Raw genomic sequence first — 57,671 nt, forward strand, 5'->3', positions numbered from 1 at the left:
TGCGGCTCCAGCGCCGCGTAATCATAGGGAAGATCGGGAAGCGTGTACTCGGAGATGGGTTTTCCTCTCATTGTGGTGAACCACTGTGGTGGACTGACTCGGCTGTGCCGTCGATTCAGGACGCGTCGACTCAGGACTGCGCGGATTCGGCCGGCGGGGTGCCCCTCAGGCGGGCACGACTCCTTCCGGGACGACTCCGAGGAACCGGCGGTTGTGATAGGCCAGGGCCGAATCTTGCGGTTGGAGCAGGACGTCCAGGACCTCCGCCAGGATCAGCGTCGACTGGCCGACGGCGAGCCGCTCCAGCGGCCGGCAGCGCAGCGCTGCCGGCGCGTCCGGCAGGTACGGCTCCCCGGTGGGGAACGCCCGCCAGTTCTGCTCCGGTGTGAAGCGCGGCATCCCGGACCGTGCGAAAGCCTCCGCGATGCCTGCCTGCGCGGCGGACAGCAGGTTGACCGAGAAGGTCTCCGCTTGCAGGACGCCTCCGGCGGATCCGCCCGACTGCGCCACGGAGAACGACAGGGCCGGCGGTTCGGCGGACACGGAGGCAACGCTGGAGGCGGTCAGGCCCACGGGCCCGTCCGGGCCGGCGGCGGCGATGATCGCCACACCCGCCGGGTGGACGCGGAACGCGGCCTTGAAAGCCTCCGCGGATGAATGCGGGGAGGTCATGCAGTCTCCTTCTGGCGGAAAGCGGCCGGGTGGGCGTATGCCGGCGGCCGCACTGTCACCCTCTACGCTAAAACCTCAAGTAAACTTCAAGTCAAGGGCGCAGGTCACGAACGGTCATCTTTGACCAGCGCCGACGGGACGGTAGCCGGCTGCGCGGTCACGAGGCGCGCCGCGACCTGCCGTGCGTCGATCCGCGGCACTCTGGGGATCGCGCGCCGCGCTGGCAGGAAAGCGCGGGAGCAGCCGCCCGGCATACTGGCAGGAGGAACCGCGATGGGAGATCTGCAGCAACAGGACGATGCCCAGAGCCCCTATGCCCTGCTGACCATCGGCGAGATGAGCAGGCGGACCGGGATCGCCGCCTCGGCACTGCGGTTCTACGAGCGGCTCGGCCTCATCGCCTCGGCCAGGACCGCGGGGAACCAGCGGCGGTACCCCCGCCATATGCTGCGCCGCGTGTCCCTCATCGCGGTGGCCAAGCGGCTGGGCATTCCGCTGACCGATGTGCAGGAGGCTTTCACCGAGCTGCCCCTGGACCGGATGCCCAGCCAGGAGGACTGGCAACGCGCCTCTCAACGCTGGAAGCGCACCCTGGAAGAGCGCAGGCGCGCGATCGAGCGACTGGAGCAGGAACTGACCGGATGCATCGGCTGCGGCTGCCTCTCCATGGATGCCTGCGCCCTGCTCAATCCCGAGGACTCGCTGGGCAGCACCGGCGCCGGCCCGCGCCGGCTGGAGGACGACGCGATCTGACTGAGCCACGCTGCGCTGCCTGTGCTGCGCCGCTGTCCGGCCTTGCACGACGGGCGCGCTCGGCATGGTGGACCTGAACGCGACCGATCACGGCTGGATAGCTGGCCTGGTTTCCGCCGCTGTGCCACTGGCCTACGCCGCATGGCTCACCCGTCCCGGCGGCGCGATGCACCGGCAGTCCAGCGTCGGCGCCGGGGCCGGGGCCGGGGCCGCGAGCCGCAGCGCGCCCGCGCACGAGTGGTCTTGTACAGTTACTTCGTAACGATAATCGATTTCATTTGGAGGATCATGCGCTTCCCGCACCCCGGCCGCGCCCGACACTGGATCCCGCTGGTAGCCGCGATGTTCGCGCTCGCGGCTTGCAGCCCTTCGGCGGGACAAGGGGAAGCGTCCGCAGGTGGCGCTCCTGAACCTGAGGGATGGCCGCGCACGGTGGCGCACGCGCACGGGGAGATCGCCCTGGATGCCGCGCCGGAGCGGATCGTCGCGCTCTCCTCGGACGCCGCCGATGCTGCACTGCAGCTGGCGGGCCCGGAACGGCTGGCCGCGGTCCCGGACCTGAACCGGGACCCGCATCAGTCCCTGCAGCATGAGACCGCCACCCAGGTGGAGGGGGTCATCGATACCGCCGCGGAGGCCGATGCCGAGAGCGTCCTGGCCTATGAGCCGGACCTGGTCGTGGTGACCGAGCGGCATGACGCCGAGAGCCTGGCGCTGGGCCAGCTCGAGCAGGCTGGCGTGCCGGTGCTGCCGATCGCCAACACCTGGGACAGCCCGGAGCTGTACGTCGAGAACCTGCGCCTGATCGGAGAGGCGCTCGGCACCGAGGAGCGGGCCGAGGAGCTCGCCGGTGACTACGAACGGCGCTGGGAGGACGTGGAGGCGCGGGTCGCCGATCTCCCCGAGGAGGAGCGTCCCCGTACCGCGCTGCTGAGGATCATCGCCGGCCAGGTCTTCTACTCCGGGCCGGGCGCCATCAGCCAGCCGGTGCTCTCGGCGGCCGGCGCCTCGCACGCCGCGGAGGAGATCGGTCTGGAGCGCTCCCAGCCGGCCAGCGTGGAGCAGCTCAGCGCATCCGCGCCCGAGCGCATCGTGCTGCTGGACAGCACGGGAGCCGGGGAGGCCCAGTTCGCCGAACTCCTGGACTCGCCTGGAATCGGCGCGGTGCCCGCTGTCGCGGAGGAGCAGATCCTCATCCTCACGGCGGCCCAGCTGTCCTCCGGCTCCGGCGGCATCGAGGCGCTCGAAGAGATCGCCGCCTGGCTGCATCCCGACCTCTTCTGAAGCTCCGGGCGCTCAGGCGGTGGCCGGCGGCAGGCCGGTCCGCGCGATCTTCTTCCTCCACGCGATCGCGGCCACCGCGGCGGAGACGACGATGAACACCGCCATCGGGATCAGCATGATCGGTCCGCCGGTGCCGGCCGAGCGGTCGAATCCCGAATCCATCTGCCCCAGGAAGATCGCCGGGATGAACAGCAGCGTGTTGTTCACCGCGTGCATCAGCACGCTCGATTCCAGCCCGCCGGTCACCTGGGTCAGGAGTGACATGGTCACACCCACGATCAGGTAGTACACGATCAGCCACACGTCCGCCGCGAAGTGCATCAGTGAGAACGCCACCGCGCTCACGGCGGTGCCCAGGATGAGGGAGGCGGTCGGCCCGGACGCCCAGGACCCGGCCGCCCGCTGGATGACGCCGCGGAAGAGGTACTCCTCCCCGGCTGACTGGAACGGCGTCGTGAGCAGGACGACCACGAGGAACGCGATGGCGGTGCCGTCCACGGACCATGAGCTGCTGCCGGGGTCCAGGAAGGTGAAGACGCCGACGTACAGCAGGAACATCGGGACGATCACCAGCGCCGAGGTGCCGAACCAGCGCCAGCGGAAGCGCCCGGTCACCGAGTGCCAGGTTCCCAGCGGCTGCCGGTGCAGGAAGACGTGGAGGAGCGCGGTGAGAAGGGCCGTCACGATCACGGTGAGGTTGACGCTGAGCAGCAGCAGCGGTGTCATGGACACCTCGCCGCTCATCAGGGCCTCGGGATCGGATGCGCCGGTGACCGCATCGATCAGCATGGCGATCAGCCCCAGGATGAGCGAGGCCACCAGGAACACCGTCAGGACGACGACGATGCTCACCAGTCCTTTCCACCATCGGTTGCGCGGTGTCCGGTAGAACTGCGTGTACCCGCGGGCCTCCGGCGGGGGAGGCGGTGGAACGGTCGCCGATGCGTAGGGCTGCGGGGCCGCGCCCGGCTGCCCGTACGGTCCCGTCGCGTAGGGCTGGGGTCCCGTCGCGTAGGGCTGAGGCGCCGCGGCGGGCGGGGCCATTCCGGGGTTCCCGGGTGGTGGACCGGCTGCGGCGCGGGCGGCGTCGTCATAAGGGTGGGGTGCCGCGTAAGGCTGAGGCGTCGCGTGTGATTGAGAGGCGACATGCGGTTGAGGCGCCGCCGTGTACGGCGACTGCGCCGGATCGTGGGGCGGGAGCGCGCCGGCGGGCGGCATCTGAGCTCCTGGGTGCGGCGCCGACGGTCCCGGGACCCCGGTATGCGGTGCCGGAGCCGCGGGCGAGGCCGGCGAGGTGTCATCGGCGTGACTCGGCGCGGGAGGGCCCGCAGGGGCAGCCGGCGATGCCTGCGCGGCACCGGCGGATGTCGCGTCTGGTGTGGTGCCGGGGTTGCGGCCGGCACCGTCGGCGGGTGCGGAGCCGGGGTGGCCTTCGGCGCCGGTACTGCCGGCAGGAGTGGCGCTTGGCGTGACGCCGGGGGCATCGCCGGTGCCGGTGCTTTCAGCAGGTGCGGTGTGAGGCGACGATGTGGGATCGCCCCCCGCGCCGACGTTTGCGGCGGATGTCGCGTCTGGTGTGGTGCCGGGGTCGCGGTCGGCACCGTCGGCGGGTGCGGAGCCGGGGTGGCCTTCGGCGCCGGTGTTTTCGGAGGCGTCCGGGTGTCGGTGCGAGTCGGGGGTCTGCGGCTCGGGGGACATCGAGGGCTCCTCACGAATGTCAAGAATCATTTACATTCTGAATGCTATCGACTGGTGTTCAAGCATGTCAAGGATCTTTGACATGGCGCGATCGTGCGGGCCGAGGGCGCGGACCGGCCGGTAAGCACTCCCGCCCTTACCCGGCGAACCTCCCGGGGGAGGCCTCGAACCAGCCAGAGGCAGGACACTTCCACCCTACGCGGCACCGCTGCTGGTCTGCGCAGCGGCATGTGTCCCCGGCATGCGCGGCGGCGCGTGGACCCGCGAACAGCGCCGGGACGCCTGCGCCCGGGGATCACAGGGACACCCGACTCCGCAGCCAGCGCCGGGACGCCTGCCCCCGCTGGTCACAGCGGCGCCCGACTCCGCGAACAGCGCCGGGACAGGTGGACTCCTGGTCACAGGGGCGCGTGAATCCGTGGACAGCGCGCGATAGAGACGGCAAGGAGATGCTGACGGGAAGGACACGCGTCGTACGTGAGGCCGTCGCCAGGCTGGGCGTTGTGGCACTTATTTCGCCGTCCCGCCCGTAGGTCGTCGCTCCCCAGGTCTGGGCGGTGACGATCTACCGCCGCAGCGACGACGTAAGGGCAGAGCGACGACGTAAGACACAGTGACGACGCACAAGCTCGGCGAGAATGCCCACGAGGATGTTCCGCGTGCGCCGGTCTCGCCAGAGTGCTTATAAGGGACACCGGCGCGGACATGAACGCGGGGCGCCTCGCATATGCGAGACGCCCCGCGTCTTCATGACCGCTGGCTACCGGTCAGCCGTCGCGGCGGCGACCGAAGTGCAGCCCCGCGGCGCCCGCCGCGATCAGCACCAGGCCCAGCCCCAGCCCGGCCAGCTCGGAACCGGTCTTCGGGAGCGTGCCTCCACCGGATCCGGAACCGCTTCCCGAGCCGCCTGGCTCCGAGCCGCCCGAGCCGTCCGGAACGGAGCCGCCGGGTTCACCGGCGGGATCCCCGCCAGGAGCGGGCTCGCCGTCCGGTCCGCCACCGGGCGCCGGCTCGACCGGGGCATCCGCGGCGACCTCGAAGGTCGCGGACAGGTCCGTGCCCTCGACCCTCACCGTGTACGCGCCCAGGTAGATGGACGGATCGGCGGGTTCCACACCGTAGATGCGGAACGACGCCTGGCCGTCCTCATCGGCGGTTACCGTCTCCGACAGACCGGTCACGGCATCACCGTCCGGGGTCACGACGAAGGTCACCTCGCCGCCGGGCTCGATACCGGACGCCGTGGCGATCACGCCGCGCTCCGGATCGACGAACGCCTCCGGCGTGATCCGCTCGGGGGCGACCGCCAGGGACGGCTCGGCCGGGGTTCCCGGATCATCGGCGGCGAGGACTTCGAACTCGCCCTCATAGAGCACGGTGCCTTCGGCGTCGAACACGAACAGCGTGTGCGTACCGGGTGCGATGTCCGGGACGGTGAAGACGGCGACGCCGTCGCGGACCGTCACGGCGCCCAGGTCCACCGGCTCGGAGTGCAGCTCCGCCCGGATCTCCTGGCCCTCGTATGCGTCCAGGCCGCTCACCCTGATCGGCGCACCGGGCTTGCCGGCATCCACCTCCACGGTGATGTCCTCCCCGGGCTCGGCGGGTTGACCCGGCTCCCCGGGCGAACCGGGTTCACTGGGCTGCTCGCTCGGCTCCGCGGTGGGCTCGTCGGTAGGCTCCGGGGACGGTGCCGGTGCGGTCGGCTCCACCGTCGGGGCATCCGTCGGCCCCGGCTCACCCGGTGCGTCCGTCGGCTCCGGCTCACCCGGTGCGTCCGTCGGCTCCGGGGACGGCTCCGGATCGCTTGGCCCAGCAGTCGGCTCAGGATCCGGTGAAGGAGACGGCTCGTTCGGTCCGTCCGTCGGAACGGGAGTCGGCTCCTGGGACGGCTCCGGTGTGCCGGGCGACGGCTCGGCGAAGCGCAGCGGCGTCGCGGTCTCATACCCCGCGACCGTCCCGCCGCCGGCGGCGAGCGTGTACACGCCCAGGATGCCGTCGACCTGCTCCGGGTGAGCCACTTCCAGTTCCGCCTCGAACGTGCCGGCCTCGAGGTCGAACGGGATGTAACGGTCCCGGTCGTCCTCGTCCAGCGCGTCGTAGGCGGCCTGCGGGATCGCCCAGAAGGACGTCAGCCAGGTCCGGGCGCTCGACGGTGCGCCCGCTGAGGGGCGCCAGTCCTCGGCGAAGTCGCCGAATCCGACGTAGAAGCCGGGCTCGGTGCCCGCCGCGGGCCCGTAGGAACCTTCGCGGCCGCTGGCGGTGAACCCGGTGCCGGTCACCGTGACGGTGCTCTCCTCGCCGATGACGAACTCGTCCTGGGAGACCTCGACCCGGCCCTCGGGCTCAGGTGCGGGTTCCTCCGTCGGGCCAGGTGTCGGCTCGACGGTGGGCTCGTCCGTTGGGCCGGAGGTCGGCTCCGGACTGGGTTCCGCGGTCGGACCCGTGGTGGGCTCGTCCGTCGGGGCGCCGGTCGGCTCCTCAGTAGGTTCGGTACTGGGCTCCGTGCCGGGATCTTCGGTGGGCGTCGATGTCGGCTCTGCCGTCGGCTCCCCGGTTGGCGACTCGGTCGGTTCCTCAGTGGGCTCCTCGGCCGGTGGCGTCGGCGAGGGCTCCTGCTCGTCGCCGAAGTCGAACTCCAGCGGTTGCCAGAAGTCCCAGTACCGCTCGGCCGGGTTCTGGTGGAACACGGCGATGCCGTACTCGACGCCCGGTTCCAGAGCGCCCTCCGGGATGCGGAGGGTCGAACCCCAGATGCCGTTGCCCCGTTCCAGATTGCTGCGGATCATGGTTCCCCGCGCGAGCGGATCCGCTGGCAATCCGTTCTCCGCAACGGCTGGAGCCTGACCCGGCTGCCAGTCCTCGGCGCGCATCACCGCGATATAGGCATTGCCCGCCGGGGTGCCGTCGTCCACGGTGAAGCCGCCGGCGCGGTACTCGAAGGAGGTCTGGCCTTCTTCAGCCACGGGAATCGGAGCAGCGGGGCGCGTCGCGACCTGACGGGTCTCCGGCGCGGGCAGGACGGTCAGCCGGGCGGCCTCGGACAGGACCGAGCCGGCGCCGTTGGTCAGCAGCACGCGGTACCAGCCGCTGTCCTCGGCCTTCAGGTCCGAGAGCGGCAGAGTGGTCCCGGTCCGGTCCTGAAGGACGGTCCATTCCTCGCCGTCGGGGCTGTACTGCCATTCCCGCTCAGGGTACGGCAGCGCGTCCTGGGCGAAGCTGATGCTGATGCTCTCACCTTCATACCGGAGGGCGTCCGAGGGCTGCTGGGTGATGTTCGGCATCTCCAGCACGACTTCGAGCGTCGCAGCGTCGGAGAAGACCTGGCCGGCGCTGTTGGTCAGCACGGCCCGGAACAGCGCACCGCTGTCCTCGAGCGAGGGCTCGTCCACCGGGTAGCGGTGTTCGTCGTCACGGCTACCGGCGATGCCCTCGCCGAGGTCGGTCCAGGTCTCGCCACCGTCGTCCGAACGCTGCCAGGTGACTGCCGGCTCCGGGATCCCCGCCGCGCGCACCTGGAAGTACGTGCTCGATCCCAGGCCGATCCGCCGGTTCGCCGGCTGCTGGGTGAGGACGGGCTCGGTGCCATCGATGGTGGTCCCGCTGACCACGTCGCCGTGCCCGTTGGTGGCGGTGACGCGGATCTGCGTGCCCACCGAGGCGGTACCCGCTTCCAGGACGAGCCGGCTCCCGGGCCCTTCGGCCCAGGTCGCCTCGGCGTCCTGCCACTCGGCGTCCGCGTTCTCACGGACCTGCCAGGTGTAGGCCGGGGCCGGATTGCCGGTGGCCTCAGCAGTGAAGGTCACCGGCTGGTTCAGATCGGCATCGGCCGGCAGCTCGGGTTCGGTGACGAACTCCGGAGCCGAGGGCGCGAAATCGATCTCGATGGGCATCGGCGGCTTGTGCTCCTGCATGCCACCGCAGCCTGTGGTGAAGTAGTGGGAGGCGAAACCGCCGCCGGCCATGAACTCGATGAACTCCGCCGGCCAGGAGCCGCTGGGGTGCTCGCAGGCCGGGAGTTCCATCTCCGTGCCGTAGAGCTCCGGCGGCTGGACGCCTTCGAAGTCCGATTCGATGCGCAGCCCGTCCTCGGACAGCTCGACTTCCGAGAATGTGGCGATGGGCAGGCGTTCCGGACCGTGACCGCCGGTGGGATTGCCCTCCATATCGACGCCCCCGCCGGGGATCCGGGCCACCACGGTCAGCTCACCGGAGCCGTCCTCGTCGATGCTCAGCACTGGATCGCTGTAGAGCTGATCTGGTGCGCCGAAGTTCGCCGGGTAGGAGTTCAGGCCCCACTCGCCGGTGCCCTCCCAGGTGATGGTGCCTGCTCCGGTCTCCGGGTCGAGGGATCCGGTGCCGCCGTCGAAGACGCCGCCGAGGAACGCGGCATCCGCGTCCGCGGGGTTCCCGGTGATGGACTGACCGTTGAAGGTGCGCACCGCGACGTTCTCGCCCTTCGCCCACTGGCGCCAGGTGGAGAAGACACCCCGCTGGGCATAGCCGCTGTAGGTCCACTGGAACTGAGCGCCCTCGACCTCCAGCAGCGGGTCCTCCTCGGGCAGCTGCCAGGAGACGGTGAGCGGGTTGGTCGGCTTCTTCCGGTCCACCACGCCGCCGGAGGAGTACCAGTAGGAGCCCTGACCGGTCAGGAAGTTGAACTCCACCCAGGACTGCGGGAAGGAGCCGGCATGCTCCACGTCCCAGCGCGGAGGCATGGAGTCCACCGCGCCTTCACCCGGGTCGATCTCCACGCCCAGGTAGTCCGGGGTGACGGTGAAGCCGTCCTCGGTGATCTCCACATCGCTCAGGTCGGCGATGGTGATCTCCTGCGGTGCGATTTCCTCCCACAGGGTGGGATCGGACATCGAGGCGCCGTAGCCGGAGGCGGTGGCGGTGATGGTGCCGGTACCGTCGCCGTGCAGCTCCAGGGTGGGATCGGAGAAGGACCAGTAGGTCATGCCGCCGTAGTAGACGATGCTGACATCGCCGTCCCAGGAGATCTCCCCGGTCCCGGACTCCATGTCCACCGTGCCTGAGCCGCCGGAATAGACGAACTCGTTCTTGGTGGTGCTGTTACGGGCGGGTCCGCCGGTGGTCACACGGGTGCCGTCAGGGTTGTTCTCGTCGGCGAGCCGGGCATCGAGGCACTTGTTCTCCCAGGTGGGGGTCAGCCAGTCGCCGTCGGCTCCGGGTTTGCGGATGGAGACGTTGCCGTCTTCGGCCTTGTACCACTGCTCGGCGTCTGCGGCGCTCCAGACCTTGGACGAGCCGAGATCCCCGACCTTGCCGGCGACCAGGAAGTTGCAGCCCCCGAAGAAGGCACCCCCGCCGGATTCGTCATTGATCGACCAGGAGAACTCGACGTCCTCCACGGTCACCTCGGCGGCCTGGGCCGCGCTGAGCGGCAGCAGGCCCGCGCCCGCGCCGAGCAGCACTGCGCCGCCGGCGGCAGCGAGCCAGGACCGTAGCCGGCCAGGACCCCCTGTCGTGGTCACTGTATTCATGTATGTTTTCTCCATCGTCGGGTGGCCCGTCCGCTCAGCGCGCGAATGCTCGCGGACGGGACACGTGGTGATGAACGGCCACCTCAGGTGGCCGTGCCTCCCTCAGGGGAGCTGCCGGATCCGTTGGAGCGGGCCCGGCGGCACAGCACGCAGAGTCGTGCCGTGGCATGAGTGAGGGCGGGCAGCGTGCATGCTGCCCGCCCTCACGTGCTCTGCCGGCTCAGGGGGAGGTCGTCCTTACGGCGGACCTCCCCCTGATGCCAGCGTTCGTTCTCGGATCAGGCAGTCCGTCGGCGGGTCATGGCGATCGCTGCCGCGCCGGCTGCGATCAGCGCCAGGCCCGCGCCCAGACCAGCCAGCTCGGCACCAGTCCGCGGCAGGCTGCTACCCCCACCGGAACCAGAACCGCCGTCACCGGAGCCGGAACCGCCGCCGTCGCCGGAGCCGGGCTGGCCCGGATCGGCATCGTCTGCGACCTCGAACGACGCCGACAGATCCGTGCCGTCGATCGTCACTGAGTACTGACCGACGTACACACTCGGATCAGCCGGATTCGTGCCGTAGATGACGAACTGGGCGGTACCGTCCTGGTCTACCTGGACGGTCTCTTCCAGACCGGTGACGTTCTCCCCCTCGGGCGTCACCACGAACGTGACACTCTCACCGGCGGTGAATCCGCTCGCGGTGGCCCTCACGCCCTGCTCCGGATCCACGAACGCCTCCGGAGTGACCCGCTCCGGTGCCACGCTCAACGCCGGCTCGGCCGGGGCGTCATCGGCGAGGACCTCGAACGGCGTGGAGAACACCACTGTCTCACCCTGGAACACCGTGAACGTGTGCTCACCGGCGTCGATCTCCGGGACGGTGAACGTCACCGCACCCTCGTCCACCGTGGCGGTGCCCAGGTCGACCGGGTCGGAGTTGAACTGGCCGCGGAGCTCGTCGCCTTCGTACTCCTCCAGTCCGGTGACGGTGATCGGGTCACCGGGATGACCGGAGGTGACATCCACCTGGATACCGGTACCGGGCTCAGTCGGATCCGTGGTGGGCTCGGTCGGTGCCGGGGTGGTCGGCTCCGGCTCCGTGGGCGCCGGGGTCGTCGGTTCCGGCTCAGTCGGATCCGTGGTGGGCTCCGGCTCCGTCGGGTCCGTGGTCGGCGCCGGCTCAGTCGGGTCCGTGGTGGGTTCCGGCTCGGTCGGCGCCGGGGTGGTCGGCTCGGGCTCAGTCGGTGCCGGAGTGGTGGGCTCAGGCTCCGTCGGTACAGGGGTCGTGGGCTCGGGCTCGGTCGGTGCCGGAGTGGTCGGCTCGGGCTCCGGTTCGGTGAAGGTCAGCGGCGTGTAGGTCTCGTAGCCGGGCACGGCCGCGCCTCCACCGGGGTAGGTGTAGATGCCGAGGTTGCCGGTGACCTCATCGGGATAGGAGACGGTCAGCTCGACTTCGAAGTTCCCGTTCTCATCGATCAGCGCGGTGCCGTTCTCCCCGATCAGCTCGCGGCTCTGGGCCGGCAGCGCCCAGACGACCTGGCCGTCGACGACCTTACGGTCCGAGGACGAAGCGCCCTCGGAGGGCTTCCACTGCTCGGCGAAGTCGCCGAACGCCACATAGGCGCCCGGCTGTTGGCCGACCAGCGGCGGCCGGGACGGCGTATTGGCCGTCGGCGTGAAGCCCGTGCCGGTCACCGTGACCGTGGCCTCCTCGTCGGTGGTGAACTCAGTCTGCGAGACGGTCACCTGGCCCTGCGGTTCCTCGATCGGCTCCGGCTCGGGCTCAGGGGCCTCATAGGTGTAGGAGACGCTCAGCGGGTTCGCCGGCTTGTGCCGGTCGACCTGACCGCCGGAGGAGTACCAGTACGCCGCCTGCCCGGTCTCGATGTTGAAATCGATCCAGCTCTGCGGGAACGAACCCCAGTGGTCCCCGGAGCGGATCTGCGGCCCGGAGGGCCCGTCGGCCTCGACCTCGATCTCGACGCCCAGGTAGTCCGGGGTGACCTCGAAGCCGTCCTCGGTGACCTCGACGCCGGTGAGCGTGGCGACCTCGATCTCGCGGGGCTCGAGCTCCACCCACTTGCTCAGATCGAACATGTCCGCGCCGTAACCGGAGGCGGTGCCGGTGACCACGCCGGTTCCATCGGCAGAGACACTGAGCTCCAGGTCACTGAGCGACCAGTACGTCATGCCGCCGTAGAAGACGATGGTGAAGGAGCCGTCCCAGCTGATCTCCGCGGTGCCGGCTTCCGGATCGACCGTGCCGGTGCCGTTCTCGATGACGACCTCGTTGCCGGAGAAGCGGTCGTTGCTCGGCGGGGTGGTGCTGCCGCCGTCGGGCGCCTGGCACTTCGTCTGCCAGGTCGGGGTGACCCAGCCGCCGTCGGCATCGGGCTTGCGGATAGAGACATTGCCCTCCGAGGTGGAGTACAGCTCCTCGGCCTCCTCGGCCGTCCACACGGTCGCTCCGCCGTTGTCACCGGCGACGCCGGCGCTGAGGAAGTTGCAGCCGCCGTAGAAGGCGCTGTTACCGGACTCGTCGTTGATGCTCCAGGCGAACACCGCGTCGTCCACGGTGGCTTCGGCCGCCTGTGCCGCCGTCAGCGGCAGCAGGCCGCCCGCCGCGCCGAGCAGCAACGCGCCGCTGGCGGCGGCGAGCCCGCGCCGCAGGCGCGACGGGGCTGCCGTACTCATCTCTGTGCTCATGAACTCTCCATCGTTGTGCAGTGCCAAGGGCATACGCGACGGCACAAGGAATGTAGGTATGTCTTGGCTCATATCAGGTATGCCTTGCTTTATGTAGGCGAGGCCAGCTTATACTCAACTCTCGGCGAATGTGAAGGTTTTGTTATGGTGACCCTTCTCATTCAATCGTGAGCCTTCACTAGTATTGCTTAGGCTCACCTGAACATGTCACGATCGAAGGCGAAGCGTCGGTCGGCTGTCAACCCGGCAGCCCCGGCAGCCCCGATAACGCCGGCACTGCCGGTGCTGCCGGGAGGACCGCGACACCTCATGACTGGAAAGCTGGAGACAGACCGTGCCCCTGCCCCGTGTGCTCCGCCGCTTCAAGCGCAGCACCGTACGCCGGTTCGGCTGGACGGCCGGCGCCGTGGCGGCGGCGATGTTCCTCTGGGTCAACGGGTTCCACAACATCGGCACCATCGACACTGCCAGCGCCGCGGAATGCGCGATGCCGGAGCCCCAGACCGCTGCGCAGGAACCCGATGTGCCGGACGTGAACTCGGGCGACCTCACACCGCCGCGGGAGATCACCGGCCCCACCACGGCCTACACCCGCACCAGCGCGATCCCGCCGGTGACCACCGCCCCCGAGGAGGTCCAGCGGCTCCCCGTCACGGTCGGGAGCGCCGACGGCCCGGAACAGACCGTCACGGACACCACCCGGATCCTGGCGCTCAACCAGAACGGCGGGCTCGCCGCGGCCGCCATCGGCCTGGGCTTCGGCTGCAACCTGATCGGCCGGGACATCGCGACGAACTACCCGGCGCTCATGCCCGGCAACGATGACATCCCGCTCGTCACGCAGAACGGTCACGAGCTCAACGCCGAGGCGATCCTGAACCTCTCTCCGACCGTCGTCCTCACCGATTCCACCGTCGGCCCCTACGATGTCCAGCTCCAGCTCCGCGAAGCCGGCATCCCCGTGATCATGGCGCCCGTCGTCTACGAGGGCGGGGTCGAAGCGGTTGGCGAGCAGCTGAGGTTCGTGGCCCGGGCGCTCGGGGTGCCCGATGTCGGCGAGGCACTGGCCGAGCGCACGCAGGACGAGATCAACGGCACGATCCAGGCGATCGGCAAGATGGCGCCGTCCGATCCCGAAGAGAAGCCGCGCGTGGTGTTCCTGTACCTGCGCGGCAGCATCTACTACTGGTTCGGCATCGATTCCGGGGCGGACTCGATCATCCAGGCCATCTCCGCCCGCGACGTCGCCACGGAGGTCGGCTTCGAGGGCATGTCCCCGACCAACGCCGAGGCGCTCATCAAGGCCAGCCCCGACGTCATCATCGTGATGACCCTCGGACTGGCCTCCGTCGGCGGCCTGGACGAAGCGCTCGAGCTGCCCGGCATCAAGCAGACCCCGGCGGGGAGGAACCAGCGCATCGTCGACATGAGCGATTACGAGGTGATGAGCTTCGGGCCACGCACCGCCAGCGTCCTGGCCGCGCTCGCCACCGCCATCTACGCCCCTGAGCTCTCCTACCAGCCCGATACCCCGCCGGAGGCCATCGACCGGCGCCTGCGGGAGATCGAGCAGGAGAGGGAAGAAGAGTCATGACCGCCACCCACGGAATCACCGCTCCCGGGGCGGATCCCGCGAACACCGCGCCGCGTAGACCCCGGGGCCGCATGCCCGGACGCCTCGACCTGAGCCCGGCCGCACCGGAACCGGACGAGGCCGGCCGGAGGGCCGGCAAGGGCAAGATAGGCCTGCTGATGACCGTGCTCACGGTCGGCCTGCTGGTGGCTTGCCTGGTCTCCGGCATGATCGGCCAGCTCTTCATCCCGCCAGCCCAGGTGCTCGGCGCGCTGCTGCACTCGGTGGGCCTGGACTGGCTGTCGGCCCCGGAACACGAATTCGGCACCGCAGCGCTCTACGAGGTCCGTTTCCCGCGCATCGTCCTGACCGTCCTGGTCGGAGCCGCGCTGGCCATTGCCGGCGCCATCATGCAGGGCATCTTCGGCAACCCGCTGGCAGAACCCGGCACCGTCGGCGTCTCCTCCGGCGCCGCCGTCGGCGCCAGCTTCGCCATCCTGTACGGTTTCACCTTCCTGGGCGCGTATACGATCCCCGCCTTCGCGTTCGTCTCCGGGCTCATCACCACCTTCCTGGTGTACGGGCTCTCCCGCTCCCAGGGCCGCACCGAGGTCGTCACCCTCGTCCTGACCGGCGTCGCGGTCAACGCCGTGTGCGGGGCGCTCATCGCCTTCATCGTCTTCCGCGCGCCCACCCAGGCCCGCGAGCAGATCGTCTTCTGGCAGATGGGGAGCCTGAACGGCAGCCGCTGGGACCAGGTGATGATCGTCGCACCGCTCATCGTCGGCGGCATCCTGCTGTCCCTCATGCTGGCACGCAACCTGGACCTGCTCTCCCTCGGGGAGAAAGCGGCCCGGCACCTGGGCGTCCACGTCGAACGGCTGCGGTTCCTCGCGATGGCCTACGTCGCGCTCCTGGTCTCCGCGGCAGTGGCCTTCGCCGGCATCATCGCCTTCGTCGGACTCGTGGTGCCCCATCTGATCCGCATGCTGATCGGACCGGGCCACCGGGCGCTGCTGCCGGCCTCGGTCATCGGCGGGGCCCTGCTGCTGACCCTGGCGGATCTCGGGGCGCGCACCCTGGTGGAGTTCGCCGACCTGCCCATCGGCATGCTCACCTCGATGGTGGGCGGACCGTTCTTCTTCTACCTGCTGCGCCGGTCCCGCCGCAGCGCCGGGGGGTGGGCCTGATGGCGGTCTCCGTGCATCGTGCCCCGCGCCGCCCCGGCCGCCACGAACCCGGTGCCACGGTGCTCTCGATCCGCGACGTCTCGGTCGAGTTCGGCGAGAAGCGCGTCCTCGACGCGGTCGACCTCGACATCCGGGCCGGCGAGGTGCTGGCGCTCGTGGGACCCAACGGCGCCGGCAAGTCCACGCTGATCAACGTGATCACCTCCGATGTGGACGCCGTCTCCGGCAGCGTCACCCTGGACGGCTTCCCCAACCACGCCTGGACCTACAAGGAGCTGGCCATGCGCCGGGCGGTGCTGCTCCAGCAGGTGGACATCGCCTTCCCCTTCACGGTCGAAGAGGTCGTGGACATGGGCCGCGCGCCCTGGCGCGGTTCCCCGCAGGCCCGTGCCGATGAGACGATCATCGGCGGCGCCCTGCACCGGACCGAGACGGAGCAGTTCGTCGAACGGAAGTACACCTCCCTCTCCGGCGGCGAACGCGCCCGGGTGGCGCTGGCGCGGGTGCTGGCGCAGACCTCCTCCATCATGCTGCTGGACGAGCCCACCGCGCCGATGGACATCCGGCACCAGGAACTCGTCCTGGGGGTCGCCAGGGAGTACGCCGCGACCGGCTGCGCCGTCGTCATCATCGTCCACAACCTGGATCTCGCCGGCGCCTACGCCGACCGGGTGGCGATGCTCTCCGCGGGCAGGATCGTCGCCGACGGCCCGCCCGCCGAGGTGCTCACCGCAGATCTCATCTCCCGGGTCTACGACTACCCCGTCCGCATCCTGACCGACCCGGACACCGGGGCGCCCATCGTGGTGCCCGTACGCACGCATCGAGGGAAGACCGCATCATGAACCGAGCAGCCACATTCACCGGCAGGCTGACGGCCGCGGCCCTGGCCGCGTTCCTCGGCCTGACCGGCTTGTTCGCCCTGACCGCCGCCCCGGCCTCGGCGGCACCGCAGGTGAGCGTCTCCGGACAGCCACCGGCCGACGGGCCCGGGGAGCTGCAGCTCTCCGGTTCCGGATTCCAATCGGTCGAAGGCGGGTTCGGCGGCATCTATGTGCTCTTCGGCTGGGTGAGCGATCCGCAGGGCGGCAGCTGGCGGCCCAGCCAGAACGGCGTCACCGGCCGGGACTACCGCTACCAGTACGACGACGAGACCAACCCGGAGGGCTACCAGCTCTTCGTCACCTTCCCCGGCAGCTCGACCGCATCGGCGGCGAACGGCGGCGAACTGAGCGCCGACGGCACCTGGAGCGGCACGCTCAAGACCCAGGGAGCCGTGTTCGACACCTTCGACCGGCAGGGCAACCGGGAGACGCTCGACTGCACCCAGGTGCAGTGCGGCATCATCACCATCGGCGCGCACGGCGTGAAGAACGCCAACAACGAATCGTTCACGCCGGTCGACTTCTCCGGTGCCGGGGAGGCGGGCGCCGCGGGCGACGACGGCGGGAACGCCGATGAGGGGGAGGCCGCCGCCGGTGACCAGGCCTCGGAGGAACCCGCCGAGGAGGCTCCCGCTGCCGCGGCCGTTCCCGAGACCGCGGCTCCTGTGGCTGCGCCCCTGATCGATCCGACCTCTCTCGCGGAAGGGACCCGCATGTTCACCCTGCTCCTCGTCCTGCTGGCCGTGGCAGTCGTCCTGGGCCTGTCGATCATCGGCCTGTCCTTCGGCATCGGCGGCTATCTGGCGGCCAAGAGCCTGCTGCTGGGCGTGAGCCCCGAGGCGCTCGAGCGTGAGCGCGGCAAACGCGAACGGCGCGCCATCAAGGCCCGTGAGAAGCGCAAGCGCAAGACCGATGCGGTGCGCCGGCGCGAGGAGCTCAGGACGGTCAGGGCGCAGGCGAAGAACTCCTCCCAGCTCGCCCGCGGTGAGATGGAGCAGCTGCCGCCCGCAGCCGAGAGCTATGACGAGATCGTGCGGTTCTTCGAGAACGACCCGAACACGCCCCCGGCCGAACCGGCGTACCCCGCCCCAGGTTCAGGCGCCGGGCAGGGGCCGGGCATCGACCCGGAGGCGCCCACGACGGTCCAGCCTGCGGTCTCCGGACGGCGTGAGACCGGCGAACCGGCGACCGCCGTCGTCGGCAGCGTGCCCGCCGATCCGGATTCCTCTCGCGGTGACCAGCGCGGGCCCAGGAAGGAGACCCCGTGAGCGCGCTGCAGGCCGGGACCGGTGCAGCGGACGGCCGGACCCCGGCGCGCAGGAGCCTGCGAGCGCGGCTGCTGGCCGGGCTCGCCGCCCTCGGGGTAGCTGCCAGCGGCGCGTTCCTGTTCCCGCAGGCGGTACAGGCCGCCGAGATCACAGTGACCGACGCCCGGTTCGCCTGGAGCATCAACGACGAGTCCGGCAACAGCGCCTTCTACGGCGGCTGCAACTTCCTCAGCGCTGGCATCGCCGGTGACAACGGCGGAGCGACTGTGTGGACGGCCGAGGAGGCCGAGGAGCTGTACTCCACCTCGGAGGGCAATGTCTCCATCCGCAAGCCCGACGCCGACGGCGGCTGGGTCACCCCGACCTGGCAGACGAAGTGCCAGGCGCCCGACGGCGGCAGCACCACCCCGCCGAGCAACGACCGCTTCTCCGGCAACGAGGTCGTCATCGACAACGGCACCGGCACGGTCGATCCCGCCTCCGGAGACGCCGAGATCCGCTGGGACGGCTCCTTCACCGTGGTCTTCTACGGCGGCATGACGTACTGGAGCGTCACCGACCCGGTCCTGCGCATCGAGGACGGCCGCGGCACCCTCACCGGCACCGCCTCGGGGTACGGGGCGGACATGTTCGACCTGAGCAAATGGGTGCCGCTGGAACCACGGGACATCGAACTGGCGACCTTCGCCGATGCCGAGGTCGGCGAGGACGGGCTGGAGATCCAGCCGGATTACCTCGGCGTGGAGATCGATGTGGAGGCCGACGGGCCCTCCGGGCCGCAGATCCGCTCCGGGGATCACTGGGGCTCCTTCCCGCAGTCGTTCATCGACTTCCAGATCGAGACCGGGCAGGCGGCGTACTGGTACTCCTCCGGCGGGCAGGTCGACCGGCACAAGCCGGCGAACCCGTTCACGGTGACCTACTCCGCGGACGCCACTCCGCGGGTAACGTTCGACGACGCCGGCTCCTGGCCGCCGCTGCGCCTGCCCGCATCGCGGGACACCCTCACCGCCGGATTGCAGAACATCGGGCTTCCGGTCCTGGACGAGGAAGGGCGGGAGACCAGTGAGCTCGAACCCGTCCCGGAGAACTCCGTGGTCACTGTCATTGCCGCCGGCGGTCCCGAGGGAGGCGTGCAGCTGGAGAGCGCCGGCGCGACCAACGCGGTCAACGCCTCGGGGCGCGCCACGGTCTCGGTACGACTGGACGCCCTGGAACCAGGGCAGTACTGGCTGATGTTCCTGGTGAATGATCGCATCATCCCGCTGGGGAACACCGGACGTGATGATCATCGGGTTGCCCTCGAGTACGGCGTCGCGGAACCGGAGGGGCCGCCGACGTCGCTGGAGGCGACTGCGCTGTCCCCGTCCTCCGTGCTGCTGGGCTGGGAACCGCCGGACGGGACGGTCGGCAGCTACCGCATCGACGCCTATGAGGGCGACGAGCCCTCCGGCGATCCGGTCCGGCTGCGCGAGGCCTCCGCTTCCGCCCCGGGCGGCGCCAGCGAGAAGACCGTGCAGGGATTGCAGGCCGCCACCGAGTACACCTTCACCGTCACCCCCGTGTTCGCGGGACAGGACTATGAGACGTCCGAACCCGTCACGGTCCGGACCCTCGAATCCGGCAGCGCACCCGGGGGCGAGGAACCGCCCGGCGAGGGTCCCGGGGAGGACCCGGCCGGCGGCGGCGAGCCGTCGGACGGCGCGGTGTTCTACTGGGGCATCAACAACGAGACTAATTCCGGCGCCTACTGGGGAGGCTGCAACTTCCTCTCCGCCGGGCGCTCGGGCGACGCCGGGGCCGCCGCGGTCTGGTCCCAGCCGGACGGCCTGTACTCCGGCTCCGAGGGCAACGTCAGCGTCGAGAAACCCGATGCGAACGGCAACTTCGTGCCCGCGACCTGGGGAAACAAGTGCCAGGACCGCAACGGGCGCACCGTGCAGGTCAGCCAGCCCTTCGACTCGGAGCCGTGGACCGAGACCCGCGTGAAGATCACCGGCGGGGAGGTCTCCGAGCACGAGGACGGCTCGGTGACGGTCGAATGGGAGGGCAGCTTCACGGTGGTCTTCTACGGCGGCATGACCTACTGGTGGGCCTCGGACCCGGTCCTGGAACTGGACCCCAGCGGCAATGGGCGCGTGACGGCCACCGCGGGCGGATACGGAGCCGATATGTTCGACGCCAGCAAGTGGGTCGAACTGGACGAGCGGACCATCACCCTCGCGGATCTGCGAGGCGTGGACGTCGATGCCGCGCTCGGCCAGGGCTACTTCGAGCAGACCCCGGAGTACCTCGGAGTGCGCTACGCCGGCAATCATGAGGGCGCCGGCGGCGACGCCGTCGGCGGCGTGGACGAACTCCCCAGCAGCCAGGCGCGGCGCGACGCTGAGAACGAGGCGTACTGGGGGTCCTTCCCGGAGTCGTTCGTGGACTTCCAGGCGGAAACCGGGCAGTACTCCTACTGGTTCACCTCCAACGGCGCGCGCGATCCGTACAAGCCCGCGCTGCCGCTGACGGTGTCCTTCGACGGCGAGTACGCGCCGGCCGCCGGGAACTACTCCGGCCAGGACACCGGTGCCGGGGGCGGAGCATCGCCGTCGAACCCCGGCGGCCCCGCCGGACCGGGCAGCGGCGCGCCTGAGGCCGCCGGCAGTCCTGCTGACGCCTCGACCCGGGAACAGACCGATGTGAACGCGGCCAGCGCGCAGACACCCGGATCGGCAGGCATCGGCGCCCTGAACCCCTGGGTCTGGGGGATCGCCGGTGCCAGCGTCCTGGCCATCGGCGGCGCCAACTGGGCCGTCTGGTCGTTCATCCGCCGCAAGATCGGTTTGGACCCCAAAGCCCTTCTGTGACCATAATCACTTCAGACGTATATAAGGAGACACCATGCCGGAATCGCTCGCCGTACTCCTGCGGGAGAGCACGCAGGAGGCACATGAGGCCGCTGAGAACGCCTCATTCATGTCCTCCCTCATGGGCGGGCATCTCTCCGCCGAGGCCTACGCCGATCTGCTCGACCAGTACTGGTTCTTCTACCGGGCGCTGGAGCAGAAGGCGGACGCGTTCGAGGGCGATCCGCAGATCGGCGAGATCGTGGACCGCCGCCTGGACCGGCTGCCGGCCATCGAGACCGACGTCCTGGCGCTACGCGGCCGTCCCGCCCACGAGACCGAGCCGCTGCCGGCCACCGTCGAGTACGTGGCCCGGATCGAGGGCATCGGCGCCGATGAACCCGAGCGCTTCCTGGCGCATCACTACCTGCGCTACCTGGGCGACCTCTCCGGCGGCCAGGTCGTGGGCCGCCTGGTCGGCCGGCACTACGGCATCGCCGACGACGCGCTGACGATGTACCGGTTCGCCGGGATCGAGAAGCCCAAGCCCTACAAGGACCGCTACCGCGATCTGCTGGCCGGGCTGGACTTCTCGCCCGCTCAGCGCGAGCGCCTGATCGAGGAGGCGCGTGCCGGTTTCCAGCTCAACAAGCGCATCTTCGATCAGCTCGGCGAGCGCTATCTGCCCGCCGCCGCAGCGGTCTGAGACGCCCGCCACGACCCCGGTTCTCGCGTCTCACCCCAGGTGCGGCTGGAGTGGCACGCAGGAACCGAGGCCACGGGTGTTGCGATGAACATAGGCCAGAAGCCGGCGCGCCGGGCCGTGGACCATAGGGCGCTGCCCGTGTTCGAGGCCGGAGCGGTCGAGGTGCCCTATGTGATCTCGGGGATGGACGAGATCGTCTCGCAGGACACCTTCTGGGAGCCGCACGCGCATCCCACGCACGAGCTGCTCTGGAACCTGCGCGGCGCCTCCACGGCCACCATCGGCGCCCGGACCTGGACGATCACCCCGGCCGTGGGGCTGTGGATTCCCGCCGGGACCGTGCATACGGGCCAGGCAGCGGCGGGTACGTGGTACCGGGCCGCGCAGTTCGGCGTGCATGCGGCGCCTTCCCTCTCCGATGTCCCGGTCGCCGTGGAGGTCACCACCCTGCTGCGGTGCCTGCTCGAACGCCTGGACGATGAATCCCTGCCCGCCGATTCGAGGGAGCTGACCGAACGCCTGGTGCTCGACGTCCTGGCGCCCTCCCCGCATGAGCTGCTGGTGCAACGCCCGGAGCATCGACTGCTGGCGCCCATCGCCGACGCCCTGCTTGCCGACCCCGCGGACCGGCGCACCCTGTCCGACTGGGCGCGCCAGTGCGGCGTGAGCCCTCGCACGATCACCAGGGCCTTCGCCGCGGAGACCGGCCTGAACTTCTCCCGCTGGCAGTCCGCGGTGCGCACCCAGCGCGCGGTGATGCTGCTCACGCGCGGCGGCACGGTGGAGGAGACGGCGGCGCGCCTGGGCTACTCCTCGGCGAGCGCGTTCGGCGTCGCCTTTCGCCGGGTCACGGGCCAGACGCCCGGATCCTTCACCGTACGGCAGGGGCAGGCCACCGCCGACCGCTGACTGAACTGCGACATCGTCTGTCGGTTTCGCGTGATTGCGCCAGGCACGCTCCTGGCCTAGATTTTAGGCGAGCCTTCCCTCTCGTTGATGAGGGTGTCTTATGGAAGGTCCCATCGAATCCGAGAGTGAGCCCGTATCATCATGCGTTCGCGCCGTACTGCAGCCGTGGTGGCCTCCGCCGCCGCTTCCCTCGCCGCCGCCCTGACCCTGAGCGCGTGCGGCAACGCCTCCGCCGATGCCGGCGAGACCCCGGCCGGATCCGCCGAGGGCTACCCCATCGTCATCGAGCACGCCCTGGGCACCACCACCATCCCGGCGGAACCGGAACGCGTGGCCACCGTGAACTGGGCGAACCACGAGGTGCCCCTCGCGCTGGGCGTCGTGCCGGTGGGCATGGCCGCGGCGAACTTCGGCGACGACGACGGTGACGGCGTCCTCCCCTGGGTGGACGCCCGGCTGGAAGAACTCGGCGCAGAGACGCCCGTGCTGTTCGACGAGACCGACGGCATCGACTTCGAAGCCGTCGCCGACACCCAGCCCGATGTCATCCTGGCCGCCTACTCCGGCCTGACCCAGGAGGACTACGAGACGCTGCAGGAGATCGCCCCCGTCGTCGCGTACCCGGAGGCCCCGTGGGCCACCACCTGGCGGGAGATGATCGAGGTCAACAGCCAGGCGCTCGGCAAGGCCGAGGAGGGTGAGCAGCTCATCGCCGGCCTGGAGGACGAGATCGCCCAGACCGTCGCCGAGCATCCTGATCTGGAGGGCACGTCGGCGATGTTCGTCACCCACGTCGACACCACCGATCTGAGCACCGTGAACTTCTACACCGCCAACGACCCGCGGACCGACTTCTTCCTCGACCTGGGCATGGAGCACCCGCAGGCAGTGCTGGAGGCCTCCGAGAGCGGTGAGTTCGCCGGCAGCGTCAGCGCCGAGCAGGTGGACGTGTTCGACGATGTGGAACTCGTCGTGACCTACGGCGACCAGTCTCTGGTGGACACGCTCCAGGCGGACCCGCTGCTGTCGCAGATGCCCGCCATCGCCGATGACGCCGTGGTCTTCCTGGACGGCAGCGGGCCGCTGGGCACCGCGGCCAACCCCACGCCGCTGTCCATCTCCTGGGTCGTCGAGGACTACGTGGAGATGCTGGCCGGAGCCGCTGCAGCGGACCGGTGACGACCGCCGTCACTCCCTCCGCGACCAGGCGCCGCGCGCCGGCCGTCCCCGGACGGCCGGCGCGCATGCGCGTGCTCTGGCTGCTCCTGGCCGCAGTGCTCACGGCGCTGCTCGGCGCCGCCTCCCTGGTGATCGGCTCCCGCGAGGTGCCGTGGACAGATGTGCTGGCCGCGCTGCAGGGTTCCGCGGACAACCTCAACCAGGCGGCTGTGACCAAACGCATCCCGCGCACCGTGCTGGCGCTCCTGGCCGGCGCCGCCCTGGGCCTGGCCGGGGCCGTCATGCAGGGCGTCACGCGTAACCCCCTGGCCGATCCCGGCATCCTCGGGGTCAATATGGGCGCCTCGCTGGCCGTCGCGGTCGGCATCGCCTGGTTCGGCATGTTCAGCTATACCGCCTTCATCTGGACGGCCATCCTGGGCGCCGCCGTGACCGCGGTGTTCGTCTACGCCATCGGGTCCCTCGGCCGGGGCGGGGCCACCCCGCTGAAGCTTGCGCTGGCCGGGGCGGCCACCTCCGCCGCGCTGGTGTCCTTCATCAGCGCCGTCGTGCTTCCTCGGGCCGATATCGCTCAGAGCGTGCGCTCCTGGCAGATCGGCGGCGTCGGCGGCGCCGGATTCGAAGGGATCGGCCGGATGCTGCCCTTCCTCATCGCCGGCGCCGTCATCTGCCTGCTGGCCGCCCGCCCCCTCAACTCACTGGCGCTCGGGGACGAGTTGGCGGCTGGATTGGGGGAGCGGGTGGCGGTGGCGCGGGCCGCGGCCGCGCTGGGAGCGGTCATGCTCTGCGGGGCGGTCACCGCCATCGCCGGTCCGATCGGGTTCGTCGGCCTGGTCGTCCCGCATCTGTGCCGCCTGCTGATCGGCGTGGACCACCGCTGGCTGCTGCCGTTCTCCGCCCTGACCGGCGCAGCCCTGCTGACCGCCTCCGATGTGGCCGGGCGCATCATCGCCCGCCCGGAAGAACTCGACGTCGGCATCGTGACCGCGCTCGTCGGAGCGCCGTTCTTCATCTACATCGTCCGGCGGCAGAAGGTGCGCGAACTATGAACGCCGTTCCCGCCGCCCCGCAGGGGCCGGCATCCCACGGGCCGGTATCCCACGATCCGTCCGCATCGCACGGCCCGGCACCTCACGGCCCGTCCGCATCGCAAGGCCCGGCACCCGGCTCCGCACCCGGCAGCTCGCCCGTCGCGGCGAGGGAGCGAGGCATCCTTGCAGCGCCGCCGGAACTCACCGGTGCCGTGACGCATTCCCGTCTCCGCCGGGGACGCCGCCGGCGCCTCGTCGTCCTGGTCCTCGCCGCGCTCATCGCCGGGGTCTTCCTGCTCACGCTCATGGTGGGGCAGACCTTCTACCCGCTCGATCAGGTCGTCCGGGTCGTGCTCGGCGAAGACGTTCCCGGCGCCTCTTTCACCGTCGGGCGCCTGAGGCTCCCGCGCGCGATGCTGGCGGTGCTGGCCGGAGCCTGTTTCGGGCTCGGCGGCGTCGTCTTCCAGACGATGCTGCGCAACCCGCTGGCCAGCCCGGACATCATCGGGATCAGCTCCGGGGCCTCCGCGGCGGCGGCCTTCGCCATCATCATGCTCTCGATGGGCGGGGTGCAGGTCTCCATCGTCGCCATCGCCGGCGGTCTGGGCGTCGCCCTGGCCGTCTACCTGCTCTCCTTCCGCGGCGGCCTGGCCGGGACACGGCTGATCCTGGTAGGCATCGGCGTCGCGGCCATGCTCGACTCGGTCACCGCGTACGTGCTCAGCAAAGCGCCCCAGTGGGAACTGCAGGAGGCCATGCGCTGGCTGACCGGCAGCCTTAACGGCGCCGGATACGGAACGGTCATGCCGGTGCTGGTCGCGCTCGCGGTACTCGGACCGGTGCTGCTCAGCCAGTCCCGTGCGCTCTCGCTCCTGCGGCTGGGAGACGATACCGCCGCGGCGCTGGGCGTGCGCACTGAGCGCACCCGCATCCTGCTCATCGTGGCGGCGGTCGGATTGATCGCCTTCGCCACCGCCGCGACCGGCCCCATCGCCTTCGTGGCCTTCCTCTCCGGTCCCATCGCCGCGCGCATCGCGGGCCCCGCGGGCTCGCTCCTCATCCCGTCCGCCCTGGTGGGGGCTCTCCTGGTGCTCGTGGCGGACTTCGCCGGGCAGTTCCTGTTCGGCCTGCGCTACCCGGTCGGCGTCGTCACCGGGGCGCTCGGAGCGCCGTACCTGCTGTACCTCATCATCCGCACGAACCGCACGGGAGGCTCCCTGTGACCGGAACCCATCGACTCGAGGCGAACGGGCTGACGCTCGGCTACCGGGACCGGATCGTCGTCGAGGGCCTCGACCTCGCGGTGCCGCCGGGGCGGATCACGGCGGTCGTCGGCGCCAATGCCTGCGGCAAGTCGACGCTGCTGCGCTCCATGTCCAGACTGCTCGCGCCCCAGTCCGGCCAGGTGCTGCTGGACGGCCGGCAGATCCATTCCATGCCGGCCAAGGAGCTGGCCCGCACGCTCGGACTGCTGCCGCAATCGCCGCTGGCGCCGGAGGGCATCACCGTCGCCGATCTGGTCGGACGCGGCCGGCACCCGCATCAGCGGCTGCTCTCCCGCTGGCGGCAGGAGGACGATGCGGCCGTGGCGGCGGCGCTGGAGGCGACCGGGACGACGGAACTGGCGGACCGGGCCATCGACGAACTCTCCGGCGGGCAGCGGCAGCGGGTGTGGATCGCGATGGTGCTCGCCCAGCAGACGGATCTGCTGCTGGATGAACCGACCACCTTCCTGGACGTCAACCACCAGGTGGAGGTGCTCGACCTGCTCACCGACCTCAACCGCGGCCGGGGCACGACCATCGTCATGGTCCTCCACGACCTCAACCTCGCCGCCCGCTACGCGGACCACCTCGTCGCGATGGCCGCCGGCAGGGTGCACGCCGCCGGCGCCCCGGGCGAGGTGCTCACGGCCGGGGTCGTCCGGACCGTGTTCGGCCTGGAGAGCAGGATCGTCGCCGATCCCGTATCCGGCCGGCCCCTCGTCCTGCCGATCGGCCGGCATCATACGGAAGGCGCTGACAGAGCAGGCGAGCACGGAGCGGCCGCAGGCATGAGGGAACGGGATGCGCTCCAAGGCGGTTACGCACGACAGCCGGAAGAGAGATCGTCTCCCGGGGAGCCGGAAGCGTGAGACGCCTCCGGCACCTCTGCCTCCGGCACCCCGACCGGAGGCCGCCCCGTGGAGCGCGTGGCCCGTTGGCCCCTCCGGTGCCCAGAGCGGTCGCCGGCGCGCTACCGCAAGCAGGACGACCACACTGCGGCTGTACTGACGGCGACGACGAAGCGGTGCGGTAACGGCGGCAACCGTGACGACGGCGGCAGCAGGGACGGACAGTGACAGGAACGATAGGAAGGACGACTGATGGCCGATGGCCCATTCACGAGCGCGATGATCACCGACCCGGCGGTGCTGGAGGTGATGACCGAGCTCTACGAGCGGGAACGGGTGATCGACTGGAGTTCCTACGACCATTCGCCGGACCCCTTCGATCACACGGCGACCGGCTTCTCGATCGCCCCGCAACAGGGCGACCAGCTCTACCTGCTCGCCCGCCACGGACGCGCGCGCACGGTCGTGGAGTTCGCCACCTCCCTGGGGTTCTCCACGCTGTTCCTGGCCGCGGCCGTACGGGACAACGGCGGCGGCACGGTGTACACCGCCGAGCTGGTGCCGGAGAAGGCGGCTCAGGCACAGCGGAACCTGGAACGGGCGGGACTGGGCGAGTACGTGCGGGTCCTCGTCGGGGACGCCAGGGAAACGCTCGCGGACGTTCCGGAGGAGATCGACCTGGTGTTGATCGACGGGTGGGTGCCCGACGTCTCTCTGGACGTGCTCCGGCTGCTCGAGCCCAAGCTGCGTTCCGGTGCCGTCGTGTTCAACGACAATCAAGAGCCCGGTTACCTGGCGCATGTACGCGACGCCGCCAACGGCTACCGCAGCATGGCGCTGCTCTCGGACTCGGGCTACAAGCCCCGCAGCGAGGTCTCCGTGCGCCTCTGAGCCCGGGCCCGTGGGCTCCCCCGGGTGTGCGTCGTCGTCGGTGACGCTGCGGCGCCGCTGCCGGGCCGCCCTCCGCTGCCGGCTGGAGTGTCCACAGCATGCGGCGCCGGGCTGGCACGGTCGCGGCTGGCCCGGAGGCGGCAGCGATGACATGACCGGGCGGGCCGTAGCGGGTGCGGGGAGGCCAGCGGCCGGGAGCACGTCACACGTATGGGGCGGGGAGCGGCGCCACCCCCGATGGCGGCAACCCTCGTCGCGCACGCGTGACCTCTGTCACAATGGCGGCATGCGAGGACGCGAGACGGAATACGACGAAGTGATCCGGTCCTGGAGCGAGGACGCGGAGGCGTTCTGGCTGGACATGGCCAAAGGCGTCGACTGGCACACACCGCCCACCCGCGCGCTCGACGAGAGCCGGGCACCGATCTACCGCTGGTTCCCCGACGGTGAGCTCAACGTCTGCCAGAACGCCCTGGACCGGCACGTCGCCGCGGGCCACGGCGACCGGACGGCGCTGATCTACGATTCACCCGTCACCCGGACCGTCGAGCGTTACAGCTATGCGGACCTGCTCACGCACGTCGCGCGTTTCGCCGGGGTGCTGCGGGACCAGGGCGTCGGCACCGGGGACCGGGTGGTGATCTACATGCCGATGATCCCGCAGGCGGTCATCGCCATGCTCGCCTGCGCGCGGCTGGGGGCGGTGCACTCGGTCGTGTTCGGCGGTTTCGCCGCCGCCGAGCTCGCGGTGCGCATCGACGATACGGCGCCCAAAGCCATCGTCAGCGCCTCCTGCGGCATCGAACGCGACCGCATCGTGGAGTACAAGCCGCTCCTGGACGCGGCCCTGCAGCAGAGCAGCCTCGCCCCGGAGACCGTCATCGTGGTGCAGCGGCCTCAGCACCGCTGCGCGCTCATCGACGGCCGCGATCTGGACTACGACGCCCTGATGGCCGATCCGGGTCTCGTTCCGGCCGATCCGGTCCCGGTCAAGGCGACGGATCCGCTCTACGTCCTCTACACCTCCGGGACGACCGGCCGCCCCAAGGGGATCGTCCGCGACGCAGGCGGCCACGCGGTGACCCTGACCTGGTCCATCCCGCACCTGTTCGGGCTCGGCCCGGAGGACACCATCTTCACGGCCAGCGACGTCGGCTGGGTGGTGGGACACAGCTACATCGTCTACGCACCCCTGCTGGCAGGGATCACGAGCGTGCTGTACGAGGGCAAGCCGATCGGCACGCCGGATGCGGGCGCGTTCTGGCGGGTGGTCGCACAGCACGGCGTGAACGTGCTCTTCACTGCGCCCACGGCCATGCGGGTCATTCGCAAAGAAGATCCACAGGGCAAGCTCCTCGGCGAACATTCCCTCGCCTCCCTCGACGCCGTGTTCCTGGCGGGGGAGAGGCTCGACCCGGACACATGGGAGTGGACGACCGCACGGCTCGCCGAGGCCACCGGACGCGATGTGCCCGTCGTGGACAACTGGTGGCAGACGGAGACCGGCTGGCCGATCGCCGCGAACCCGCTGGGACTGCACCGCTTCCCGGCCAAACCGGGCTCGCCGACCCTGCCGGTGCCCGGATACGACGTGCGGGTGCTGCAGGCCGACGGCACGGAAGCCCCACGCGGCACCGAAGGGGCGGTGGCGATCCGGCTGCCGATGCCCCCGGGCACCCTGGCCACCGTGTGGGGCGACGACGACCGGTTCGTCTCGTCCTATCTGTCGACGTTCCCCGGCTACTACCTCACCGGAGACGGCGGCATGATCGACGAGGACGGCTACGTCTACGTCCTGGGCCGGACCGACGACGTCATCAATGTGGCCGGCCACCGGCTGAGCACCGGTGCGCTGGAAGCGGCCATCGCCTCCCACCCGGCCGTGGCCGAATGCGCCGTCATCGGCGTCAAGGACGAGGTGAAAGGGCAGACGCCCCGGGCGCTCGTCGTCGTCGGCGATGCGGCGGAAGTGGACCGGGACGAGTTGCGCCGGGAACTGGTGGCCCTGGTGCGAGCCGAGGTCGGGCCGGTCGCGGCGCTCAAGCAGGTGGACATCGTGGCGGCCCTGCCCAAGACCCGGTCCGGCAAGATCCTGCGTAAGACCATGAGGCAGATCGCCGATTCCCAGGAGGCGCCGGTGCCCTCCACGATCGAGGACCCCGCCGTGCTGGACACGGTGGCGCGTGTGCTGCGCCCGCAGGGTCCCTGAACGGTCCGGATGACGACGCGCCGGTGATAATTGTTACCGGTATCCAGATTGGTCCTATGCTGAGGGCATGCACGATCCGATCGCCCTCCACCGCACCGCCGAGCTGTTCAAGGCGCTGGCCACGCCCTCGCGCCTGCAGATCCTGCTCGTCCTGTCACAGGGGCCGGCGACCGTCAGTGCCGTGGTCGAGCAGACCGGCCTGTCCCAGCCGCTGGTCTCCCAGCACCTGAAGCTGCTGCGCGGCCTGGATCTGGTCAAGGTGGAGAGGCGGGGCCGCAGCGCGGTCTACTCCCTGAGCGACGCGCACGTCGCCCACGTGATCGACGACGCCATGGCGCACACGCAGGAGGAGACTCCCCACCACGGCGACGGCACCGGCCAGGACTCGGGCGCCGCCAGCTGATCTGCCATCCTCGCTGCCGAGGAGATCGCACAGAACACCACGCTTTTGCCAGCGCACCACCATAGTGCCGAAACCACACCGTAGTGCCGAAACCACACCGTAGACGGTGGTGTTTCGGCACTACGGTGGTGTTTTCCGCCTAGGGTGTGAGTTTTAGTTTCGATTGGCGGTCTTTTGTGATTTTTGTTGGCGGTGCTCTCGGGCTAGGAGTCCAGGCGACAAGAACCAACCGGTACAGGTGCCCTGTGCACCTGTACCGGTCGCGCCGCCCGGGTCTTCGCTGGCAGCCGTTGCACCGGCGAGGCCCTTTGTGCTCCCTTACAAGCCGAATGCGCCACCCTCGACGAGGATGAATACTCCAAGACCGATCAAGACGATCGGGAACAGGACGTGCTCCCATCGTTCGAGCAGCTCGGCGATCGGCCGGCGAGTCGCGACGAACTTGGACATCACGACGAGGACCGCGACGAGCGCGAGGAACACGACGCAGTACGCGATGACGGCGGCCGGCCCCACGCTGAGGAAGACCGGAACGTAGACGCCGATGTTGTCCCCGCCGTTGGCGAAGGTGACAGCGGCGACGGTCAACACGCCGACATTCTTGCCTTCGATCTTCGCCTCATCATCATCGTCGTCTCCGCGCCACGCTTGCCATGCCGCCCAGATGCCGAGGAACAACGGGATGAGCCCGAAGTAGGGAATGGCATCCGGGGGCAGGAATGCATCCGCCCCCAGCGTGACGAGCACGGCGGCGGCCAGGATGCCGCCGAACCCGAGATACTGACCGGCCAAGATCCGGGCCGTTGTGCCCCGCTGGCCCGCCCCGCGGGCGAAGAACAACGAGAGCACGATGATGTCGTCGATGTTGGTGACGATGAACAGGCCGATCGCCTGCAACACCGATGACAGGATCATGCGCCAGCCCCTGCCTCGCAGCACCCCGGAACCGAGCACGCAGGATCGATGCACGGCGCGCTTTCGTCGACCGCGAGGGTGACATCGACCAGAGCGGTGAGAGCTGCCGCCAGATGCGGGTCAGCGATCTCGTACCGGGTCTGGCGCCCCTCGGGTTCAGCAACGACGATCCCGCACTCCCGCAGGCATGTCAGATGGTTCGACACATTCGGGCGAGTCAGTCCCAGGTCGCGGGCGAGCGTGGCGGGATAGCACGGCCCCTCCAGCAACTGCATCAGAATGCGCGAACGCGTGGGATCGGCCATGGCTCTGCCGAGCCGGTGCATCACATCTAGGCGAGAAGTAAGAGTCAGCATTCGCTGAACTATACAGTATGGGCTGAACCGCGAGGAAAAGGGCCCCGCAGCCCAGTGGCTTCCAGACGAGACGGGACGTCAAATGGGATTTACCCGTTCTGCAGAAGTGTTCGATGAGATGGTGTGAGGTCATCAGATGTGTCCAACAGCCGTCGGTGTCGTTCTTAGAAGCGGACTGCACGAATGTCAGAAGTCGGCTTCCCTGGCTCAGTTTTGGAAGCGGCGGCATTGGTAGATCGAGATCTCCTAACTGACATTTGCGCCTCAGAATGCTACAGCTTTGTGAGACATCAAATCCGTGGTCCTATGAAGCATGCCTTCCGCGCCGTTGTGCTCTCGCGTTCGCCTCGGAAAGTCGTCTCACTGGAAACCGTCTCGGTGCCGTGCTTTCTAGGGGTTTGTGAGTCATGCTTGAGAGATGAGGTTGTTGGGATACACGCGGGTGAGCACCGCCGGTCAAGACGCGCAGTTGCAAGTGGACGCGCTGGTCGGTGCCGGAGTGCAGAAGCGAGATGTGTTCTCCGATGTGACCTCGGGCAGCAGGACCGCAGCGGAGCGTCCCGGCATGAAGCGCCTCCTCGACTACGCCCAGGACGGTGACACCGTGGTGGTGTGGCGGATCGACCGGCTCGGTCGGTCCCTGATCGATGTCCTCAACACCGTCAACCTGCTGCGCGAGCGAGGGGTGAAGATCCGGTCGATCTCGGACAGCATCGATCCGGAGACCTCGTCGGGCAGGATGATGCTCGGGATGCTCGCCACCCTGGCCGAGTACGAGCGCGAGCTGATCACCGAAAGAGTCAATGCCGGTATCGCCGCGGCGAAGCAGAACGGCACCCGTTTCGGTCGACCTCCGGTCGACCCGGACGTGATCGCGGAGAAACTCGTGATCGCCGAAGACGCTCGTGCGAAAGGACGGACCGCCGAAGCCGCCGCCCGCTTGGTCGGCTGGTCCCGCGCGACGCTCTATCGCCACCAGCAGGCCGCCCGCGTTCGCGACGCGGTGTCCGAACAGGTGTGAGATGGACGGGCTGGACCGGTGGAGGATCCTTCGACTGCACGTCGAGGACGACATCCCGCTGACAGCCCTGGCCAGGGAGACCGGCACCGCCCTGCGCACCCTGGAACGCTGGCACCACCTCTACAAGTCCGGTGGTATCGCCGCCCTCGAACCACAGCGTCGGACAGACGCAGGCACCCGGCGTACACCGACCGAACTCGTCGCATTCGTCGAGCGCCTCGCGCTGACCCGCCCCCGTCCGAGCATCGCCGCGCTGCACCGGCTCACGGTCGCCGAAGCTGAACGCTTGGACCATCCAGCTCCAAGCTACGCGACAGTGCGCAACATCGTCGGCGCGCTGGATCCAGCGCTGGTGACACTCGCGCTGGACGGGCCGACTGCCTACCGCGATCGCCACGAACTCGTGTTCCGTCACCGCGCCGAGCGACCGAACGCGACCTGGCAGGCCGACCACACCGAACTCGACATCCTCATCACCGGCGCGAACAGCACACCGGAGCGGCCCTGGTTGACCACCGTGATCGACGACTACTCCCGCGCGATCTGCGGGTACATGGTCTTCACCGGCGCTCCCTCGGCGATGAACACGGCACTGGCGCTGCGGCAGGCGATCTGGCGCAAGGAAGAGCCCGCGTGGGCGATGTGCGGCATCCCCGATGTCCTCCACATCGACCACGGCAGCGACTTCACCAGCCACCATCTCGAATACACCGCCGCCGCCCTGAAGATCCGGATGATCTTCTCCACCATCGGCCGCCCGCAGGGCCGGGGGAAGATCGAACGCTTCTTCGGCACACTGAACACCGAGCTCCTCTCCACCCTGCCCGGCTACCTCGCAGCCGGGACGAAGCCGAAACCATCGCTGGATCTTGCTGCTCTTGATCAGGCGATCGGCGGGTTCATCACGGTATACAACGAGCGAACCCATCGAGAGATCGGGACGAGCCCGAAAACGGCCTGGATCGCAGACGGGTGGCTGCCGCGCATGCCCGAGACTCTCGACGAACTCGACGGACTGCTGCTGACGGTGCCCAAACATCGCACGGTCCAGCGCGACGGCATCCACTTCCAAGGCCAGCGCTACCTCTCACCGACCCTGGCGCCGTTCGTCGGCCACCCGGTCACGATCCGCTACGACCCGCGCGATGTCTCCGAGATCCGCGTCTACGACCACGACACCTTCGTCTGCGTCGCCATCGACGAGGCACACCCGAACCAGCGGCTGAGCCTGCGCGAGATCGAGACCGCACGCCGGGCCCGCCGCCGGCAACTGCGCAAGGACCTCAACGACCGCATCCCCCGCATCGCCGCCCGCGAAAAACCCCGCACCACCGCACCTGCCATCCGGCGGTCGAAGCTGCGCACCTACGAAGAGGATGAATGATGACCAAGGACTTCATCGTCACCAAGGAACACCGCCGCTTCATCGAATTCGCCACCGCCGTGCGCAAAGAACACACGATCGGCATCTGTCACGGCGACGCCGGAGTCGGCAAGACCCTATCGGCCCGCCGCTACGCCCACTGGGACACTCTGGAGCCCTTCATTACCGAATGGGGTCCCCGCACCGACGACGACGCAAAACACTATGCCGCCGCCAATCGCACCCGCACCGTGTTCTACACCCCGGAGGTCCTGCCTCGGCACAGACAACTCATGCGCGAGATCGAGCACTTCCAAATCAGGCTCGGGAGCTGCGTCGACGAACACCAGCGCAGTATCGGCAAAGTCACCGGCGCCCACGTTGGCGACATCACCAGGTGGGTCGAGCTGCTGATCATCGACGAGGCCGAGCGCCTGACCCCGACCGCGCTCGAACTGCTCCGCGATCACCACGACCGCCACCAGTTGGCGATCATCCTGATCGGCATGCCCGGCATTGACCAGCGCTTCCGTCACTACCCCCAGCTGTACTCCCGACTCGGGTTCTCACACCGCTACCGGGCACTGGGCCGCGAGGAACTGCTGTTCGTCCTCGACCGACACTGGAAACGCCTCGGGCGCACCCTCGACCCCGATGACTTCACCGACGCACAAGCCATCGCCGCGATCGAGCGCATCACGCGCGGCAACTTCCGGCTTCTCGAACGCCTCTTCCCTCAAATCACACGGGTACTCAAGATCAACCAACTCGAGACCATCACCGACGACGTCATCGAAGCAGCCGCCAGCATCCTCGTCATCGGCAACTAACGCCACCGAGCGATCACGGAAGACCGCCACTCAGCGCTCAAATCTACAGCCTAGGGCGCCGTTCTGGCGGGTCGCGGGGATTTTATGCTCGTTTTGTACTCCCGAGTTTTTCGTGGAGGATCTGCCCTGCAGGTCAGGCCCTGAGGACGGGTCCGCGTGGCGCGGTGAACGGGACAAGGGTCCTGTCGATAATCATCGCTAGGAGCGAGACGTAAGTTGAAACATAATACTTTCGCTTGATAGGAATAGCTCGCAGCCATCGCGCCCCGCCGTGCGTGGATCTGCACGATGATTCTTATCCGCGCACACGCACGCTTGACGAGAACTGGAAAGTGCAGATGGACCAGTCCGCCCCCGGCCCTCGCCGCAGCAGGGTGCCCGCATCCCGGTGGCGCATTGACGAGCGCACCCGGGTCAAGATCACCGCCGTCCTGGCCGCAGGTGCGATCCTGGGCGTGGGAGGAACGCACACGCTGGCGTACTGGACGCATCAGTCCCATGCATCGGCGACCATCACCACAGCCGATTTCCCGGCGCCATGAGCATGAGCGAGCACGGCGACTCCACCGAATGGACGGTGGTCCGGAAAAAGCGGCGACGCGACGCTGACACCGCCGCGAAGCACATGCGGCGGCGCAAGCTGAGGGCCGTGCTCGCGGCGGGCCTCGTTCTGGGCGTGGGCGCGGCCAACACTCTTGCGTCCTGGACCAGCGAATCACACCTCGGGGCGACGATCACCACGGCGGACTTCCTCATCGGCGGGTCGGTCCAGTACAACAATTCCACCTCGGGCTCGTGGACGTCGGCGGGCCTCGACGACGAACCGTTCACGATCAATAACCTCACCACGGGCGCGATGCAGATCGGCGGGACGAGCACTCACAGGTTCTGGGTGCGGATCGATCCCGCCAGTGCGGCGGATGTCACCGGCGCCCGGCTGTATCTGGACCGGATCGAGACCCCGAGCCCCAACGGCGACCACATCTCCTTCGTGGTGTACCGGAACACCAGCACGTCCATCACTGGGTGCGGCGCGACCGGCAACCTGAACGGCACGCTCGTGGCGCGCGGGGACAGCCTGAACGGCGAGGTCGAACAGGTCGCCGATGGCATCCAGATCGCGTCGCGCACCGCCACCAATACCCGCGTGTGCATCCGCTTCACCGGAGAAGACGGCCTGTTGCCCAATGACACCGTCGATATGACCCTTCACTTCACCGCCACCGACCCCGCCTGAGGCTCCAGCCTCCGGCGTCATTACCAGCAAGGAGACACCATGGCCACAGCAGTACAACCACCCGCCACCACCGGCGCGATGACCCCGAAGGAAGCCAGGCGGCGCAAGCGCAGGGCCCTGGCCGCAGCCGGCCTCATCCTGGGCATCGGCGGCGCCATCACGCTGGCCACCTGGAACGACGAGGAGTTCATCGGGACCCAGGTGGACTCTGCCGGGTTCGCCCTGGACGGCGAGATCGAAGGCTCGAACGAGGGCGCCGACGGCACCTACACCCAGAACCCCGCCAGCGCCCCGGGCCAGCTCCAGTTCGACGTGGCCGAGGACGGCCTCATGCCGGAAGAGTCCATCGCCGCGCCCTACTGGATCCGGCTGACCGCCCCGACCATCGACGAGGCGGACCTGGTCCTGGACAGCATCGAAGCCAGTGGCGGCAACCTCGACCAGCTCTCCTACGAGATCTACGCCGGCGGCACGTGCAGCGCCTCCAATCCCAGCGGTCAGCTCCTGGGCTCCGGCTCGGACCTGTCCCCGGCCTCGCTGACCGCCGGCACCAGCCCGACCCTGCAGCCCGGCGCCACCGTCAACGATCCCGGCACCCCCGTGGCGCTGTGCGTGGTCCTCACCGCCGGAGCGGCCTCCGGCGAGGCGGGCTTCCAGCCGGGTGAGACCACCACCATCACCTGGGGACTCTCGGCAGCAGCCGTCCAGAACGCCGGCACCGGCGACTGAACCCGCCCACCGAGGTGATCCGCTCGAAACGACGCCCGTCGCCTGGCGCCTCCCGCACTCCGTGGGGGCGCCGGGCGGCCGATGTCGTGCTGTCCATCGCAGCGTTGGCCGGGACGGTGTGCATCGTCCTCGTCCCGCTCGCCTGGATCTTCGATATCTCGATCATCATGTTCCGTACCGGCTCGATGGTTCCGACATTGCAGCCGGGAGATATCGCCGTCGTGCGGGAGGTTCCGGCCGACGAGGCCGCCGTGGGTGACATCGTGACCGTCGACCGCGAAGGCCAGCTGCCGGTCACCCACCGCGTGACCGGCATCGAGCCTGCTGAAGCACCGGGCACGTACCGGATCACCATGCGCGGGGATGCCAACGACACGGACGATCCGCATCCCTACGAGGTGCGGACGGTCCGGGCGTTCATGTTCTCCGTCCCCGGTATCGCCGGCGGGGTGGCGTTCCTGTCCGACACCAGGGTGCTCGCCGTGGCCACGCTGGTCATGTCCGTCGTGGTCGGATGGGCGTTCTGGCCGCGAGGGCCGGTTGCCGAGGAGGAAGACGAGCCCCGCCGGCACGACGATCTTCAGGAAGACGAACCTCAGGAAGACGACGCCGGCGGGGACGATTCCGGCGCGGACGAGCCGTCCCGCCAGCCACCGCGCCGGCCCGCCCGATGACGGACTATGACGACCGTCCCCGGTCGCATGACCCAAGATGACCGACCGGGACTCAGCCTGAACCTCCGCTGAGCAAAGATGACGGTGTCCGGCCGCGCGCCCCCATCGGCGCCCGCCGGTCACCGACAGCACAGCGGCGAGGCGTGAGGAGGCCTGGATGACGGATTCGGCGTCGGCCGGCGGGCAGTCCTCGCGGGCAGAGGACCTCATCGACGCGGTGCGGGATTTCGCCCAGCACGAGCTCCTTCCCCGGGCCGCACGCACGGACGTCCACGGTGTCCCGGCCACCCACATCGACCGGTTGCGCGAACTCGGCGCCCTCAACGCTCCGGCCGGACCGGAATTCAACGGGCCGGGACTCACGCCCGCGCAAGACCGGACTCTGCACGAGATCCTGGCCGGCGCCTGCCCGAACACCTGGCTGGTCTGGGCGCAGCACGACGGGGCGATCCCCCGCATGCTCTCGTTGCTGAAACAGTCATCGGCGCTGACCACGGAGCTGTACAAGGTGCTGACCGGCACCACGCTGGCAGGAGTCGCCCTCAGCGATGTCCGCCACTATCCCGAACGGCACATCGCCGCCGAAAGGGTGGCCGGCGGCTGGCTGCTCAGCGGCGCCGTCTCCTGGTACACCGGGCTGGGGCTGAGCGAATCGCTGCTCATTTCCGCCGTGACCCCGCGCGGCCCGCGCGGCGAGACGGACCAGCCGCATGTGGTGACGGCCGTGATCCCCCTGCGTGAGGGCATCAGCGCCGAACCGCTGCCACTCGCGGCTCTCGGCGGCAGCCGGACGGTGCGGCTGCTGCTGGAGGAAGTCCCGGTCTACGACGAGGACGTCATCGGCATTCAGAGCTACGCCGCCTGGAAGCGCGGCGACCAGCGGTTCGCCGACAATCCCCAGCCGTACGTCTTCGGGGTCGCCGAACGCGTACTGGAGGAACTGCGCGACGATCCGTTCCCCGAGGCACGCGATGTCGCCGAGTGCTGGGCGCCCTATGTGGAGGAGCTGCGGTCCCGCGCCTATCAGGCGATCGACGACGACACCGTCGCGCCGGCGGTGCGGCGGGGCCTGAAAGTGCACTCGGCCGATGTGCTCGCCACCCTCACCCGGGCCCTGCTGGCCGCCCGCGGCGGGCGTGCGCTCAAGACGAGCGACCCCGCCCAGCTCTACGCGCGCACCGCGCAGTTCTTCCAGGTGCAGTCGCAGAGTGCGGAAGTCCGCAGAACCCAGCTGGTCCAGCTCACCCAGGTACCTCCGCGCATCCCCGACTTCGAGTAGCGGCCCTGCCGCCCGCTCAGGCGGAGAAGGCATAGTGCCGGCCGGTCAGGGCGTCGACGATCACCTCGACCCTCCGTCCGCGCCTGGTGCCGGTCACCCACCAGTTGGGCTTGCCGAACACCAGGGGGCCGTCCATCAGCCGGGGTTCGGTGCGCTCGGCCCAGCGGCGCCGGCGGATGAGGACACTGTCGATCAGCCGGCGCGCCGATGCCTCTGCTTCCGCCACGCCCAGTCGCGGTTCCGGATCGGCGATGCCGAGCGGCGCCTCCTCCGCGGGGCACAGGCCGGGCGGGGCGCCGGGGGCCGTTCCGGATGTGGTACCGGAGTCCAGGTCTGGCGTCGCTCCCGTCTGCGATTCCGTGGCAGTGCGGCTCTGCGCCCCGCCGGCGGCATCTCCCAGGCCCGGAACCCGTGCCTCAGCGCGGGGGACGAAATCGCTGCCGGTCCAGGGCGCGGTCAGGAACGCCCGGCCGCCGACGAGGTCCACCGCCACATGGGCGATGAAACCCTCCGGTGCCGCGCCCCGGTCCGCACTGCCTGGCGGAGTCGCCGCAAGATCGTTCCGGTCCCCGCCGCGCAGGCCCGCCCACAGCCCGCCCCGTCGTGATCCGCGGCAGTCGTAGACCAGGCCGACGAAAGGATGGAAGTACAGCTGCAGGCGCAGGTCACGGAAGTCCGAGGCGCGCCGCAGCAGCAGCCGGCGAGCCTCCGCCGCGCCGATCTGCGCCGGGCGCACCACCGCTGGAGGCGCCGCCGGTCCGGACAGCTCCTCCTGGCCCATCCGGGTCACTGCTCTTTCGGGCGTTGCGAGGCCAGCGAGGAGTCCTCGCCGACCACGAGGTGAGCCGGGATCGGGGTGACCCGCGAAGCCTCCTGCACCGCCTCACGGATCCGCTCGGGAACCGGGTGGCTGCGCTGAGTGGCGAGGGAACCGACGATCATCGCCAGGACGGACAGGCTGATGCCGATCACCATGGGATCCAGCCCGAGCGCGTCGGTGGAGTTCGTCAGCTGAGCCGTCACCGCTCCCACCGCGCCGACGATCATCGAGGAGAGCGCGCCGACGGTATTGGCCTTCTTCCACCACACGGCGCAGATGTACGCCGGGACGAACGCCGAGCCCAGCACCGTGGTGGCGAAGACGACGATCTCGAACACGGCGGGCGGGCGGATCATCGCCAGGACGAGGCCCACCACGGCCAGCAGCAGCACCGTCAGCCGTGCCACGTTCACCGAGGCCGCCGCGCTCGTCCGTTTGGAGAACCGGGCCCACAGGTCGTGCGAGGCGATCGTGCCGGCCTGGAGCAGGAGCGCATCGGCGGTCGACATGATCGCGGCCATGATCGCCGCCATGACCAGCCCCACCGCGAACGGCGGCAGCACCGTCTGGGCGACCTCGAAGATCGCCAGCTCCGGGTCCTCCAGGCTCGGGACGATCACCAGCGCCAGCATCCCGACCAGATAGGCGGAAGGGATGAAGAGCAGATTGAACCCGGTGGCGTAGACGCTCGCGGTGCGCGCCACGGAAGGCCGCGACATCGCCATATGGCCCACCACGACGTGCGGCCAGCCGAGATAGCCGATGGAGAACACCAGCAGGGCGCCGATGATGATGCCCCAGGCTCCCAGGTACTGCTGATCTGCGCCCCACATGGTCAGCAGGTTGGCGTTGAGCTCGCCGATGCTCTGGTGCCCCGCCGTCAGACCGCCGACGTGCTGCAGGGCGGCGATCAGGATCCACAGGATGCCGATGACCATGATGATCGCCTGGATGAAGTCGCTGTACGCCACCGCGAGATAACCGCCCAGGAAGGTGTAGGCGACGATGACGCCGACCGCGATGACGAGCGCCCAGTTCAGGGACAGGCCCGTCACCATCGCCAGTCCCTGCCCGCCGGCCAGGAACTGCGCCAGCAGGTAGAAGAACATGCAGAACAGGGCAATGGGCGCGGCGACCAGGCGGACCCAGACCGAGGGGTAGCGGTGCTCCAGATAGCCGATGGACGTGATCGAGCCGAGCATCTGGGAGAGCTTGCGCATCCGGCGGCCCAGGATGGACAGGTTCAGCACACCGCCGCCGAGGTCGCCCAGCGCGTACCACATGGAGTAGTAGCCCTGTGTGTAGCCGAGCGAGCCGGCGCCGAGGAACATGTACCCGGACATCGAGGTGCTCTGCAGCCTCAGCGCGGAGACCGCCGGGCCCAGTTTGCGGCCGCCCAGCAGGAAGCCCTCATTGTCCTTGGTGCCCACCCGCATCGCCCAGACGCCGACGCCGATCATGGCGATGAAGTAGATGATGAGGAAGATCAGCGCGGTATTCATCGGCGGTCCTCACCGCCGCGCGGCTCCTCGGGGGCGTCCTCGGCCGCCCAGTGCGAGGTCGTGAAGTAGAAGACCGCGGTGTAGATCACCCAGAAGGCGATCACCCCGGACATGATCAACGTGGTGCTCAGGGGTAGTCCGAACACTGCCTTCGCCCTTCCGTCGTCGAGTCGTCACCCGATGCGGGGCGCCCCGCTGACGGGGACGATCCGCACCGCGGCCTCGCACCGTCGCGAGCCGGTGCGCACGATTCTAAAGGCAGCTGGGAGAACCATGTGAAGGGGGTCATGATGCGGAACGCCGCGGCCGGCCAGATTCGCGGCATCCGTGGCCGGCGTCCCGGAGGGGCCGCCGCGCGTTCAGTGGAGCTGCCCGCCGGTGAGGCCCCGGCTGTGGCCGCGGGCCTCGGGCGTTCTACTCTTGACGGAATGGAACTTCACGAGGAATGCGCGCAGCTGGCGGAACGGATCGGGGAGCATGCCCGGACGCACGATCTGCACATCGCCGCCGCCGAATCGCTCACCGGCGGCATCCTCTCCATGCACCTGAGCGCCGCGCCGCAGGCCTCCACCTGGTATGCCGGCGCGGTCGTGGCGTACGAGTCCGAGACCAAGTTCCGGGTGCTGGACGTGGACCGGGGGCCGGTCGTGACCGAACGGTGCGCCCTGCAGATGGCCCGCGGTGTGAGCCGGCTGCTGGGGGCCAATGCCGCCATCGCCACCACCGGCGTCGGCGGCCCCGATCCGGACGAGGGGCTGGAACCGGGTTCCACCTGGATCGCGGTGCTCCTGGGCGACCGCGAATGGACCAGCTTCCATCGGTTCGACGGTGAACCGGAGGATGTGCTGCGGCAGACGGCCGTCACGGCGTTGCAGGCGGCCGCCGACGCGCTCGCGGACTACGGCGCCCAGGAATCCGGTTCCTGATCCGCGCCCGGCGCGCCGGCGACGGGGTCTGACGCCCGCCGCCGGCCGGGTTCCTGTTCTTACGTGGGCTGACCGCCCGGCTTCGCCTCGGCGGCAGCGATCTGCGCCTCCACGGTGCCCTTGAGCGGGTCCGTCCGTTCCAGCAGCTCGGGGTCGTCCGAGCTGGACTCGGCGGGCTGGCTGTCCCGGCCGTCCCACGGGCCGAACTCCGTGGCCTCCACGGGCTGCTCCGGCTCCTGGTCGTCGAGTCCGAATTCGGTCACCTCGGTGGGGGCCTCGGGGCCGGCCAGGGGGCTGGCCTCATCGGCGTCCTGGATGGCGTCCGTGGGCGTGGAGGCCGCCTCGCCTTCACCCTGCGGGACGGTCACGCCGGCGTCGTCCTGCGCGTACAGCGCCTTCTTGCGATCGGTCATGATGTCATGCCCTCCTCTCGCGTGCCCCCGCGCCGGACGTGCGCTCGGCACGGGATATCGGCACCTGGTGCGGCCACTCTAGGCCTGATCTGGGACGACCTCAAGATGCGCTGGGCAGCGCGGCCACCCGGCACTGGTTGATCCGAAACGGTCACGTTGCCCGGGTATTCACCGGCAACGTGACCGTTTCGGCCATATCGCGGGCGGTGCGGTGCTCGTGCCGGGGTGCGCTCGCCCACCCCGGCTCCTCTCACACGGTCTTAGGCGGGATGTGTCACGCGGGGGTCAACAGCCGTTCGGACGCCGTTCACGTCGTCGCCATCGGCACCTGAAAAGAAAGATGAGTCCCTGATGTGCATTCCCTGGGGTACTGCCGTGCCCCGGGCCGACAGGAGGAACCTCTTTCATGTCACCGAAGACATCCGCGCTCCCGGACCCCGGGGGCGCGCCACGATCACGCTGGCGCCTCGGCGCGGCGATGCTCGCGGCGCTCCCCGTGATCCTGTCCACCGCGCTCGTGCCGGTGTCCGCCCAGGCCGCGCCGGCTCCGGACAACGGCCAGGTCAGCCAGGACGCCGCGGGGGAGGCCCCCCAGAACCCCTCGACCGAACCGGGCACCGCCCCCAGTGGCCCGCTGGACGGCGTCCTGGTCTCCGAAGTCGCCAACGGCGGTCCCGGTGGCGGCGTCGAGAACTTCATCGAGCTGACCAACTACGGCTCGGAGCCGGAAGACATCTCCGGCTGGCGGATCTACCGCTGCGGCCAGAGCGGTGACGGCTACGGTCCCCAGGTGATCGTCCCGGAGGGCACCAGCCTCGCCCCGGGCGAGCAGTACACCGTCGTGCGCCAGGGCAGCCCGTTCGAGAACGAGCCCTTCGCCGACGCCACCTATGACGTCACGCTGCACAGCTTCGGCTTCGGCGCCTGGATCATGGACGCCGAGGAGCAGACCCGCGACCGGATCGGCCGCTACCACGAGTCCATCCACAGCCAGTGCGGCAACCCCGGCGGTTTCGACACGCTGCAGGACCAGGTCAGCTGGGCCCACGCGGAGTCCATCCAGCGCGTGGACACCACCGGCGACATCCATCGCGACTGGATCGTCGGCGAGCGCACCCCCGGCGCCCCCAATACCACTGAGCCGTCCGTGATCACCGCCGACCGGGCAGAGGTCGGGGACATCCTGATCACCGAGTACGCACCGGGCGGGCCGGGCGGTTACAACGAGGACTTCATCGAGCTGGCCAACGCCGGCGAGACCGCAGTGGACATCAGCGGCTGGAAGGTCTGGCGCTGCGGTGACAACTCGCAGACGTACTCGCAGTCCGACGGGCTGCCCGCCGGCAGCGTCCTGCAGCCGGGCGAGACCTTCCTGCTGGCCCGCTCCGGCTCCTCGATCGCCGGGGAAGCGGACGTCACCTATGGCACGAGCGTGCACTGGATCAACTCCGGTGCCATGGTCCTCACCCCGGACGAGAAGATCGTCGACCGGATGAGCATGTACGGCGACCACCGGGTGAGCCCCTGCACCGACGGGACGCCCAAGGCCTATGACATCAACGTCCTCACCGGGGAGAGCTACCAGCGCGTCTCCGACACCGGGGACAATGCCGCCGACTTCGTCGCCGCCCTGCGCACCCCCGGCGAATGGCCTGCCCCCGAGGATCTGGAGCCCGTCGAGGTCCCGGCATCGGCGCACGCCGGCGAGGTGTGGATCACCGAGCTGATCGCCGACGGCCCGGCCGGCGGCAGCGACGAGTTCATCGAGATCACCAACACGGGCTCCGCGCCCGTGGACACCAGCGGCTGGTCCCTGTACCGGTGCGAGGGCACCGGACGGATGGCGCCGTCCCCGCAGATCGCGGACCTGGGCGTGACGCTGCAGCCCGGCCAGACCTATCTGGCGGCGCCGGCCAGCGCCCCAGCGGCCCTGCGGGAGCTCGCCGACGGCACCTACGCCACCGGCCTCAATCACGCCGACGGCTACGGCGCGGTCCTGTTCGACCAGGAGCGCGCCCGGGTGGACGGCGTCGGCGTGTACGACACCATCCCCGTCGAGCACTGCGGCACCGGCCTGACCCTGCAGAACAACGTCCGCGCCGATGAGGGCCTGACCTATCAGCGTGCCGTGTTCGACGGCGAGGACAGCTACCACGAGTTCGTCAAGGCCGAGCGCACCCCGGGTGAGTACGTCGAGCACGAGTGGCGGGACGAGACCGTGCCGCTGCCGGGCCAGACCGATCCGGTGAGCGTGGACCGGGCCTACCGTCCCGGCACCCCGCTGGTGGAAGACGACGGCGCCGAGGCCACCGAAGAGGGCTTCCGCACCTCGGTGCGCACCGAGCACGAAGGGGACCGCGATCTGCAGGTCAGCTTCCGCTCCGCCGCGCCGGTCGCGGTCAACCAGGACGCCACCGGGGTGTGGTCCGGTACCACCGCCGGTCTCCCTGAGACCCTTCAGATCGACGGTGAGGAGTCACTGGCCGCCGATGATTCCCTGGTCAGCGAGGGCCACAGCGGCGAATACCCGTTCCAGCGGTTCGAGATCACCGTCGAGGAGGTCCCGGAGGAGGGTTTGGAAGTGGTCTGGACCGGGCAAACGCAGGACCGCAACGAGATCCAGCTCTACGGCTGGGACCTCAACGAGCAGGCCTGGCTGCTGCTGGACGCCGCCCAGCCGTCGCACGACGGCGACCTGACGCTCATCGGCCGCGCGAGCGCCTCGATGGTGGACGGTGAGACGGTGAACGTCCTGGTGCTGGACGGCCCGCGCACCACCGGCGGGCTGTTCGACGAGGTCGGCGTGGTGGATCAGGAGTTCGCCCAGCCGGGCACCTACGATCTGGCGTTCAACCACATGACGGACACCCAGTTCTACTCCGAGGGCTTCGTCAGCGTCTTCACCGATATGGTCGCCTGGGTGATCGCCAACCAGGACGCCCGTGACATCGCCTACAGCACCAACACCGGCGATATCATCGAGAACTGGATGCGCGGTTTCGACGACCCCGAGCGTGCCCGCCGTGAGTTCCGCGACGCCGCCAAGATCACCCAGCTGCTCAATGAGCACGGCGTGGCCAATGGCGTGCTTCCCGGCAACCACGACAACTTCTGGGGCCGGAACAACGATCTGTACAACGAGTACTTCGGTCCGGAGATGTTCGAGGATCAGCCGTGGTGGGGCAACTCCTGGCAGCCGGGGGACAACAGCGCCCACTACGACTGGTTCATCCACGACGACGGCACCAAGTTCCTGGTGCTGAATCTGCAGTACAACCCTTCGGACGCCCAGCTGGAGTGGGCGAACGCGGTGGCGGAGGCCAACCAGGACTGGAACATCATCCTGGCCACGCACTCCTATCTGCACACCAGCGGTGAGGTGGACGACATCGAGCGCCGGCACTCCGCCCGTGCGAACCACATCTGGGAGAAGGTGATCGTCCCGAACGACAACATCTTCCTGGTCGTGGGCGGCCACTACCACGGCGTGGCCACCAACTACGCCGATCCGATCACGGGTGAGCGCGTCAACGTCTCGGAGCTGCCCGGAGAGACCGCCGTCATCGACAACGTCGGCGCCGAAGGCCGCCGCGTCGTGGAGATGCTGGCCGACTATCAGGGCTACCGCTCCTCCCAGCCGGATCCGCGTGCGGACACCTATGACCGGGACACCGGTTTCCAGCGTCTGCTGCAGTTCGATCTGGATGCCGGCCTGATGGCGGTCAACGCCTACTCGCCCACCCTGGATGACTTCGAGGCGTGGAAGTACGACGAGCCGGCGTTCCGCGGGGACGACGCGCGCTACGGCCCGGAGGACGACGAGTTCGTCGTCCAGGTGGACCTGGTGAAGCCCACGTCCTTCGCCACCCAGGCGTGGACGGTCCAGGGCACCGCGAGCGAGGAGGCGGTCGTGGAGGTCGCCGCCGGTGAGACCGCCGTGCACGACTGGTCCGCTGACGATGCGGGCCTGGCCTGGTACTCGGTCACCACCGCGGTGGAGGAAACCGCCGCCGACGACGCCCAGGCCGCTGCGGCCCGGGCACCGGAAGGGGCGTTCCTGGAGAGCCTGCTGGCGCAGCAGAGCGCGCCCCGCGCGGAGGCCGGCCCGTACCCGCAGACCGGCTCCGCGCCCGCTGCGGGAGATCAGGACGAGGACGGACGGGATGCCGGGAACCCCGGTGATGACGCCGCTCCCCGTGAGGACGACGGCGCAGCTGAGGACACCGGTCCCGCGGAGGGTGCCGCGGTCCCGGAGGACGGCCGCACCGCCGAGCCGACGTCTCTGTCCGGTGACTCCGCTGGACCGGAAGACCGGGAAAGCGAGACGGACCCATCGGCCGAGCCGGGTGCTCCGGGCCGGGACGAGGCCGCGGAGGACGAGGCCCCGTCCGGGACGCCTGCTCCGGAGCCCGGTACCGCAGGGGTGCGTGCGCTGAACGAGCCGGTGGAGGTCACGGGCGAGTCTGTGGTCTCGTTCCCCCGCCTGCTCGGCGAGGCCAGCGATCCCGGTGAGCCCGGCGACCCGGGCACCCCGGATCCGGGCGAGCCGACCGATCCGGGCCAGCCCGATCCCGGCACGCCCGATCCTGACCCCTCGGACCCGGGTGACCCCGGCCAGCCGGGCGAGCCGTCGCCGGAGCCGAGCGATCCCGGTCAGCCCGGCGGCGAGCCCTCCGGCGAGCCGACGGACGGCGGGCCCGATGGGGGCGCCGATGCCGGTGGTGACGCCGGCGGTCCGGGCGCAGGCGAGCCCGGGGCGGGGCCGGGTGCCGGTGACGGCAAGCCGCTGCCGCGCACCGGTGCCGAGACCGCGGCGATGATCGCCTCGGCGCTGCTCCTGCTGGCCCTCGGCGGAGGCGCCCTGTACGCCGCCCGCCGGCGGAAGGGGAGCATCGACGCCTGAGCGGCCTCACGAAACCGTGCTCAAGGCCCGTCGGTGAGACCGTCCGGCCTCGAGCCCGGCGCGCGATATGACACGGACGCCCTCCGGCACCTGGAACTCCAGGCGCCGGAGGGCGTCCGTCGTCGCTGGTCCGTCTGCCGGATCGACCCGGCAGTGGTCGCGTTGATCGTGAATTCACGGGCAGCCTGACCATTTCGGGTCAATCGCGGCCAGCGACGACTTTCACTCTCTTTCCGTGCCTTGGGAGAGCTGCAGAACCGGCGACTGGGCCAGCGGTCGCTGAGTGCCCCGCAGAACGTTCGGCGGTGCTGGCGCTCGGCGATGGGGCCCTTGTGAACATGTGGCTGACCAGGAAAGGTGCCTTGTGAGGACGCCGGTCAGCTGCGGCATCGTTCACCTCGGAGTCAACTTGCGTTCGCTTTCGCTCCGCCGACGATTCACGCCTGCCTGAAAGAAACGTGAATGTTGCCTGCTTCCCCGCTCCGCCCCTCCTGAAAGGCCTCGCATGTCGATTCCTGAGAGTCCGGCCGCCGTCCCGGCCGGGCCGCCCGCGCCCCGCAGACGCGGCGGCCGTCTCATCGCCTCGCTTCTGATCTCCTTGCTCGCCGGCACCGGTGCGGGCACTCTCGCCGCGGTGCCGGCCACCGCGAACGAGATCGCCCCGTTCGAGGCGGTCGATCCGTTCATCGGCACCGAGATGGACCTGAGCCAGAACAAGAGCAACGACGCCTACGGGAACACCTTCCCCTCCGGCGCGGTGCCGTTCGGCATGCTGCAGCCGAGCCCGACGACCTACAACTCCGATCCGGGTGCTCACGACCTGGTCCGGGAAAAGGGCGGCTACGAGTGGACCGGGGACCAGATCCGCGGCTTCGGCATGACCAGGTACCAGGGAACGGGCTGCCACCAGAACTACGGCGGCAACGAGTTCCCCACCACGCCGTACACAGGTGAACTGCGCGAGGACGGCACCCTGCCGCACAGCCCGGCGGTGGACCACCGGCGCTACTTCCTCGACTTCAGCCACGACAACGAGACCGCCGAGCCCGGTTACTACTCGGTGACCACCGACAACGGCGTGCAGACCGAGCTGACGTCCACCACGCGCACCGCCCTGAGCCGGTACGCCTTCCCGGACGACGGTGATTCGTCCACGCTCATCCTCAACACCTCCGGTGCGAACAACCGCCTGCACGATGTGGTCGTGGACATCGACCCGGAGACCAGTACCGTCTCCGGCTGGTCCTACGGCCAGGACGTCTGCAACGAGGGCCGGTACCGTGTCTACTTCTCCATGACGTTCGACGAGCCGTTCGAGAGCTACGGCGTCTGGGACGGGGCGACGATGACCGCCGGCGGCACCGGCGCCGAGCGCGTCACCGGGAACCACGATGCCGAGCAGCGCCAGCAGCTCGGCGCCTGGGTGACGTTCGCCGATGGCGGGGAGGTCACCGCCCGGACCGGGTTCAGCTACGTCAGCGCCGACAACGCGGTCCAGAACCGCGAGGCGGAGGCCGACGGGCTCAGCTTCGACGAGGCCCGGGCCGAGGCCCGCGCGGCCTGGGAGGACGCCCTGGGCCGGATCGACATCGGCGGCGGCACCGAGGACCAGCGCATCCGGTTCTACACGGCGCTCTACCACTCCCTCATGCACCCGAACATTCGGCAGGACGTGAACGGCCAGTACATCGGCCTGGACGGCGAAGTGCACACCGTCGACGAGGGCCGCGATCACTACCACGTGTTCGCCGGCGGCGGCTGGGACATGTTCCGCAGCCAGGCGCAGCTCCTGGCGATGCTGTACCCCGACCGCGCCAGCGACATCAACCAGTCCATCGTCAACTGGGTGCGGCAGAACGACGGCGTGTGGCCGGCGTTCCGCGGCGCGGACGGGTTCCAGAACGTCGTGGCGACCATGGACGCCTTCGGTGCCACGGACTACGACCGCGAGTACGCGCTGGAGGCCATCGCCGAGACGCAGAAGCTCCCCTCCGACCGCTCCGGGAGGTTCAACGCCTTCCAGTACTTCGCCACCGGGATGATCGAGAACCAGAAGGGCGGCGACGCCACGTCCCGCGTCCTGGACCACGCGGTCACCGACTTCGCCGTGGCGCAGCTGGCGGCGCGGCAGGGTGACGAGGCGGCGTACGACCGCTTCATGGCCCGGGCACAGAACTGGCGAAACGTCTTCGACGCGGAGACGCAGGAGATCCGCCCGCGGCACCGCAACGGCTTCGACCGCGGCTTCAACCTCCGCGAGCGCGGCGACCAGTTCCACCAGTCCACCGGTCATCAGTGGGGCTGGCACGTCCAGCACAATCTGGCCGGTCTGATCGAGATGCGCGGGGGCGCCGAGGCCGCCGAAGCGGATCTGGACGTCCTCATGGAGGACCTCGACGCCGGAGCCTACGACCAGACCGGCAACTACCTCTCCAATCAGCCGGCCCTGAGCACGCCGTGGGTCTACAACTGGCTGGGCAAGCCGCACAAGACCACCGATGTGCTCTACCGCGCGGCCGAGGAGATGTACCGCACCGATCCGGCCGGCCTGCCCGGGAATGACGATCAGGGCTCGCTGAGCGCCTGGTACGTCTTCTCCGCCCTGGGTGTCTTCCCGGCCGTCTACGGCACCTCGCACCTGGTGGTCTCCGCGCCGATGTTCGAGGACATCACCATCACCAGCGCCGGTGCCGACCGCAGCTACGCCTTCAGCGCGCCCGGTGTGGCCGACGGCGCCCGTTATGTCACCGGCATGACCGTGAACGGCCAGGACCGCACCGCCTCCTATCTGGACGAGGATTTTGCCCTGCAGGGCGGCTCGGTCGAGTTCCGGATGTCCGCCGAGCCCGGGGAGTGGGGCACCGGCGATGACGATGCGCCGCCGTCGTGGTCCGATGGCACCGATGCCCGCAACAACGTCGGCACCGTGCCCCACGGCGCGGCGAACATGGGTTCGATGGACCTCAGCGACTGGGCGTTCTCCCGTGAGGCGCTCGACGCCGCCGGCGCCGGCCAGGGTGCCCAGCTGCCGCATCCGGAACACGACAGCCTGGTGTTCACCTGGCCGGAGACCGAGCCGGGCGAGCCGGACAACTGGATCCCGCACGGTCAGCGGGTCGAGCTGGAGCCGGTGAACGCCGCCTCCCTGTCCTTCCTCGGCCTGGCCACCAACGGCCCCTCGGCCGGCACCGCCGTGGTGGAGTACACCGACGGGTCCACCCAGGACGTCGAGGTGCACTTCACCGACTGGGGCCAGGGCGCCGGGGGCGGCAACTCCGCCGTGGTCGAGGTGGGCAACCGCATCAACCGCAACGGTGACAGCGCCAACGGCACATTCCGTGCCTTCGCCACCCGTCCGGCCGCGCTGGACCAGGACAAGACGGTGGCGGCGGTGATCCTGCCGGCGGCCTCTTACAACGGCCTCATGCACATCTTCGACGTGGCCGTCTCCGAGGAGGGATGGACCGATCCGAACGCGCCGCTGGGCGACCCGGAGCGGATCGTGCTCACCGCCACGGAAGATCCCTCCACCTCGCAGTACGTCACCTGGCGCTCGCGCAGCCCGCAGCGCCTCGACGGCACGGTGGAGCTGCGTCCGGCGGCCGGCGGCGAGACCGTGACGGTGGACGCCGAGGGCAAGCCTGAGCGCAGCGTCGACGGGTACCCTGCTCGCAGCCACAGCGCCCTGATCGAGGGCCTGAAGCCCGGGACCGAGTACGAGTACCGCGTCGCCTCCGGCGACCGGTGGAGCCAATGGCACACCTTCCGCACCGCGGGCGCGGGTTTCGAGCCGTACACGTTCCTGTACTTCGGTGACGCCCAGAACGGCATCCCGACGATCTACCCGCGTTCGACCGGCATGGCAGCCGAGGACCACCCGGACGCCCCGCTGGGCATCTACGCCGGTGACCTCATCGACCACGCCCAGAGCGAGGAGCAGTGGCGGGACTGGTTCGAGGCGATGAGCCCGCTGCGCACGGACCGCCAGGTCCTCGCCACGCTCGGCAACCACGAGATCGGCGGCCAGCCGTTCATCGAGAACTTCACCGACAGCTTCGAATACGACGCCAACGGTCCCGTCCCCTCCGACGCCCGCGAGTTCGCCGACACCCACGGCGAGCACCTGGCGACGGTGCTCAAGGACACCGTGTACTTCTCGGACTACCAGGGCGTGCGGTACATCAGCCTGAACGCCAACCACGACGACATCTGCCCGATCTCGCGTCCCGAAGGCCAGCCCGACGACTGCAATCTGAACCGCGAAGCCTGGTTCACGGCGCAGGCTCACTGGCTGGAGCGCGTGATCCAGGAGAACCCGCATCACTGGACCGTCGTGTTCGCGCACCAGCCGATCTTCTCGGTCGGTGTCTCCGGCGGGGGCCTGCGGGACGAGGCCATGTACCGGCAGCACATCGTGCCGGTGCTTGAACGCAACGACGTCGACCTGGTGCTGCAGGGCCACGACCACACCTACGGCCGGGGCGTCCACAACTCGTCCACGACGGGCATCGACGGCGTCAGCGCCGGTCCGGTCTACGTGGTCTCCAACGCCGGCGAGAAGATGTACGACCTCCCGCCGGACGACGACAACCGCTGGACGCAGAACAACGCGGCTCTCCAGGTGCGGCACCAGGACGTGGCGACCTACCAGGCGATCCGCGTCGAGGAGAACACCCTGAGCTACGAGTCGGTCGCCACCTGGGTGGCGCCGCGCGGGGAGAACGGCCCACTCCAGGTGGGAGACACGGTGGACTCCTTCACCGTCACCAAGTACGACGACGGCGCCAAGTGGGTCACCGAGGAGGGCGTCGCGGCGCCCGGTCCGGATGAGCCCGCGCAGAACCTTCCGCTGCCCACTCCGGAGGGCTTCGACGCCGAGACCTACGGCGACGTCGTCTGGGAGGACGACTTCACCGAGGACCGGCTGGAGGAGTACGACGTCTACGGCGGCGGGAGCGAGCAGCCCGGCGATCTGGCCGTGGACACCGATGCGGGCGTGCTCACCTCGACTTCCGATGGCCGGGCATGGAGCCAGATCGCGCTGCCGGAGGAGGCCGGGGACCAGTGGGCCCTGGTGGTCGAGCCGGAGTCGTTCCTGGATTCCGGCGCCGCTGAGGACAGCTTGTTCCTGGGCCTCACGGCCGGTCCAGCCGACCGGGCGCACTCCTGGTACAACCACACCGGCAAGCGCAGCGGACTCGATGTGCAGGTGGACGGCCGGAACCAGGGCCTGGCCACCGGTGCGGGGCCGGCATACCCGGTGCAGTGGGAGCCGGGCGACCGCATGGCCGTACGCGGGGACCACGGCGAACTCACCGTGTGGATCGAGAATGGCGGCGAATGGGAGCTCGTGCGCCGTGGCCTGCTGACGCTGACCATGCAGCCGGAGGACTACGCCGGCTGGGCCCCGACGGTGAGCCTGCGGCACGACGCCGGCCAGATCGCTCTGGACCGGATCACGCTGCTGCGGCCCGAGGGCGGCGAGGTGCCCGGGGAACCGGAGCCCGAGCCGACCGAACCCGAGCCGACGGAGCCCACCCCGGGCCCGAGCGAGCCCACGCCGGATCCGAGCGTGCCCACGGAGCCGACGCCGGGACCCACGGAGCCGGCACCCGCCGAGCCTTCGGAAGATGACCTCGTCGATGAGCTCCAGGGCGCCATCGCCGTGGCGGAGGAGCTCGTCCAGGGTGAGGACGTGACCGTGGGCGTCGGCGCGGAGCACGCCGGCCAGGAGATCACCGGATACCTGTTCTCGGATCCGGTCTCCCTGGGCAGCGGCACCGCCGACGAGGCCGGCGAGGTCGCCCTGACGGTCCCGGCGGACGCTCCGCTGGGCGAGCATCGCCTGGCAGCGTACGACGCGGAGGGCGGCATCATCGGATGGGCTGAGGTGCGTGTCGTGGCCGCGGCCGAGGAGCCGGAGCCGACGCAACCCGAGCCGACTCAGCCGGGGGAGCCGGAGCCGACCGAGCCTGGTCCCACGCAGCCCGGTGAACCGGAACCGACGCAGCCGGGTGAGCCCACCCAGCCGGGACAGCCGACTCAGCCCGGCCAGCCGGAGCCGACGCAGCCTGGTGAACCTGAGCCGACGCAGCCGGAACCGACGGATTCGGGGCAGGCCCACTCGCCGGAGCCAGGCGACCCGGACTATCCCGGTGGTTCCGCTGAGCCCGGCGCTGGCCCCGGTGCCGGCGATGGCAAGCCGCTGCCGCGGACCGGTGCGGAGATGGCGGTGCTGAGCCTGGCTGCTCTGGTGCTGCTGGTCCTGGGCGCGGGTGCCGTGTTCGTGGCTCGCCGCCGCAAGGCGGGCATGAACGCCTGAGCGGCCCGATGAAACCGTGCTCAAGGCCTCAAGGCCTCAAGGCCTCAAGGCCCCAAGGCCCGGCGGTGGGACCGTCCGGCCTTGAGCACGGCCGGTAAGTAGAACCCGGACGCCCTCCGGCACCTGGAACTCCAGGCGCCGGAGGGCGTCCGTCGTCACCGGTCCACCTGGCCGGATTGACCCGGAATGGTCGCGTTGCTCTCGTGAATTCACGGGCAACCCGGCCAGTCCGGGTCAATCGCGGACGAGGGCGACTGTCCGTCCAGCGGGTGACGACCGGCTGGGGGCACCGGTCATCGTGAGCCTGGCTCGCCGGAGGTCGAAAGGGCGAGGTACTCGTGGTGCAGATCGCTGACTCTTGCGATGTGGTCGAAGTCGTGGTCTGCGGTCAGCACGGTTGCGTCATTGACGATCGCGTAGCCGGCGATGAGGATGTCGACCGCACCGGCGGACCGCATCAGACCCGAACTCCACAGCGCGCTCTGGATGTCGAGCACCAAAGACTCATCCGGCGCGCGTTCGAGAGGGAATCCCAGCGAGATGCGCTCCCGGTAGAGCGCGTGCTCCTCTGGAGTGCGGGCGCTGTGGCAGAACTCCAGCACTTGAGGCGGGCACGTCACGAAGAGGTCCGCTGGAGCACGTTCTATCCGGCGTAACCGCGACGTGATGGCGGGGTCGCCGGCCGCGAGCCGTGCCCAGACCGAGTTGTCGACGAGATAATCGGTCACGGCGCCTGCGGCGGGTTGCTCACCGGTGCGCCCAGCTCCTCCGGCAGGGCCTCCAGTTCCGCGATGCCTTCGACCATCGCGCTTTTCTGCTTCGAGGCGATGAGACGGCGTAGCGCCAGGTCGAGGACCGCGCGGTTCGACCGCTCACCGGTGAGGGAACGCGCGCGCTCAATGAGTTGGGGGTCGAGGTCGACGCTGGTCATGGCCATGAGGGAACCTCCTCCTGTTATATGATCAATTATATAGCAGGTACCCCACCCATCGTGTCGGTACTGGAGCCCGTCTGCCGGATCGACCCGGCAGTGGTCGCGTTGATCGTGAGTTCACGGGCTACCCGACCCTTCCGGGTCAATCGCAGACGACACGATATGCCTGCGCCCGGACGCGATGCTGGGACCGGGTGCGCGGATCAGCGGTGCATGGCGGGGACGATGCGCGCCAGCTCCGAGGCGGCCCGCATCAGATCGGATTCCGGGACGCGATGGCCGAAGGTGAAGCGGACCGCGGTCCGGGCCACATCGGGCTCCAGTCCCAGGGAGAGGAGCACATGGCTGGGCTCGTCGGAGCCGGCGGCGCACGCCGATCCGGACGAGCACACGATCCCGCGCGCTTCGAGCTCCAGCAGCACCGACTCGCCGCTGAGGCCGGGAAAGACGAACGAGGCGTGGCCGGGAAGCCTCCGGTGGCGCGCACCGGTGAGCCGCGCTCCGGGCACTTGCTCCAGCACGGCGCCGATGAACCGGTCGCGGCGCGCGGCCAGCGCCTCGCCCTGGGTGGCAGCATCCCGGCACGAGGCCTCCAGCGCCGCCGCGAGCGCGACAGCCCCCGCCGGGTCTTCCGTGCCCGAGCGGCGTCCGCGCTGCTGCGCCCCGCCGTGGATCAGCGGTTCGAAAGGCACCCGCAGCGGCAGGTACAGCGCTCCCACGCCCTTGGGCGCGCCGAGCTTGTGCCCCGAGATGGTCAGCGCCTGCACGCCGAGAGCGCGCATGTCCAGCGGCAGCGTGCCGGCGCTCTGCACCGCGTCCACGTGCAGCGGCACTCCGTGCCGGGAGGCGATCCGGGCCAGCTCCTCGACCGGCTGGATCGTACCGATCTCACTGTTGGCGTGCTGGATGCTGATCACCGCGGTGTCCGGCCGGATGGCCGCGTCCAGAGCCTCCGGCGCCACCAGGCCGTCGGCATCGACGGGAAGCCGGGTGACCTCCCCGCCGAACCGGCCCAGGAACTCCGCCGCCTCCAGCACGGCCGGATGCTCCACGGCGGAAACGATCACGTGGCGGCCGCGGGCGGAGGCGAGAGCGATGCCCTTCACGGCGGCGTTGTCCGCCTCCGTCCCGCCCGAGGTGAACAGGATCTCCCCGGCACGAGCGCCCAACAGCCGGGCGACGTCCGCCCGGGCCCTTTCCAGTCCGGCACGGGCGGCCTCGCCGACGGTGTGCACGCTGGAGGGGTTCCCGAACTCCGCCGTCAGATAGGGCCAGGCGGCTTCCAGCGCTTCTCGCCTGACCGGTGCCGTGGCGGCCTCATCGAGATAGATCACCGCGCCGGCCCCTCATCGGCGTCCGGTGCGCCTGCCATGTCCAGCCCCAGGTCGAGCGAGCGGACGTGATGCGTCAGCGCGCCCACCGAGATCAGATCGACCCCCGTCAGCGCGATCTCCCGCACCGTCTCCAGCGTCACCCCTCCGCTGGCTTCCACCAGGGCGCGGCCGCCGATGATCGCCACACCCCGGCGCAGGTCCTCCAGGCTGAAATTGTCCAGCATGATCGTCCCGGCGACACCGGCGGAGAGGACCTCCTCGATCTGCTCCAGGCTGTCCACCTCCACTTCCATGTGCACGGTGTGCGGCAGCCTGCCCCGGGCGCCCCGCAGCGCCGCGGCGAGCGCCCCGGGCCCGGCGCCGGCGAGCGCGAGGTGGTTGTCCTTGGCCATGAACGCCTGGGAGAGCGAGGCGCGATGGTTCTGGCCGCCGCCGCATCGCACGGCGTGCCGTTCCAGCGTCCGCAGCAGCGGCGTGGTCTTGCGCGTGTCCGTGATCCGGGCGCCCGTCCCCTCAACGGCGCGGACGTGGGCGCGGGTGGCGGTGGCGATCCCGCACATGCGCTGCAGGAAGTTCAGGCCGATCCGCTCCGCCCGCAGCACGCCACGGGCAGGCCCGGCGACCTCGGCGAGCGGCTGCCCGGAGGCGAACTCCTCGCCGTCGCGCACGAGCAGCCGGACGTCGATGCGGGGGTCGGCCCTGGTGAACGCGCAGGCGAAGACCTCCCCGCCGGCCAAGACTCCTGGTTCCCTGGCCGCCAGGAGCGCCCGTGCGGAGGCGTCCTCCGGGATCAGGCTCATGGAGGTGATATCGCCTTCCGGGGCGTCCTCCCGCAGGGCGGCATCGACCAGCGGGATGATCTCGTGGTGCCCGAGCGCCATCATCGGCTCTCCTTCCCGGCGACCGCCGTGCGGCTCCCCGATGTGGTGGTGTGCATGGCCGAGCGCGCTCCGGGGCGCGGGACCGGCGAGGGTAGGGCATCGCCGGCGAGGTGATGGGCGCCGATGCTCTCCGTGCGCCGGCGGGCGGCCGCCACCATCGCCTGGGCGACGGCGAGGAGATTCCGGTCCTCGGCCTGCTCCCGGGAGAGCGGCGCGCTGCTACCGTTCGGGGTGGGGCCGGACGCCCAGGCGGCAAGGACAGCGGCTGCCGCATCGAGCCCTTCGGTGGTGCGGACCAGCCCGCAGTGCTCCCACATGAGAGCCTGCAGCCGTTCGCGTGAGAACGCGGGGACCGAAGCGGTGGCGCCAGAGGCGGGGAAGGCCGGTGCCGCGCCAGACCCGGCAACCGGCTGGGCGCCGTCACGGGCTGCGGCCCGGCGCTGCGAAGGCAGGGGCGCGTCAGTCCACGAAGCGGAGACTGGCGTCCCGGAGAGCGCGGCGGCCGGTGCTGCGGCAAGCCCGGCCATGATCGCCTCCGCAGAGGCCTTGCCGAACACCACGCCTTCCAGCAGAGAGTTCGAGGCGAGGCGGTTGGCCCCGTGCACCCCCGTGCGCGCGGTCTCCCCGGCGGTATACAGCCCGGGCAGGCTCGTGCGGCCGGACAGGTCCGTCACGATGCCGCCCATGAGGTAGTGCGCGGCCGGCGTGACCGGAACCGGATCGACCGCCCAGTCCACGCCGCGTGCGCGCAGCCCCGCATCGATGCCGGGGAAGCGCCTTCGCAGGAAGTCCCGGCCCAGGCCGGTGGCGTCCAGATGCACGGGGTGCCCGGTGAGCCGGGCGCGGGCGTCGATGGCGCGGGCCACGACATCGCGCGGTGCGAGTTCGGCGTCGGGATGAACCCCGGGCATGAAGCGCCGCCCGTCGGCGTCGATCAGCACGGCGCCTTCACCGCGCACGGCCTCCGAGATCAGGAACGGGCCCCCTCCGGCAGCCGGGGCCGGGGAAGAGCACACGGCGTCCTGGTCGAGGACCGTCGGATGGAACTGCACGAACTCCAGATCCTCCACCGCGGCACCGGCCCGGAGCGCCAGCGCGACGCCGTCACCGGTGCAGACGTCCGGGTTGGTGGTGCGGGCGAACACCTGGCCCGCGCCTCCGGTCGCCAGGACCACGGCATCGGCGTGCATTTCGGTGCCGTCCAGCAGCCGCACACCGTGCGCGCGGCGGCCCGCAGCCCCGGCGGAGACGAGCAGGTCTGCGACGGCCGATTCCTCCCGGACATGCAGCAGCCCGGCGCGGGCGCGTTCGCGCAGCCGCGCGATCAGCGCTGCGGCGATGGCGGCCCCGGTGCCGTCCCCGCCGGCGTGGAGGATGCGGGACGTGCTGTGCGCCCCTTCCCTGCCCAGCGCCCGTTGACCGCCGGGAGCCCGGTCGA

The 57,671-nt window shown here is 69.8% G+C and carries 42 protein-coding genes (1 of these 42 running past the window's edge); 27 read left to right on the forward strand and 15 right to left on the reverse strand.

Annotated features, from left to right (window positions below; all coding sequences use genetic code 11):
* Positions 1-165: 165 nt before the first annotated feature.
* The gene (locus IEW13_RS15780; protein ID WP_188551902.1) at positions 166-672 is read right to left on the reverse strand and encodes a flavin reductase family protein; all 507 of its coding nucleotides are present in this window, start codon (positions 670-672) and stop codon (positions 166-168) included.
* A gap of 273 nt (positions 673-945) precedes the next feature.
* Here IEW13_RS15780 and soxR point away from each other — a divergent pair, with 273 nt between their 5' ends.
* A complete protein-coding gene (soxR, locus tag IEW13_RS15785; protein ID WP_188551903.1) occupies positions 946-1,425 on the forward strand; it encodes a redox-sensitive transcriptional activator SoxR in 480 nt (159 codons plus the stop codon).
* Positions 1,426-1,857: 432 nt separating this feature from the next.
* On the forward strand, positions 1,858-2,709 hold the full coding sequence (locus IEW13_RS15790; protein ID WP_188551904.1) for an ABC transporter substrate-binding protein: 852 nt from the start codon (positions 1,858-1,860) through the stop codon (positions 2,707-2,709).
* Positions 2,710-2,721: 12 nt separating this feature from the next.
* Here IEW13_RS15790 and IEW13_RS15795 read toward each other — a convergent pair whose 3' ends face one another.
* The 3 genes from IEW13_RS15795 to IEW13_RS15805 form a co-directional block, all read right to left on the reverse strand.
* A complete protein-coding gene (locus IEW13_RS15795; RefSeq protein WP_188551905.1) occupies positions 2,722-3,753 on the reverse strand; it encodes a CPBP family intramembrane glutamic endopeptidase in 1,032 nt (343 codons plus the stop codon).
* 1,421 nt (positions 3,754-5,174) lie between these two features.
* Positions 5,175-9,914: an HtaA domain-containing protein gene (locus IEW13_RS17700; RefSeq protein WP_188551906.1), complete on the reverse strand. Its 4,740-nt coding sequence runs from the start codon at positions 9,912-9,914 to the stop codon at positions 5,175-5,177.
* 278 nt (positions 9,915-10,192) lie between these two features.
* Positions 10,193-12,604 carry a hypothetical protein gene (locus IEW13_RS15805; protein ID WP_188551907.1) on the reverse strand — a complete coding sequence of 804 codons (2,412 nt, stop codon included), beginning with the start codon at positions 12,602-12,604 and terminating at the stop codon, positions 10,193-10,195.
* 334 nt (positions 12,605-12,938) lie between these two features.
* Here IEW13_RS15805 and IEW13_RS15810 point away from each other — a divergent pair, with 334 nt between their 5' ends.
* The 14 genes from IEW13_RS15810 (at position 12,939) to IEW13_RS15875 (ending at position 29,794) form a co-directional block, all read left to right on the forward strand.
* Entirely contained in the window at positions 12,939-14,198 is a 1,260-nt protein-coding gene (locus IEW13_RS15810) for a heme/hemin ABC transporter substrate-binding protein (RefSeq protein ID WP_229745243.1), read from the forward strand.
* Between the two features lie 158 nt (positions 14,199-14,356).
* Positions 14,357-15,367 (forward strand): FecCD family ABC transporter permease, encoded by a 1,011-nt coding sequence (locus tag IEW13_RS15815; RefSeq protein WP_229745250.1) that lies wholly within the window; start codon positions 14,357-14,359, stop codon positions 15,365-15,367.
* Positions 15,367-16,212 (forward strand): heme ABC transporter ATP-binding protein, encoded by an 846-nt coding sequence (locus IEW13_RS15820; RefSeq protein WP_188551908.1) that lies wholly within the window; start codon positions 15,367-15,369, stop codon positions 16,210-16,212. The genes IEW13_RS15815 and IEW13_RS15820 overlap by 1 nt, the downstream gene beginning before the upstream one ends.
* Complete coding sequence (locus tag IEW13_RS15825; protein ID WP_188551909.1) at positions 16,209-17,519, forward strand: hypothetical protein; 1,311 nt, start codon at positions 16,209-16,211, stop codon at positions 17,517-17,519. The genes IEW13_RS15820 and IEW13_RS15825 overlap by 4 nt, the downstream gene beginning before the upstream one ends.
* The gene (locus IEW13_RS15830) at positions 17,516-20,374 is read left to right on the forward strand and encodes a fibronectin type III domain-containing protein (RefSeq protein WP_188551910.1); all 2,859 of its coding nucleotides are present in this window, start codon (positions 17,516-17,518) and stop codon (positions 20,372-20,374) included. Before IEW13_RS15825 ends, IEW13_RS15830 begins: the two co-directional genes overlap by 4 nt.
* 34 nt (positions 20,375-20,408) lie before the next feature.
* Complete coding sequence (locus IEW13_RS15835) at positions 20,409-21,059, forward strand: biliverdin-producing heme oxygenase (protein WP_188551911.1); 651 nt, start codon at positions 20,409-20,411, stop codon at positions 21,057-21,059.
* 84 nt (positions 21,060-21,143) lie between these two features.
* The gene (locus IEW13_RS15840) at positions 21,144-21,968 is read left to right on the forward strand and encodes a helix-turn-helix domain-containing protein (protein WP_188551912.1); all 825 of its coding nucleotides are present in this window, start codon (positions 21,144-21,146) and stop codon (positions 21,966-21,968) included.
* A 141-nt stretch (positions 21,969-22,109) separates the two neighbouring features.
* On the forward strand, positions 22,110-23,147 hold the full coding sequence (locus IEW13_RS15845; protein WP_188551913.1) for an iron-siderophore ABC transporter substrate-binding protein: 1,038 nt from the start codon (positions 22,110-22,112) through the stop codon (positions 23,145-23,147).
* Entirely contained in the window at positions 23,144-24,196 is a 1,053-nt protein-coding gene (locus IEW13_RS15850) for a FecCD family ABC transporter permease (protein WP_373283596.1), read from the forward strand. The genes IEW13_RS15845 and IEW13_RS15850 overlap by 4 nt, the downstream gene beginning before the upstream one ends.
* Before the next feature lie 194 nt (positions 24,197-24,390).
* Entirely contained in the window at positions 24,391-25,401 is a 1,011-nt protein-coding gene (locus tag IEW13_RS15855) for a FecCD family ABC transporter permease (protein WP_229745244.1), read from the forward strand.
* Positions 25,398-26,312 (forward strand): ABC transporter ATP-binding protein, encoded by a 915-nt coding sequence (locus IEW13_RS15860; protein WP_188551915.1) that lies wholly within the window; start codon positions 25,398-25,400, stop codon positions 26,310-26,312. The genes IEW13_RS15855 and IEW13_RS15860 overlap by 4 nt, the downstream gene beginning before the upstream one ends.
* A gap of 231 nt (positions 26,313-26,543) precedes the next feature.
* Entirely contained in the window at positions 26,544-27,182 is a 639-nt protein-coding gene (locus tag IEW13_RS15865) for an O-methyltransferase (RefSeq protein WP_188551916.1), read from the forward strand.
* 286 nt (positions 27,183-27,468) lie between these two features.
* On the forward strand, positions 27,469-29,391 hold the full coding sequence (locus IEW13_RS15870) for an acetate--CoA ligase (RefSeq protein ID WP_188551917.1): 1,923 nt from the start codon (positions 27,469-27,471) through the stop codon (positions 29,389-29,391).
* 67 nt (positions 29,392-29,458) lie between these two features.
* Positions 29,459-29,794 carry an ArsR/SmtB family transcription factor gene (locus tag IEW13_RS15875; protein ID WP_188551918.1) on the forward strand — a complete coding sequence of 112 codons (336 nt, stop codon included), beginning with the start codon at positions 29,459-29,461 and terminating at the stop codon, positions 29,792-29,794.
* A 318-nt stretch (positions 29,795-30,112) separates the two neighbouring features.
* Here IEW13_RS15875 and IEW13_RS15880 read toward each other — a convergent pair whose 3' ends face one another.
* Together IEW13_RS15880 and cmtR are read right to left on the reverse strand one after the other, a co-directional pair.
* Positions 30,113-30,709, reverse strand: a complete 597-nt coding sequence (locus IEW13_RS15880; RefSeq protein WP_188551919.1) for a cadmium resistance transporter — start codon at positions 30,707-30,709, stop codon at positions 30,113-30,115.
* Positions 30,706-31,065, reverse strand: coding sequence for a Cd(II)/Pb(II)-sensing metalloregulatory transcriptional regulator CmtR (gene cmtR, locus IEW13_RS15885; protein WP_188551920.1), 360 nt, complete (start codon positions 31,063-31,065; stop codon positions 30,706-30,708). The genes IEW13_RS15880 and cmtR overlap by 4 nt, the downstream gene beginning before the upstream one ends.
* A gap of 418 nt (positions 31,066-31,483) precedes the next feature.
* On the opposite strand from cmtR, the gene IEW13_RS15890 reads away from it, so the two are divergent.
* The 8 genes from IEW13_RS15890 (at position 31,484) to IEW13_RS15925 (ending at position 38,198) form a co-directional block, all read left to right on the forward strand.
* Positions 31,484-32,086, forward strand: a complete 603-nt coding sequence (locus tag IEW13_RS15890) for a recombinase family protein (protein ID WP_101590133.1) — start codon at positions 31,484-31,486, stop codon at positions 32,084-32,086.
* 1 nt (position 32,087) lies between these two features.
* Positions 32,088-33,470, forward strand: a complete 1,383-nt coding sequence (locus tag IEW13_RS15895; protein ID WP_188551921.1) for a TnsB C-terminal domain-containing protein — start codon at positions 32,088-32,090, stop codon at positions 33,468-33,470.
* Positions 33,470-34,279 (forward strand): AAA family ATPase, encoded by an 810-nt coding sequence (locus tag IEW13_RS15900; protein ID WP_188551922.1) that lies wholly within the window; start codon positions 33,470-33,472, stop codon positions 34,277-34,279. Before IEW13_RS15895 ends, IEW13_RS15900 begins: the two co-directional genes overlap by 1 nt.
* Before the next feature lie 338 nt (positions 34,280-34,617).
* Entirely contained in the window at positions 34,618-34,821 is a 204-nt protein-coding gene (locus tag IEW13_RS15905; protein ID WP_188551923.1) for a SipW-dependent-type signal peptide-containing protein, read from the forward strand.
* 2 nt (positions 34,822-34,823) lie between these two features.
* Complete coding sequence (locus tag IEW13_RS15910; RefSeq protein WP_188551924.1) at positions 34,824-35,516, forward strand: SipW-dependent-type signal peptide-containing protein; 693 nt, start codon at positions 34,824-34,826, stop codon at positions 35,514-35,516.
* 39 nt (positions 35,517-35,555) lie between these two features.
* Positions 35,556-36,245 carry a SipW-dependent-type signal peptide-containing protein gene (locus tag IEW13_RS15915; protein WP_188551925.1) on the forward strand — a complete coding sequence of 230 codons (690 nt, stop codon included), beginning with the start codon at positions 35,556-35,558 and terminating at the stop codon, positions 36,243-36,245.
* Between the two features lie 86 nt (positions 36,246-36,331).
* On the forward strand, positions 36,332-36,919 hold the full coding sequence (locus tag IEW13_RS15920; RefSeq protein WP_229745245.1) for a signal peptidase I: 588 nt from the start codon (positions 36,332-36,334) through the stop codon (positions 36,917-36,919).
* Between the two features lie 157 nt (positions 36,920-37,076).
* Positions 37,077-38,198 carry an acyl-CoA dehydrogenase family protein gene (locus IEW13_RS15925; RefSeq protein ID WP_188551926.1) on the forward strand — a complete coding sequence of 374 codons (1,122 nt, stop codon included), beginning with the start codon at positions 37,077-37,079 and terminating at the stop codon, positions 38,196-38,198.
* Positions 38,199-38,214: 16 nt separating this feature from the next.
* On the opposite strand, the gene IEW13_RS15930 is transcribed toward IEW13_RS15925, so the two are convergent.
* From IEW13_RS15930 to IEW13_RS15940, 3 genes are read right to left on the reverse strand one after another with little or no spacing between them, the layout of a single operon-like run.
* Positions 38,215-38,979, reverse strand: coding sequence for a hypothetical protein (locus tag IEW13_RS15930; protein ID WP_188551927.1), 765 nt, complete (start codon positions 38,977-38,979; stop codon positions 38,215-38,217).
* A 5-nt stretch (positions 38,980-38,984) separates the two neighbouring features.
* Complete coding sequence (locus tag IEW13_RS15935; RefSeq protein WP_188551928.1) at positions 38,985-40,520, reverse strand: sodium/proline symporter; 1,536 nt, start codon at positions 40,518-40,520, stop codon at positions 38,985-38,987.
* Positions 40,517-40,666, reverse strand: coding sequence for a hypothetical protein (locus tag IEW13_RS15940; RefSeq protein WP_188551929.1), 150 nt, complete (start codon positions 40,664-40,666; stop codon positions 40,517-40,519). Before IEW13_RS15940 ends, IEW13_RS15935 begins: the two co-directional genes overlap by 4 nt.
* 282 nt (positions 40,667-40,948) lie before the next feature.
* Between IEW13_RS15940 and IEW13_RS15945 the strand changes: the two genes are divergently transcribed.
* Positions 40,949-41,446, forward strand: coding sequence for a CinA family protein (locus tag IEW13_RS15945; protein ID WP_188551930.1), 498 nt, complete (start codon positions 40,949-40,951; stop codon positions 41,444-41,446).
* Between the two features lie 59 nt (positions 41,447-41,505).
* On the opposite strand, the gene IEW13_RS15950 is transcribed toward IEW13_RS15945, so the two are convergent.
* A complete protein-coding gene (locus IEW13_RS15950; RefSeq protein ID WP_188551931.1) occupies positions 41,506-41,859 on the reverse strand; it encodes a hypothetical protein in 354 nt (117 codons plus the stop codon).
* 406 nt (positions 41,860-42,265) lie between these two features.
* Between IEW13_RS15950 and IEW13_RS15955 the strand changes: the two genes are divergently transcribed.
* Complete coding sequence (locus IEW13_RS15955; protein WP_188551932.1) at positions 42,266-46,762, forward strand: lamin tail domain-containing protein; 4,497 nt, start codon at positions 42,266-42,268, stop codon at positions 46,760-46,762.
* 505 nt (positions 46,763-47,267) lie between these two features.
* Positions 47,268-53,084 (forward strand): GH92 family glycosyl hydrolase, encoded by a 5,817-nt coding sequence (locus IEW13_RS15960; protein ID WP_188551933.1) that lies wholly within the window; start codon positions 47,268-47,270, stop codon positions 53,082-53,084.
* Between the two features lie 293 nt (positions 53,085-53,377).
* Here IEW13_RS15960 and IEW13_RS15965 read toward each other — a convergent pair whose 3' ends face one another.
* The 5 genes from IEW13_RS15965 to IEW13_RS15985 form a co-directional block, all read right to left on the reverse strand.
* Positions 53,378-53,812 (reverse strand): PIN domain-containing protein, encoded by a 435-nt coding sequence (locus tag IEW13_RS15965; protein WP_188551934.1) that lies wholly within the window; start codon positions 53,810-53,812, stop codon positions 53,378-53,380.
* A complete protein-coding gene (locus IEW13_RS15970) occupies positions 53,809-54,021 on the reverse strand; it encodes a type II toxin-antitoxin system VapB family antitoxin (protein ID WP_188551935.1) in 213 nt (70 codons plus the stop codon). The genes IEW13_RS15965 and IEW13_RS15970 overlap by 4 nt, the downstream gene beginning before the upstream one ends.
* Positions 54,022-54,221: 200 nt before the next feature.
* Complete coding sequence (locus tag IEW13_RS15975; RefSeq protein ID WP_188551936.1) at positions 54,222-55,352, reverse strand: cysteine desulfurase family protein; 1,131 nt, start codon at positions 55,350-55,352, stop codon at positions 54,222-54,224.
* Positions 55,349-56,233, reverse strand: a complete 885-nt coding sequence (nadC, locus tag IEW13_RS15980) for a carboxylating nicotinate-nucleotide diphosphorylase (RefSeq protein ID WP_188551947.1) — start codon at positions 56,231-56,233, stop codon at positions 55,349-55,351. The genes IEW13_RS15975 and nadC overlap by 4 nt, the downstream gene beginning before the upstream one ends.
* On the reverse strand, positions 56,233-57,671 hold the 3' portion of the coding sequence (locus IEW13_RS15985; protein WP_229745247.1) for an L-aspartate oxidase. The gene runs 463 nt beyond the window's last position; only the last 1,439 of its 1,902 coding nucleotides appear in the window; the start codon falls outside the window, past its right edge — the gene reads right to left on this strand; its stop codon occupies positions 56,233-56,235. The genes nadC and IEW13_RS15985 overlap by 1 nt, the downstream gene beginning before the upstream one ends.

It is taken from the genome of Sediminivirga luteola (assembly GCF_014639315.1).
GTDB lineage: Bacteria > Actinomycetota > Actinomycetes > Actinomycetales > Brevibacteriaceae > Sediminivirga > Sediminivirga luteola.

Bases quoted from the DNA above. Each gene is read 5' to 3' on its own strand.
- IEW13_RS15780 (WP_188551902.1), bottom strand. From the start codon at position 672: ATGACCTCCCCGCATTCATCCGCGGAGGCTTTCAAGGCCGCGTTCCGC.
- soxR (WP_188551903.1), top strand. From the start codon at position 946: ATGGGAGATCTGCAGCAACAGGACGATGCCCAGAGCCCCTATGCCCTG.
- IEW13_RS15795 (WP_188551905.1), bottom strand. From the start codon at position 3,753: ATGGCCCCGCCCGCCGCGGCGCCTCAGCCCTACGCGACGGGACCCCAG.
- IEW13_RS17700 (WP_188551906.1), bottom strand. From the start codon at position 9,914: ATGAATACAGTGACCACGACAGGGGGTCCTGGCCGGCTACGGTCCTGG.
- IEW13_RS15805 (WP_188551907.1), bottom strand. From the start codon at position 12,604: ATGAGCACAGAGATGAGTACGGCAGCCCCGTCGCGCCTGCGGCGCGGG.
- IEW13_RS15815 (WP_229745250.1), top strand. From the start codon at position 14,357: ATGACCGTGCTCACGGTCGGCCTGCTGGTGGCTTGCCTGGTCTCCGGC.
- IEW13_RS15820 (WP_188551908.1), top strand. From the start codon at position 15,367: ATGGCGGTCTCCGTGCATCGTGCCCCGCGCCGCCCCGGCCGCCACGAA.
- IEW13_RS15825 (WP_188551909.1), top strand. From the start codon at position 16,209: ATGAACCGAGCAGCCACATTCACCGGCAGGCTGACGGCCGCGGCCCTG.
- IEW13_RS15835 (WP_188551911.1), top strand. From the start codon at position 20,409: ATGCCGGAATCGCTCGCCGTACTCCTGCGGGAGAGCACGCAGGAGGCA.
- IEW13_RS15840 (WP_188551912.1), top strand. From the start codon at position 21,144: ATGAACATAGGCCAGAAGCCGGCGCGCCGGGCCGTGGACCATAGGGCG.
- IEW13_RS15845 (WP_188551913.1), top strand. From the start codon at position 22,110: ATGCGTTCGCGCCGTACTGCAGCCGTGGTGGCCTCCGCCGCCGCTTCC.
- IEW13_RS15865 (WP_188551916.1), top strand. From the start codon at position 26,544: ATGGCCGATGGCCCATTCACGAGCGCGATGATCACCGACCCGGCGGTG.
- IEW13_RS15870 (WP_188551917.1), top strand. From the start codon at position 27,469: ATGCGAGGACGCGAGACGGAATACGACGAAGTGATCCGGTCCTGGAGC.
- IEW13_RS15875 (WP_188551918.1), top strand. From the start codon at position 29,459: ATGCACGATCCGATCGCCCTCCACCGCACCGCCGAGCTGTTCAAGGCG.
- IEW13_RS15880 (WP_188551919.1), bottom strand. From the start codon at position 30,709: ATGATCCTGTCATCGGTGTTGCAGGCGATCGGCCTGTTCATCGTCACC.
- cmtR (WP_188551920.1), bottom strand. From the start codon at position 31,065: ATGCTGACTCTTACTTCTCGCCTAGATGTGATGCACCGGCTCGGCAGA.
- IEW13_RS15890 (WP_101590133.1), top strand. From the start codon at position 31,484: ATGAGGTTGTTGGGATACACGCGGGTGAGCACCGCCGGTCAAGACGCG.
- IEW13_RS15895 (WP_188551921.1), top strand. From the start codon at position 32,088: ATGGACGGGCTGGACCGGTGGAGGATCCTTCGACTGCACGTCGAGGAC.
- IEW13_RS15900 (WP_188551922.1), top strand. From the start codon at position 33,470: ATGACCAAGGACTTCATCGTCACCAAGGAACACCGCCGCTTCATCGAA.
- IEW13_RS15905 (WP_188551923.1), top strand. From the start codon at position 34,618: ATGGACCAGTCCGCCCCCGGCCCTCGCCGCAGCAGGGTGCCCGCATCC.
- IEW13_RS15910 (WP_188551924.1), top strand. From the start codon at position 34,824: ATGAGCGAGCACGGCGACTCCACCGAATGGACGGTGGTCCGGAAAAAG.
- IEW13_RS15915 (WP_188551925.1), top strand. From the start codon at position 35,556: ATGGCCACAGCAGTACAACCACCCGCCACCACCGGCGCGATGACCCCG.
- IEW13_RS15925 (WP_188551926.1), top strand. From the start codon at position 37,077: ATGACGGATTCGGCGTCGGCCGGCGGGCAGTCCTCGCGGGCAGAGGAC.
- IEW13_RS15930 (WP_188551927.1), bottom strand. From the start codon at position 38,979: ATGGGCCAGGAGGAGCTGTCCGGACCGGCGGCGCCTCCAGCGGTGGTG.
- IEW13_RS15935 (WP_188551928.1), bottom strand. From the start codon at position 40,520: ATGAATACCGCGCTGATCTTCCTCATCATCTACTTCATCGCCATGATC.
- IEW13_RS15945 (WP_188551930.1), top strand. From the start codon at position 40,949: ATGGAACTTCACGAGGAATGCGCGCAGCTGGCGGAACGGATCGGGGAG.
- IEW13_RS15950 (WP_188551931.1), bottom strand. From the start codon at position 41,859: ATGACCGATCGCAAGAAGGCGCTGTACGCGCAGGACGACGCCGGCGTG.
- IEW13_RS15955 (WP_188551932.1), top strand. From the start codon at position 42,266: ATGTCACCGAAGACATCCGCGCTCCCGGACCCCGGGGGCGCGCCACGA.
- IEW13_RS15960 (WP_188551933.1), top strand. From the start codon at position 47,268: ATGTCGATTCCTGAGAGTCCGGCCGCCGTCCCGGCCGGGCCGCCCGCG.
- IEW13_RS15970 (WP_188551935.1), bottom strand. From the start codon at position 54,021: ATGGCCATGACCAGCGTCGACCTCGACCCCCAACTCATTGAGCGCGCG.
- nadC (WP_188551947.1), bottom strand. From the start codon at position 56,233: ATGGCGCTCGGGCACCACGAGATCATCCCGCTGGTCGATGCCGCCCTG.